Genomic DNA, 57,671 nt, shown 5'->3' with positions numbered 1-57,671 from the left:
TTCTGATGGAAAAGGATGGTTCTATGATGTTTATGTATATCCAAAGAATCAGTCAGGAAATCCTACTTTGGAGAAATTAGTTAGAAATGCAGAAGGAAATAATGTAACAGACGGTTCCAAAAGGAAACAGGGGAAGGATTATCTTGTATCTGAATATGAAAAGAATGATAAGTTTGTAGCTGACAGAAAAGAGTATTATTATGATTCATCGACTACAGCATCCGAGGGAGATATACTTGACTACATTCTTTTGTCAAAACTTCCGCATGTTACATCTGAATCAACTTATCTGACACAGTATCAGTTTAACGATACACTAAGCAAAGGTATTGAATATGTCGCTGGTACAGTACAGATTGCATTTTATGAGTCAAATCCGGAAACATGGGCTGATGACATTGCAGCGCATAAACCGGGTTCTACGGTTGGAAGCGTTAAAACATATGATGCAGACGTAAATGGTGAAGATGCTAAATATGCATCTGTAAATGATGTGACAAGAGCAGCTGCCATCTGGGATGTATCATCAACAAATAAATTTGCAGCAATTAAAACATCTGAAAATAAAGATGATACTTCATCGTTAACTGTTACCGTAACGGAAAAAGGTTTGAAGGAAATTAATGAAAAATATTCTGATTACTATATGGTTGTTTACTATCAGGCAAAAGTTAATTCAGACGCAACAGCAACTCTTGGTGATGAAGGAAATCCAAACGACGTTCAGCTTATATGGAGTAGAACATCAGAAGGTTTTTATGACACATTGGAAGACGAAGCTATTGTATTTACATATGGTATTGATGTGACAAAGACATTCTCAGATAACAATGGCAATGCGGAAAATGTTAAGTTTACACTTTATAACACGACAGATGGATACTATGTTGTATCTGATAAAACGGAAACATCAGGAAACGATAAGATTTACTATGTTACAGGAAAAACTGAAAACGAGAGTGAAGCGACACAGTTTGTTCCAAACGCAAATGGTAAGTTACTGATTTATGGTATTGAGGGAGATAAATACGAACTGACAGAAACAGCAACAGACAATAAATATTCCTTATTAAAGGAGCCGATTGTGATTGATATTAAGACAGCAACACAGGACATTGAATCGGCAGTTGCAGGCTGGGATGGAATGACAATAAATGATGCAGATAAGTTAAATGCGACGTCAGGAGAAGGAAGACCGGCAGGGAAGATTGCCATGGCAAAGGGTGGTGTTGAAAGTGCGACTGCAACAGTAGATGGACAGGCAGTCAATCTTGGTACATATAAGACATCAGCAAATGCAGTTGCAGGATTAAGTGTATTGAACTCAAAGAACTGGTTTATGCCACAAACAGGCGGCTATGGAATCAGACTTCTTCCGATTATCGGAATGATTGCTGCCGGTGTAGGAGTAGCCGTTGCAAGAAGAAAGAGAAATGAAGAGACAGAAGAATAAAAAGTATAGTGCAAAATCAATTGTATTATATAAAATTTTTCCTGTGATAATTATAATAATCGGAATAATTACTGCTTTATATCCGTGGATTAGCGATTATATATATAGGGACAGGATGTCAGGGGTGATAGCTGATTATGAAAAAGAAGTAGATAAAATGGACGATGAGAGAATTGAAAATCTGTTTTCTCAGGCACAAAAATATAACGACAGACTTAAGAAAGAGGTCACCGTGCTCCGTGACCCATTCAATGAGGAGAGCGTGAATCAGATGTCGGAAAAGTATGCATCCTTAATTCTACTAAAGAGCAGTCTGATGGGATATATCATTATTCCCAAAATTAATCTGAATCTTCCCATATACTATGGAAGCAATGAGACAGTTTTAATGAAAGGTATCGGTCATCTGGAAGGAACATCCCTTCCCATTGGAGGGGATGGATGTCATAGTGTGCTGACAGGTCATACAGGGCTTAATGATAAAAAGCTGTTTACGGATTTAGAACAAATGAATAAAGGTGATTTGTTCTTTATTAAGATTCTTAATAAAAAGTTGTGTTATAAGGTAATGTCTATAAAAGTTGTGTTACCGGATAATACAGAAAGCATTTTTTTTGATGATAGCAGGGATTTGTGTACGCTTATTACATGTACCCCATATGGTATTAACGACCACCGTCTTCTTGTAACGGGGGAGCGTTGTGAATATATGGAAAACATGGAAGAGGATATTAAGGCAGGTAATTATGTATCACAGTGGAAAAATGAATATATGAAATGTATTGCAATTGGACTTTTGCTTGCGTTTTTAATTGTGGCTGAAACAAAGTTCCTCAGCCGTAAAAAAATAAGAGAGGGTAAGCGATGAAGAGAAATGCTGTCCGAAGATTTTTTCTAGCTGTTTTTATAGTGGTGTTTACAATTTCATCTTATGAGTTTCTAAGTGATGTTTATAAATGTTATAAAATTAAATCTGAGTATCACAAAATCAGGGATAAGGTGGTAGACGAAACAGGAAAAGAAAAAATTATAGATTGGAAGGAATTACTTCAAATCAACAAAGATATCGTGTGTTGGATTGAAATACCCGGAACGCCTGTTGATTATCCGGTAGTACAGACGACAAACAATAAGGAATATCTATCCAAAGATATTTATGGAAGGTATAGCATATATGGTTCTGTATTTCTTGATGAACGCTTATACAATACAGAGCTGGGTAAAAACCCAAACAATATCATATACGCACACAACATGGGAAGATGGACGGATGTGATGTTCGGCAGTTTAAAAAATTATTTAGATGCAGGTTATTTCAAAGGACATGAAAAAGTTAAGTTATATACTCCAGAGAAAACTTACCAGTATCAGATTGCATCTGTCTGCTATGCATCACAGTCATCCGGTGTGTATGATACGGAATTTAATAATATATTTTTTAATGCATGGGTAAAGGAACAGATAAGTAATTCTATGTATCCATGTTTAAAGCAAAATGCAGCGGATTATTCAGAAAGATTTAGAAAAGGAAATCTTGATGAAAACATAAGGAAATACGGGAACACACTGACACTGTCCACGTGTGATACAACACACAACACAGATAAAAAAATCGTGGTGTTCTGTATTCCTGATTCGCATACTTAATAGAAATTGATAACAGTGGTATAACCACATAACCAAAAGGAGAATGTGAATGAAATTATTGAAGAAAGGAATTATACTCCTTCTAGTATCAGTATTGCTTCTGACCGGAGTTTACGCATCAAATATTATTATCCAGGACAAGGGAAAGGACGTACAGGCGGAAGATGATGCGAAACTCATTGAGGAGTATTCAAAAAAATATGGTGACAATGTAAATGTCGGCGCACATCTGTATGTGTGGTCGGGGGATAAAGCATTTTCTCCAAAGGAATATCTTCCGGATGGAATGCTTAGTAAGAATGAAACAATGGAATATCATGACGGAGTCATAGATTTCACTCCGGGTGCAACTTCGGTAGTAGTCTACAGGGTTTCGGCAGAAAAATATTCTGTATATAAACTGTATCTGTTTACGGCAGTATCGAAAAAGGAGTTTGCAACAGTACGCTCTGAAAAGATAAATGATGTAATATACGGACTATCAAAATCAGAGGGATTTACAGGATATGTTCCTTCAGATTATACAGAGTGTGGGAAGATGTATGAATCTGATCGGGAACTGACAGTACAAAAAGGTTCTGTATGTTATCCTGAGTTTGCCCATTGGAATTACAACAGCAATGATTTTGTATTGAGTATCAAAGGAGGTAATGTAAATACAGCAAAAAACGGTACTTATACATTAACTTATGAAGTAACACCTGTCAGTGATGCATCCATGAACTGGTATGAAAAGTATACCATCCATGTAACAGATGCAGAGAGCGAAAATAAGGGAATGAAAGTAACGGTGGCAGACAGTGTGGTTCATGCTACAGTTACAGATAACAATGGGAATGATTCAGAAGTATATCTTGGAAGAGAATTTAATCTGGATGCAGGCGTTAGTACAATTGAAGTACAGAATTTAAGAGGATACGATGCGTACGCAGATATTGAAATTGTAAAGAATGGAAAAGTTGTTGATAAGAATGACTTTGTTTTATCCGAAAAAGAGCAGGATGGAAGTTATATCATTACTTTTAAGAATAGTTATGATTATAGAGGAATGGAAGTAAAACTTGCAAATAAAAAAGTAGCAGAAAGCCTGATGAATAAATCTGACAATGTCTGTAACGGTGGCTGGGATAATAACGAGAACGCAGGGATTGAAGTAGATGATTATGATGAAACACAGGGAAAGACATTTGCAGCTGCTATCATAAGCAATATAACAGATTCCTTTGTGACGGTTGTAAAAGCTGACAGTGAAGTGAAACAGAAAAATATCAAAAAAATGGTATCAGACCTCAAGTGGAATCATAGCGCAGATGAATATCATAAGGATGTACCTACCGGAAGAAAAATATATGATGGGGTTCGTGTTTATTTCTCAAAGAGTAAGCTGACGGAGACACTAAAAGAACTTGCAGAAAGCAATGGTCTTTCTCTTGTAAGTAAGAGTGATGTGCCGGGATATCTCGATATTTATTGTATTGATCATGGCACAGCCGGATACGAATCAAACCAGCTTTCGTTGAGTCTTTTAGATTATGTAACAGCATATCTGATGAAAGATAAAAAAGGCGGATATTATATCCATATCTGTGCAATGTTCCACAGTAAGGGCAGACAGAGGATTGGTGGAAAGGCAGTAAATATTAAACTCGAAGTGCCTCCTGTTACATATTTGAAGATTGTCAAAAAAACAAAAGTCAAAGGCGAAAATGTCGGAGTTGTAAAAGGGGCTGTCTATGGAGTTTATGCAAAGAAAGCGGATGCAGATGCAAGAAAGCGTGAATTGTTTAAGCTGAAGCTTGACGGTAAAGGAGAGGCGACAACGTCAAAAAAACAGGCAAAAAAACTTTCTCCGGGCAAGAAATACTATGTTCGTGAGTTAAGCAACCCGATTGGAACAGATCTGAATGATAAAATCTACAAAATACAAACAACAACCAACAATACTGTTGCAAAAAAAGCTGTAAAACTGAATGTTGAAAATGAGCCATGGGATTTCAGTATCCAGATACATAAGGTGGAAAAGAATACAGGAAAAGATTTATCCGGAGCTAAATTTGAAGTAAAAGAGTGGAGCGATAAAGGCTATCAGATAAAAAAAGATGTCGGTAATAACGGCATTCTTGTAACAGACTATCATGGGGATGCATCCACGGGGAAACTCTATTATACAAAGACCAATCAGGGAAAATTTAGAATTACTGAGATTGAAGCTCCGCCTGACTGTATTAATAATCATGCAACAGAAGACTACCAGATCACAAAGGAGAATGCAGCATCGATAGAACCTCTTCTCTGGACTGTTGAGAATGGAAGGGCAAAAGGATATATCAGTATTCAGAAAATGGCAGTAGACAGTGAGAATAAGGAGGTTTCAAAAACCCTTGACCTGACGGCTACATTTAACATTTATAGTGATAAAGAGTGTAAGGATATCTATACAAAGATAACAACAAATAAAAGCGGATATGGAAAGTTAACAGAGGCAATTCCGACAGGTACTTACTATATTAAAGAAATCAACTGGGCAAATGGTACAACTCCGTTTGATCAGGACTATACGAAAGGTGTCAAAGTCGAAAAAAATAAGACAACAGTGATTAAAGCAAATCCAAACACAGAAATCTTAGGACTTCAGAAACAGTGGAGAGCAGGTCTTCAGGCAGTAAAGAAGGATTCCGTAACAGGAAAACTTCTTGGTGGTGCGGAGTTTACATTTTATGAATGGAATGGTGCATCTTATATACCGATTGCAAAGAGAATATCCGATAAGACAACAGGGATTGCAAAGATTGATATCAAAGAAAACCTTGTGAAATGGACGACGAAAAATCAGGGCAGATTTGCAGTGGCAGAAACAAAAGCACCGGATAATTATGAGATTGATGATAAGTCAATGAAATTTGTTACAATCAGTGTTTCCAATGCAAATGAACTTGTTCCTTTTGAGGCATTTACGGATACACCGGGCGGCTGGCTTGATATCACTAAAATAATTGTGGATGGTCTTGGAAATAAAGACATAAACTACGATTTTTCAAGTAAAGCATTAGGCATTACTTATGGTATTTATTATGATCCGGCCTGTGAAAAAGCGGTAAGCGGTTATGAAAGCATTATACTTGAAAAAAATGGACATTTCAGGACCGGATATCTGAGACCGGGAACGTATTATTTAAGAGAGAATACATTGAACAGTTTTCTGTTCTCCAATAAAGCAGGAAAATCAATCCAGTTTTTGATTATGCCGGGAACAGTAACATATCTTAACGGAGAAAAAGGGTTATCCTATGACGGAGTGACATGGGATGACAGCATATGGTAAGGAGGTTTAGAATGAAAAAATTTAATAATATAAGCAGACGTCTGTTTGCATTCGTTATGACGCTGGTGCTTACCATATCACTGTTTCATAATTATGCTATGGCGGCAGATAGTGATTATATTACTGTTGACAATAAAAGCGGCCATTTTTATGTAACAGTTAAGGATGATACAACGGGTAAAAGTGATAGAATAAGAATTGATGTCAATCTTGGCGATAAGCTTGGTGGAAGTAAACAAAATCATACTACAGCAGAAACTACCGTAAGTGCAAAAATTAATGGGAATAAAGGTAGCAATTATAATTTGACTGTAGATGACACTTACACAAAGAGCGGTCTGTATTATACGGCAAAAGGGAATTATGCGGTTGCAATTATCGGAGTATCTTTTACGGTACCCGCACACACATCGTATCAGCGCTTAGAAACTGATAAAACTTCCGGTAAGTGCAGAGTTTATAATTCGGTATCAGGTGCAAGAACCAGTCCGGTATATACAGATCTTGACACACATGAGACTTCCGAAGAAACAAAAAAATTCATTCTCGCAGTGAATCTGATGAATATGGGGATAAATCTTGACCATGGAGAAATCCATACCAATATGACGGTACATATTGCAAGAAATTCCTATACAGTAAAATACGACTTGAAGGGTGGTCGTTTTGCATCAGGATATAATACTGCACATACAGCTGTGGATGGAAGAACACAAAAAAAGAATCCGACAACCGTAACAGATGGTGGAGATAAAGGATTTACAAATACATATTTTTATGTAGAACATCCGGCAAAAACAGGATATACATTTACGGGATGGAACATCAGCGGAATGGACAATGATACCCATGGTATTGGTACAAGCAATGGAATATATTATTGTAATACTACGACTGTTAATACAGCCACAACGCCAACATTAAAGGATAGTACATATATTCCATATTCATTTAAGAGTCTGAGAAGAACAGCCGGAACTGTAAATTTTGCGGCAATGTATGTACCGAATACATATTACGTTAAGTATGATGGAAACGGTGCTACAGCGGGTCAGATGACCAATACGGAATTGAAATATGATACTGCCGGAAATCTTGCGGCAAACAGATATGCAAAGGTTGGATATAAATTCCTTGGATGGTCGACAAATAAAAATGCTGCAGCACCGGAATATGCCAATGGTCAGAGTGTTAAGAATCTGACATCAAAAGCGGATGATACAGTGACACTATATGCAGTATGGCAGAAAAATAATTCATCACTTTCAGATTCCAATGTATTAAAGAATGTTGAAAAAATCCTGAAAGTAAATGTTGTAAAAGTCGACGAAGAGGATTCGGAAAGGACTTTGAATGCAGCTTTTGATGTATATGAGTGGTCCGCACAGGCAGGAGACGGATATGGTGCCTATAAGAAGACCCCTTCTTTCTCTATTGATTCTAACAGAGAATATAAATTTACTTATACATCGGACAATCAGGGGAAATTTAAGATTAAGGAAACATCTGTAGAAGCTCCATATGTAAATGCAGGGGATGAAGCGGAAATTGATATGTCAAAAGATTGTATTGATATACCGTTTTATGAGAATACCATGGTAGATGAAGACAAAGGTGTCTTCATTATGGGAATTGGATATGAAAAAGGTGATATCGTAAGAGATAGTGCTGATTTGAGCAGTGCAACATTTTATAGGGCAAAAGTTGCGAATATGAGACAAGATCTTGATGATGATACTTACTGGACTAGACTTACGGATAGTTATGAGAAATATGAGAGATTAATTGCCGGTGCAGGTAAATGGGATGTGGCGGATACATACGCAAGGACTTTCAGCATAGAGTTTTCTAACAAAGAAATGAGTGCAGGTCTGAACTTCGGTCTTAGAAAGAAAAATCCAAGAGGTTCACTGCTTAAGGGAGCAGAGTTTAATGTTTACTATGCAGATGAAAAAAGTTTCTGCAGGGTAATGGGATATGATGGAAAAAGTTATAACACAACGTATGATGCTGAGGGCAAGATACTTTTACCTGAAGACAGAGAAATTCCGATAGATAATAGACAGACTCATGCAGTAAATGTGGATGCAACACATAAAACATTGGAACTTATTGTAAAAGAGAATAAATCGCCAGATAACTACAAAAAAATAGACGACTTTAATGTTAAGGCTTATGCTTCATATAATAATAAAGAAAATGAGTGGATTGTGGATTATCTTATTGCAACATTTTCCGATGGTAGTACACAGAGGATTGATAACGGTGGTGTTTTTGATAGTGACCAGCTGGTTGATAAACCTTATGAATTAAATCTTACTGTTGTAAAAAAAGGAGATAAGGGGAATTATAAGACAGCTGACCTTGCCAGTGCAGAGTATACAGTATATGCAGATGAAGCACTGACACAGCCTGTTACTTTCATTGAGATTGGTAATAATGGAAAAGGAAAAGCAGAAGGACTTGACTTGAAAGATTATTGGCTGAAAGAGACAAAAGCTCCGGTAAGTGGTAAATTTAAGCTGTCTGATGAAGTACGGCATGTGAAGGTTACTCCAAATGGCACGCAGACGGTATATGATTATGCAGCTGAATTTCAAGAAGATGAAGACTGCGGAATGTTAAAGGTACATAAGGTTGACACAGAGGGGAACGAAGTCAATGGTGCAGGTTTTACGTTGTATGAATATCCTGAAGGTATTAGCGAAGAGGAGATTCCTTTCTATAACTGTACGGAGCTTAATGTAATCAGTACTGCAACAGTAACAGATGGATATGCAACATTTACGGACATTCCATTTGGTGATTATATCTTAGCAGAAACAATAGTACCGAATGGCTGGAAAAAGGCGCCAAATCAGAAAGTGACACTTACTATTGAAAATAAAGGAAATTCCGAATACACGGCAGCGTTTACTACAGTTGTTGAAGAGAAAGAAGAATTCCGTACTAAAATTTTAAAAGTTGATGCAACAGACAATCACAAACTGAGCGGGGCGGTCTTTAAGATTTATGATATTACGACCGGTGCTTATCTAAAACAGACGTTAGTGACATCTGATGAAGAGGGCAATGCCATTGAGACAGAAGAGGATGCACTCTATACAACAGATGAAGACGGACTGATTATTGCAGACGGACTTATGAAACATTCCTACCGAATTGAAGAGGTATCCGCACCGGAGGGCTATGTACTTGACTCAGAACCACAGGTAATTATCATTTCTGATGGGAAGGAATCAGGAATTGATGAGGATGGTATTCCGTATTATGAAGCCACATTTAAAGACAACAAAACGGAAACAACTTTTACAAAGGTTGATATTACAACAAAACAGGAGATTACCGGAGGAAAATATCATGTAGAAGACCTTGAAGGAAATATTATTGATGAATGGACCGGTGATGGTAAAACTCATAAGGTTTATGGACTGATTCCGGGAAACACATATCTGTTCCATGAAGAGGCAGCACCGGATGGATATACGATTGCATCTGATGTTGAGTTTACCGTGAAAGAAGATGGAACCGTTACGGAAGTTATTATGGAGGATGATTATATCAAGGTTGATTTGAGCAAGGTGGATATCACATCGGATGAAGAACTGCCGGGAGCGGTTCTGGAGCTTTATGACAGTGAAAACAACCTGATTGAGACATGGATATCCGAGGCAATACCGCACCGTATTGAAAGGCTCAAAGTCGGAACTTATACTCTTGTAGAGAAGAGTGCACCGAAAGGATATCTTGTTGCAGACAGTGTCACTTTTGAAGTGGGAGAAACGGGAGAAGTTCAGACTGTCGTTATGAAAGATGACTATACAAAGACTGAATTTATAAAACTCGCATCCGATACTGCAGAGCCGCTTGCCGGATGTGTACTTCAGATATTAGACAGCAATAAGAATATTGTAACAGTGGGTGGTAAAAGAGCTGAATGGACTACGGATGGTAATCCTTATGAGATTGATTATCTGACAGCCGGAGAGACTTATTATCTCCACGAGGTATCTGCTCCATCAGATTACCAGCTTGCGGACGATATTGAATTTATAGCAGGAAAGCCATGGACGGATGGAAAGTCCCAGACAGATAAAGATTACAATATCCCATCCGGCAGTGAATACGAAGACCAGGGAGGCAATGTCGTAAACTACGATGATGGCGTCATTAACGTTCCTGAAAGTGTAACTGAAAATGAACCTGAAACTTCTGAACCTGAAACAGAAGACGATTCTGATATCACAGATGGTGATGCCCACGAAGTAGATGTTGATGATTTAGATATTCCTGAAGATGATGACAGTGAGTATACAGGAGAATTAATCAGTATCACAATGCTTGACAAACCAAAACTTGTATCAATCCTTAAAAAAACAGATACGGGAGATTTGCTAGAAGGTGCAGAACTCGAACTGATAGAAGACGCTACGGGAAATGTATTGTATTCATTTACCACATCAGCTAATGTAGACAGTGTATTTAAACTGAAGAATGGTAAATATACGATTCATGAGAAATATGCACCGGAAAACTACGAACTTGCAGAGGACATCCACTTTGAAGTAACGGATGATACGACAGAAGTCGAATATGAGATGATTGATAAGTACATCGGAAGTTCTCTTAAAGTCATTAAATTGGATGAAAATACAAAGAAACCAATAGAGGGTGTTGAATTTACCCTGAAAGGGGAAAGTGGTCTGACATTAAAAGCCAGGACAGATGCAAACGGAGAGATAACCTTTGGAATGAAAGACGGAAAACCGACACTTCCACCACAAAAATATACCTTAACAGAAACTTCCACCAAAGAGGGTTATAGTTTATTAAAGGATCCAATCGTAGTGGAACTGCCGTTGAAACTGACAAAGGCAGAGGCAGAAGCTGAAGGAGCCGATTTAAGCCAGGCAAAGTGGGATAAGGACAACGAAGTATATCGTTTCTTTGACCTTACTTACCAGATATCAGATGGTGCCACGCTGGAACTCCCTGCTACCGGCTATAGTAATCTTATATACGGACTCCTTGCAGGAGCAGGAATTATGATACTTGTCGGCTTGTATTTTTGTATTAAATATCTAAAGAGAAGTTTCTGGAGATAGCCGATTAGTAAGTGATTCATAGATAATGGCATATAGGGGCAGTGGTACAAAAAACGTATACTGCTCCTAAAACTATTTGTAAACATCTGTTCGATATGGTATACTTATATATAAATAAACGAATATACTTATTTATAAGGAAGAGGGAGGACAAATCTATGGGAAAACTTAAGAAAATGACAGCTTTATTTGTCGTATTTGCAGTATCAATGTCATCAGCCTCCAGTTTTGGGATAACTGCAAATGCATTTACAGTTCAGAGCCAGTATATCCAGTATAGAGAATGGTATTACATTGAAGAAATATCAGATACAGCCGTGGGCATACTTGAAGAAATTGCAATGACAGATAAGGAGATGCTGGATGATGTTATTGAACGTACATTCAACAATGACTTTGATGTAAAGTATTATATTGTGAAAACAGAAGGTACGGATGAATTATATGATAAGTATTGGAATAGTTATTGTGCTTCAAAGGGAGACTTTGATTTGAGAGTAAATACATTCGAAAAAAAGTATCGGGCAAAGAATGGTAATACATGTTATCATATAGTTGAAGTGAATGCTAGGCCGATGCACTCTCCTATGGACTGGAATGTCAGACGTGTTGAACGTTGGGATGAATACATGGATAAAGCGAAGCAGATAGAAGCGGACCTTGGTCTTAGTGCAGAGAATGGTAATCTCTGTGGTTATCAGAAAATGCAGCTTGTATATGGCTGGATAAAAGAGAATATCAAAGATGAGAACTTTGCAAGCGGAAGGATTCCAGTATCGGTATCACATGGGCAGGAACCAATAGAGGCAATCTTAGACGGTGGAGCGAAATGTGCAGGATATACCAGAACATTTAACAGATTTATGTATGATTTGAATATTGATAGTTATTATGTGAGTACAACTTCTCATGCATACAATTTAACAGCCCTTGATGGTTCTTATTACGCTATTGATTGTCAAAACTCAAATTTTAGGTGTTATGAAGGATATGAAGACTATAATAAAAATGGAAAGGTGATATGGTGGGCAGATGGTTTGTTTATCGGTTTGGGTGACAAAACATTTACAACATTAGAACAGATAAATGCTATTTGGTATTATTATCCAGGTATAATAAAGCCTATAGAATCAAGAGACACAACTAAGGGTCCCAAAGCAGAAATTACACTTCCAACCTGCACTAAAGATGGAACATTTCTTAAAGAAGGAAAAGAAGATGAACACTGCGACTACTGTGGCAAAATTCACCAGTTTACACTCCCTGCAAGTCACAGATATACTACAACAGAAGTTTCTTATCCTACCTGCAGTAAAGAAGGATACCGTATTAAAAAATGTACAGAATGTGGAGATACAGTCAAAGAAATTTTGAAAAAGACACGCCATAGTTATAAATTTTCAGCAAGGGAAAGCACTTACGAGGATGAGGGCGAGTTTATTATCAGCTGTGATGACTGTGGCGAAGTTTTTTATGATGAATACATGGATAAACTGACACTTCCGGAAACAACAACACCGGAGCCGACAACGGAAATACCTACAACAACAGAGCCGGTTACAGTACCGCAAACAACACCAGAGCCGACGACAAAAGCTGAGGAGCCAACGGAGGAAGAAACAGAACCGGAAACTACAACCGAAAAAACAGCCGATGAAACTACGACAACCGGAGCTGTTGTGATTCCGGAAACAACGCCAGAGACAACTAAAAAGACTACAGAAGAAACGACGAAACCGATTCGTGAAGAAACGACAGCCAAAAGTAAAAATACGGTGAAAGTCAAAAAGCCGGGAAAACCGAAAGTTACAGCTAAGAATAAAAAGGGAAAGAAAATCAAGATTAGTTGGAAAAAAATCGGTGGTGTAAAGAAGTACAGAGTCAAAGTTCTTAAGGGGAAAAAGGTTGTTTTGAGTAAGGTTCTCAAAAGCCGTAAACTCACTACAAAGAAGCTGAAGAAAGGTAAAACATATAAGATATATGTGCGTGCCTATAATGAAGCAGGATGGGGAAAGTGGTCCAAAGTAAAAAAAGTGAAGATTAAGAAATAAGTGGTTTTAGGCAGTAGGCAGTTATGACAGGAACAAAAAATAAATACTAGACATTTTTCAGATTATATTGTATATTAAGAAAGTATGTTTAAACCTACACTCAGTATTTGGAAACTCCAACCGATACTAAAGTGTAAGGGGATATTTAAAATTTAGGAGGAATCAAAAATGATAACAAAGGAAATCAAAGCTCAGTTAACAGCAGAATATGGTAAGACACCTACAGATACCGGTTCACCGGCAGTTCAGGTAGCTATCTTAACATATAGAATTAAGGAATTAACTGAACACTTAAAGGTTAACAAAAAAGACCATCATTCAAGAAGAGGACTTCTTAAGATGGTAGGTAAGAGAAGAGGTTTACTTGATTATATTAAGGAAAACAATCTTGACGAATACCGTGCATTAATTGAGAAATTAGGAATTCGTAAATAATAACTTTTATATGAAGAATGAAGAAGGTGTCCTGAAAGGGACACCTTCTTCATATGAGAGGATTATATTATAAAGCAAATATTGGCAGTATTGCTTTTTTTATGTAAATCAAGTATACTATTATAGATTATGTATAATTACACATAGTTGCAGAAGAACCATACCGAGACCACTGTAAAGGGCAGTAGCAAAAAGGTTATAGTTACTGGTTTTTCCAGTAGTTTCGGATTCTTCTGCGAAAGAATAAATAATAAGGAGAAGTTACTTATAGAGTAACGAGAGGAGATTATGTACAAGAGTTTTAGTATGGAGCTTGCAGGCAGAACTTTGACAGTTGATGTGGGAAGAGTTGCAAAGCAGGCAAATGGTGCAGCATTCATGCACTATGGAGACACAACAATATTATCTACAGCTACAGCTTCGGATAAACCGAGAGAAGGAATAGATTTCTTCCCGCTCTCAGTTGAGTTTGAAGAAAAAATGTACGCGGTAGGTAAAATACCGGGTGGTTTTAATAAGAGAGAGGGAAAGGCATCAGAGAATTCAGTCCTCACTGCGCGTGTAATTGACCGCCCAATGAGACCGTTATTTCCTAAAGATTATAGAAATGACGTTACATTAAACAATTTAGTAATGTCAGTAGACCCTGAATGCAGACCTGAAATCGTTGCAATGCTCGGTGCAGCAATTTCTACATGTATTTCAGATATTCCATTTGATGGTCCGTGTGCTATGACACAGATTGGATTGATTGACGGAGAGCTTATTGTAAATCCAAGTCAAAAACAGTGGAAAGAGGGAGATTTACAGCTGACTGTCGCTTCGACAAAAGAAAAAGTTATTATGATTGAAGCTGGTGCAAATATTATTCCGGAAGCTAAGATGATTGAAGCTATTTACATGGCACATGATGTCAACCAGACGATTATAGAATTTATTGAGCAGATTGTAGCAGAAGTTGGAAAAGAAAAGCATACTTATGAGAGTTGTGCAATTCCGGAAGAACTTTTTGAAGCTATTAAAGAAATTGTTCCGCCGGCAGATATGGAAGTAGCAGTTTTTACAGATGATAAACAGACAAGAGAAGAAAATATCAGACAGATAACAGAGAAGTTAGAGGAAGCTTTTGCTGAAAATGAGGAATGGCTTGCAGTTTTGGGAGAGGCAATTTATCAATATCAGAAAAAGACTGTTCGTAAGATGATTTTAAAAGACCACAAGCGTCCTGACGGTAGAGCGATTGACCAGATTAGACCTCTGGCAGCTGAAACAGATATAGTACCACGAGTACATGGTTCTGCTATGTTTACGAGGGGACAGACACAGATTTGTAATGTTTGTACATTAGCACCATTATCAGAAGCGCAGAGAATTGATGGGCTTGACGAGAATGAAACAACAAAGAGATATATGCATCATTACAATTTCCCATCATACTCAGTTGGAGAGACAAAACCATCAAGAGGACCGGGAAGAAGAGAAATTGGTCATGGCGCATTGGCAGAAAAGGCATTGATGCCGGTACTTCCAAGTGAAGCTGATTTTCCATATGCAATTAGAACTGTATCAGAAACATTTGAATCTAACGGTTCCACATCCATGGCTTCCACATGTTCATCATGTATGTCTTTAATGGCAGCTGGTGTACCGATTAAAGCTATGGTAGCCGGTATTTCGTGTGGTCTTGTTACAGGTGATACGGATGATGATTATGTATTGTTGACAGATATTCAGGGGTTAGAAGACTTCTTTGGAGACATGGACTTTAAAGTGACAGGTACAACAGAAGGTATTACAGCTATACAGATGGATATTAAGATTCACGGTCTCACAAGAGAGATTGTAGAGGGAGCTATTGCAAGAACAAGAGAAGCAAGACTTTTTATTATGGATACCTGTATGAAGCCTGCAATTGCTGAGCCAAGGAAGACAGTTAATGAATACGCTCCGAAGATTGAAATGATTCAGATTGATCCGGATAAAATTGGTGATGTTGTAGGAAAGAGTGGAAAAGTAATCAATGCCATTATTGAGGAAACAGGAGTTAAAATTGATATCACAGATGATGGTATGGTTTCTGTTTGTGGCGTAGATAAAGATATGATTGCAAAAGCTATCAAATATATTAAAACAATCGTTACAGATTTTGAAGAAGGAATGATTCTTGAAGGAATCGTTGTAAGTATCAAAGAATTTGGTGCATTTATCGAATTTGCTCCAGGCAAGGAAGGAATGGTTCATATTTCTAAGATTGCAAAAGAAAGAGTTGAGCATGTAGAAGACTTCCTAACACTTGGAGATAAGGTAAAATGTAAATGTCTTGGAAAAGATAAAATGGGCAGAATTAGTTTTTCTATTAAAGATGCGCAGTAAATTGTTTTAGTTACAAATAAAAAATAAGAGAGGACTATTGTAAAAAGCGATAGTCCTTTTTGCTGTTTATAGGACAAGCTATTGACGGATATAGATAGTATGTTAGAATTAATTGTAAAATACATTCCATAGAGGAGATAGGAAATTATGAAAAGATTGTATACAATAATAGCGGCAATGGTAGTAGCGGCGCTGATGAGCACAGGCATTACTTCAATTTCTGTTTGTGCATATGATTGGGATGATTCATATTGGGAGAATGATTGGGAAGATGATGACTGGGAAGATGACGATTTAGAAGATGAAGACGATTATGTAGAAATTTATGATAAAAACTTCAAATTATATGTTGGAGATAAAAAGGCAATTGATTATGATTATATGAGTCTGCTGAATCTGACATGGACGTCATCAAATCCTTCGGTTGCAACTGTGAATCAGAAAGGAAAGGTAACTGCACATAAGGCTGGTAAAGCTGTAATTACTGCAGCGTGTGGGAGTCATAAGGATTCTGTGACGGTTACGGTAAAGAAAAATGCAAATTATAAAACAATTGCGAAAAAAATGAAGAAATATGCAAAGAAGCATAAAGGATTCCAATTTAAAAGTGTTGATGCTGGAAAAAAATGTAGACTTTATGCTAGAAATTTAGTTGGCAGTAATGACACTAAAGTTGATACCGAAGGGTATGGATTTGTTGCAGAATATCGTTCATATCTGGAATTAACGAAAAAGAAGGGAAGGACACATCTTAAATTAATCTTGTTTGGAAATGTAACAGAACTTAGTATATATGATATATATTTGTATCCGGATGTGCTGCGGTTGAGTACCTCTAATAGAAAACTTAATTATAATCTCGAGACAATATCGACAAGTGATAAAGTGTATACATCGGGGGTTTATGAGGCAAAATGTAAATCGAGAGCAATAGTATCTTCAGATACAAAGATGAACATGACGAAATTGAAAAAATATAAAAAGATGCTTGGACAAAAGTCCTTTAAAGTCAAGTTTACATATTTAGATGGAGCATCTATTAGAATGTCTATTCATAAAAAAATACGAAAGAATTGGTTAAAATTAACTGATTATTATCAAAAGCTGTTAAAAGAATTTTAAAACATAATACTTGCTTAAAATAATGGTAATAGATATAATAAACAGGGCAAAGAGATGATATAATGTATTAGAACTTTAAATAAAAGGAAACAAAATGATTTATAACAATGTATTAGAATTTATTGGTCATACTCCGATGGTTAGACTAAACCATATGGTAGATGAAAACTCCGCTCAGGTGTTGGTAAAATTTGAGGGACTTAATGTTGGTGGTTCTATCAAAACAAGAACAGCTTTTGAAATGATTAAAGTGGCTGAGGCAGAAGGAAAAATCGGCAAGGATACAATTATAGTAGAGCCGACGAGTGGAAACCAGGGAATTGGTCTATCTTTAGTGGGTGCTGTAAGAGGATATAAAACTATTATTATTATGCCGGATTCGGTCAGTGAAGAGAGAAGAAAGCTTGTAAAACATTATGGAGCGGAAGTAATATTAGTTCATGATGATGGAGATATTGGAAAATGTATTGACGAGTGTTTACAGACAGCATTAAAGATGGCAAAAGATAACCCAAATATTTTTGTTCCACAACAATTTGAGAATCCAAATAACGTAAAGGCGCATAAACACCATACGGGATTAGAAATTATGGAACAGGTAGAAGGTCAAATTGATGGGTTTTGTTCGGGTATTGGTACAGGAGGAACAATTACGGGAATTGGAAGTGTTCTAAAAGCACAAAATCCTGAAATAGAAATCTGGGCAGTTGAGCCAGAAAATGCAGCCATTTTAGCCGGGGGGAATATAGGAACACATCTTCAGATGGGAATCGGGGATGGTATTATACCGGATATATTAGACCAGAAAATTTATGATAATATATACATAGTGACAGATGATGAGGCAATCAATACGGCAAAGGATTTGGCTAGAAAAGAGGGACTTATGTGTGGCATATCCAGTGGAACGAATGTAGCCGCAGCTTTAAAACTTGCCCAAAAGCTTGGAAAAGGAAAGACGGTTGTAACGGTATTGCCGGATACAGCAGAAAGGTATTTTTCAACACCGTTGTTTCAGGAATGAAGAGGAGTTATATGAAGGGACAAATAGATGAAAAAAAAATAAAAATAGGTTTGGCATGTAACAAGATTGCAACAGTTTTGTTCGTATTATTTTTTGTGGATGTATGTGTGATTCCTATTATGGAAATGACATTTTTCCTGATTTCTGTGGCTGTAATAGTTATTTTGTTTGCTGTTTGCTGTATTACAGCGCATATTTGTTTGAAAGATTATAAACAGGAATAAGACAAAATAAAAGAAAACGTGAGGAGGATTTTATAATGAAAAATAATAAAGGAACAATTTGTGTTCAGGGAGGTTGGAAACCGTCGAAAGGTGAATCCAGAGTGCTTCCAATTTATCAGAGTACAACATTTAAATATGATACGTCAGAACAGATGGGAAGGCTGTTTGATTTGGAGGATAGTGGATATTTTTATACGAGATTACAAAATCCAACCAATGATGCAGTGGCAGCCAAAATATGCGAATTAGAAGGCGGTGTGGCAGCAATGCTCACGTCGTCCGGTCAGGCGGCGAATTTTTACGCTGTATTTAATATATGTGAAGCGGGAGACCATTTTATATGCTCTTCTCATGTATATGGCGGAACTTTTAATTTATTTGGTGTGACAATGAAAAAAATGGGAATTGACGTAACATTTGTTGATCCTGATATTTCAGCGGAAGATTTAGAAAAAGAATTTAGGCCAAATACGAAATGTGTATTTGGTGAATCTGTTTCAAATCCATCATTGGTTGTGTTTGATTTTGAAAAGTTTGCCGATGCTGCACATTCACATGGAGTACCATTGATTGTTGATAATACATTTCCGACACCAATTAATTGCAGACCATTTGAGTTTGGGGCAGATATTGTAACACATTCTACTACAAAATATATGGATGGTCATGCAATGGCTGTAGGAGGAGCTATTGTAGACAGCGGAAGATTTGATTGGCTGTCCCACGCAGATAAATTTCCGGGAATGACACAGCCTGATGAATCTTATCATGGAATTGTATATGCAGAGAAGTTTGGAGAGAGTGGTTATATCACAAAGGCTACGGCACAGGTTATGAGAGATTTAGGCTCAATTCCATCGCCGACAAACTCATTTCTTTTAAATGTGGGGCTTGAGACGTTACATTTAAGAATGCCAAGACATTGTGAAAATGCTTTAAAAGTTGCAGAATGGTTAAAGAATAATGATAAGGTTGCATGGGTAAACTACCCGGGGCTTGAAGGTGATAAGTATTATGAGAGAGCTAAAAAGTATATGCCGAATGGAACTTGTGGTGTAATGACTTTTGGAATCAAGGGAGGACGTGAAGCATCTATTAAATTTATGGATAACCTTAAATTTGTGGCTATCGTAACACATGTTGCGGATGCGCGTTCCAGTGTATTACATCCGGCAAGTCATACTCACAGACAGATGACAGATGAGCAGTTACTTGCAGCGGGAGTACAGCCCGACTTAATTCGGTTTTCTGTTGGAATAGAAGATGCGGAGGATATAATTGCTGATTTAGAACAGGCATTAAATGCATAAGTATAAGCGTACCTGTTTTGTATAGGTACGCTTTCTTTATAGTATTAGAGTGTTAGACAGGGAGAAGTTTTCATGAACAGAAAATCGAAATTCAGACCATGCATAGATATACATAATGGAAAGGTAAAACAGTTAGTAGGAAGCAGCTTGAGAGACGAAGACGATAGTGCAGATGAAAATTTTGTCTCTCAAAAGGGAGCGGAATATTTTGCCCGGTTGTATAAAAAAGATAATCTAAAGGGTGGGCATATCATTATTTTAAATAATAAGGATTCAGAATATTACGAGACAACAAGACAACAGGCTGTTTTGGCATTGAAGGCATATCCGTACGGCATGCAGATTGGCGGAGGAGTGAATGCGGAGAATGCAAAAGAATATATTGATGCCGGAGCATCGCATGTCATTGTGACGTCCTTTGTCTTTAGGAATGGAAAAATTGATTATAAAAGGTTGGAACAGCTGGTAAAAGCAGTGGGAAAAGAACATATTGTATTAGACTTGAGCTGCAGAAAGAAAGGTGATGAATACTATATTGTCACTGACAGATGGCAGAAATTTACCGAAGAAAAGGTGAATGAAAAGACCTTGGCACTGTTGTCAAAATATTGTGATGAATTTTTGGTACATGGTGTTGATGTGGAAGGAAAATCGGGAGGTATGGAAGAAGAGCTTGTGAAGATTCTTGCATCATGGAGTGAAATTCCAATTACATATGCCGGTGGGATTTCTACAAAACAGCAAATCGAACGGTTTCATAAGATTTCAGAAGGAAAATTGAATTATACTATAGGAAGTGCATTGGATTTGTTTGGCGGAAATTTAAAATATGATGATATAAAAAATTATTAAAAGAATAAAATCCCCTGATATTGGAACAATATTATTTAGCAAGATAATAAAAGAACGATATGGGGGACTTTTTATATGGATGAAATAAAAGAATATGGTCAGACAGATTTAGATAATAATAAGAAGCATAAAAAAATACACTTATTAAGCATTATTGGAGAAATCGAGGGACACGAGAATGTGGCATCAGGTACAAAGGCTACAAAGTACGAGCATGTTTTACCACAATTGGCGCAGGTAGAAGATGACTGTGAGACGGAAGGACTTTTGGTGATTATTAATACTGTAGGTGGGGACGTGGAGTGTGGTCTTGCGATTGCAGAAATGATAGCGAGTCTTAGTAAGCCAACAGTATCTCTGGTATTAGGTGGAAGTCATTCGATTGGAGTACCTTTAGCGGTATCTACCAACCATTCTTTTATTGTGGAAACCGGAACAATGGTTGTCCATCCGGTAAGGATGAACGGAATGTTTATAGGTGTTCCTCAGACATATGAATATTTTAAAAAAATTCAGGAACGTATTAATTGGTTTGTTGTTCATCATTGTGATATTAAAGAAAGCAGGTTCACGGAACTGATGATGGAGACAGAAGTGATGACAAAGGATGTAGGGAGTATCTTAATTGGTAAGCAGGCAGTGAAGGAAGGCATTATTGATGAAATAGGGGGTCTAAAAGAGGCAATGAAAAAATTATATGAACTGATAGATGAGGACAATAAAAAGAGCAAATAACTTGAATAGTATGACAAAAAATAGTAAAATATCATAGATTATGTATTTCAGAGAAAGACAGACAGAAATGTGGTTAAATTGTTTTTCTAATCTATATGTCTGTCGATACATAAAATGAATCAGTGGGAGTAATAAATTGGCCGATACAAAGAAAAAAAGTAATGGCAAAAAAAAGAATAGCAGTGCCAAAAGAGGCGCTGAGACAAGAAAGAGAAATGCTGAGAAAGCGGTACGTCATAAGAAGATAGTAACAGAGGTTTATTTGTGGATATCTATTGCTGTGGCTTTATTTTTGTTTTTAAGCAATTTTGGAATATGTGGTATTGTCGGTAATGCTTTAAAATCAGTAATGTTGGGAAGTTTCGGATGGCTTGGATTTATTTTTCCGATTGTTCTGGCTTTGACAGTAGGATTGATTACATATAATACGATGAATACAACGGTTGTATCAAAAATTGCAGCATTGCTTGTAGTATTTATTGACTTGTGTTTGTTTTTCCATTTGCTCGGATATGGTGATGCAGATATAAAGATATTAAAATACTATGAATATGGTGTTGAAGGAAAGTTTGGCGGCGGGATTGTAGGCGGAGCAATTGGCGGTATGTTACACTCGTTGCTTGGATTAACAGGTACTTATATAATTACTATAGTAATATTGATAATTTGTGTTGTAGTATTGACAGAAAAATCAATTATATCAGCAATCAAAAAAAGAGGGCATAGCGCATATAAGACTGCGAAAGAAGATACAAAAGTCAGAAGAGAAATAAATGCGATTGAGCGGGAAAAAAGAAAAGCTGAAAAGAAACAGGAAAAGCAGAAAAAAATAGGTGTTGATTTTGGTGATATAGCCGTTGGCTCGAAACAAAGTAATTCTGTAGGAAAAAGAGATAATAATCAGGAAGTGCATGAGATACATATTGATGGTATAGATGATACCAGCGATTTGGATGAGATGCCGCTTGATAGGGAGATTGTCTATACATATGAAGAAAATAATGGAAATAAGCAGGTTAAAATTGATGGTTTAGATAAACCGGAAAAACCATTGGCAGACGAGCATGCCGTTGATGGTGAATTTACGCCAAAAGAAAGGGTGATTGTCAGCGAAGAAGCAAAGAAGACAATGAAAAGAAAACCTTTTGGTATGTCTGACAATTCAGCTGATACTGCTTCGACAAACTCGGCTGAAGGAATGTCAAAACAACAGGAGAAGGCACCATCTGAAGGAAAAATTATTGCACCGGCAAAAAAGAAAATGAAGTATAAAAAACCGTCTTATAGTTTGCTGATGAATAATCCGGGAAGTCAAAGCGGGGTGACAAAGGCATCACTGATGCAGACAGCAAATAAATTAAAGCAGGTGCTTGCAAATTTTGGTGTAAAAGTAGAAGTCACGAATGTCAGCAAAGGTCCTTCTGTTACAAGATATGAGTTACAACCTGAAATGGGAACAAAAGTGAGTCGCATCACCGGACTTGCTGATGATATTAAGTTAAATATGGCAGCAGCAGATATAAGAATCGAAGCTCCAATTCCGGGCAAGGCGGCAGTTGGTATAGAAATACCGAACGAGGGTAGAGACACGGTTTATCTGAAAGAATTGCTGATGTCTAAAGAATTAAAAGAACATAAGTCAAAGCTGGCATTTCCGGCAGGAAAAGATATCGCAGGCAGAGTAGTTGTGGCAGATATTGCAAAAATGCCTCATATGTTGATAGCGGGTACGACAGGTTCAGGTAAGTCGGTATTTACAAACTCTATTCTAATGAGTATATTGTATAGGACAACGCCTGATGAAGTAAGGCTGATTGTAATTGACCCAAAAGTTGTAGAATTTCAGGTATATAATAAGATACCACATCTGTTATATGATGTAGTCACAGACCCTAAAAAGGCTGCGGGAATTTTAAACTGGGCAGTGGCAGAAATGACTACAAGATATAAAAAGTTTGCAAATATAGGTGCAAGAGATATCGGCGGATATAATGCAAAGGTGGAAAGCGGTGACTTTTCGGAGAGTGAGCCATTAGAAAAAATGCCGCAGATTTTGATTGTAATTGATGAGTTGGCAGATCTTATGATGGTGGCGGCAAAGGAAGTTGAGGAGGCTATTTGCCGATTGGCACAGTTGGCAAGAGCCGCAGGGATTCATATGGTTATTGCCACCCAGAGACCTTCCGTAGATGTTATTACAGGGTTGATTAAGGCAAATATACCATCCAGAGTAGCATTGACAGTTGCGTCAGGAACAGATTCCCGTACAATTATAGATATGAATGGAGCAGAAAAACTTTTGGGAAATGGTGATATGCTATTCTATCCGGCGGGATATGTGAAACCGGTTCGTGTTCAGAGTGCTTATGTTTCGGATAAGGAAATATTTGATACGGTAGAATATATTAAGAATCACAGTGGCGAAGCAGAATATGATGAAACGATAGATGCAAAACTCACAACAGACCAGGAGGCAATGTCAACTGGGGACAGCGACAAAGACCCTTTATTTGTGGAAGCGGGAAGATTGTGCATTGAAAAGCAAAAGGGTTCTACAAGCATGATTCAAAGACAGTTTCGAGTCGGTTTTAACAGGGCGGCAAGAATTATGGAACAATTGTACGAAGCCGGTGTTGTCGGACAGGAAGAACAAAACAAACCGAGAAAAGTTATTATGTCAATAGAAGAGTTTGAACAACTCGTTGAATCATAAAATGATAAAGAAAGCTAAAAAATTTCTTAAAATGAGAGGAGAGGCAAATGAAGAGTGATATTGAAATTGCACAGGAGGCAGTTATGCTTCCGATTAAAGAGGTTGCAGAAAAAATTGGGCTAAAGGAAGATGATATTGAGCTATATGGTAAATATAAGGCTAAAATCTCAAACGAATATTATAACACTATCAAAGAAAATGAAGATGGCAAATTAATTCTTGTGACAGCAATTAACCCGACGCCGGCAGGAGAGGGGAAGACAACAGTCACAGTCGGACTTGGCGAGGCCTTCGGACAATTAGGTAAGAAAGCTATAATAGCTTTGAGAGAGCCATCTCTCGGTCCATGTTTTGGTATCAAAGGCGGTGCGGCAGGAGGCGGATACGCTCAGGTTGTGCCTATGGAAGATTTAAACCTTCATTTTACAGGTGATTTTCATGCAATCACATCGGCAAATAATCTTTTGGCTGCAATGCTGGATAATGCAATACAACAGGGAAATGAATTGAATATCGACCCAAATCAGGTTGTATGGAAACGATGTGTAGATATCAACGACAGAGTTTTAAGAAATATCGTAGTAGGTCTTGGCCGCAAGGTAGACGGTGTTGTGAGAGAAGACCATTTTGTCATTACAGTTGCATCTGAGATTATGGCAATTTTATGTCTTGCTACGGATTATGCGGATTTAAAAGAAAGACTCGGACGAATTATCGTGGCATATACTTATGACGGAAAGCCGGTTACTGCGAAAGATGTCAAGGCTGTAGGTTCTATGGCGGTTCTTTTAAAAGATGCGATGAAACCAAACCTGATTCAGACATTAGAACATACTCCCGCACTCGTACATGGCGGACCGTTTGCAAATATTGCGCATGGATGTAATTCCGTTAAGGCTACAAAAACGGCTCTTAAGATGGCTGATTATGTTATCACAGAGGCAGGGTTCGGCGCTGATTTAGGAGCAGAAAAATTCCTTGATATTAAATGTAGAAAAGCCGGATTAAAGCCGGACTGTGTTGTTTTAGTTGCTACCGTCAGAGCGTTAAAATACAATGGTGGAGTTTCGAAAGAACAGTTGTCAGAAGAAAATGTGGAAGCATTGGCAAAAGGTATTGTGAACCTTGAAAAACATATTGAAAATTTGCAGCAGTTTGGTGTGCCTGTTGTAGTTACGCTAAACCAGTTTATTACTGATACAGAGGCTGAATATGAATATATCAAGAATTTCTGCGAGGAGCGTGGATGTGAATTTGCACTTGCAGAAGTTTGGGCAAAAGGCGGAAAAGGTGGCGTGGCACTTGCAGAAAAAGTAATTGAGACAATTAATACAAAGCCATCTAATTATGCACCATTATATCCGGATGATATGCCGATTAAAGAAAAGATTGAAACAGTTGCAAAGAAAATATATGGAGCAGACGGTGTCACATACTCTCCGGAAGCAGAAAAGGCGATTGCCAATATTGAAAATTTAGGATATGGAGATTATCCGGTATGTATGGCAAAGACACAGTATTCTCTGTCAGATGATAAGGATAAGTTAGGTCGTCCATCCGGATTTACAATTAATATTCGAGAAGTATATATTTCAGCGGGTGCAGGTTTTGTTGTCGCTATCACAGGAAGTATTATGACGATGCCCGGACTGTCAAAGAAACCGGCAGCATTTGGAATTGATTTGACAGATGATGGACAAATTCAGGGACTGTTTTAAGATAATAAATTTTGAGAGGAATGACAAATGGCAAAGATTATTGATGGTAAGGCTATTTCTACGGAAATTAAAAACGAATTAAAGGAAAAAGTTGCGGCATACAAAGCGCAGGGAATCGAAATTACCCTGGCAGTGGTTAAGGTGGGAAATGACCCGGCATCTGCTGTATATGTAAGAAATAAGGAGAAGGCATGTGAATATGTAGGGATTACATCGAGAACACTGGCACTTCCGGAAGAGACTACCGAACAAGAACTGCTAAAAGTAGTAGAAGAATTAAATGCGGATAGTGCAGTGAATGGCATTTTAGTACAGCTTCCACTTCCAAAACATATAGATGAGAGTAAAATTCTGCTTGCCATAGACAGTAATAAAGATGTCGATGGATTTCATCCGGTAAATGTAGGTAAGATGGTGATTGGTGAGGATACATTTCTACCATGTACACCTGCGGGAATTATTGAGATGATTAAAAGAAGTGATATTGGCATAGAGGGAAAAGAGTGTGTTGTCATAGGCAGAAGTAATATTGTAGGAAAACCAATGTCAATGCTTATGTTAAGAGAAAATGCTACTGTAACGATAACGCATTCGAGAACAAAAGATTTAAAAGAAGTGACAAAAAAGGCAGATATTCTTGTGGCAGCAATCGGCAAAGCAAAATTTGTGACGGCCGATTATGTAAAAGAGGGTGCTGTTGTCATTGATGTAGGAATGGATAGAGACGAAAATGGAAAGCTTTGCGGAGATGTCGATTTTGCATCTGTAGAGCCGAAGGCAAGCGCTATCACACCTGTTCCGGGTGGAGTAGGACCTATGACAGTAACTATGCTTTTGGTAAATTGTCTTAGAAGCGTAGAGTTAAATAAATAGTTTGAGACGCGAATCGCAATGGGTCTGTCTTTAGATAGACCCATTCATGTGCTTTAAGAGAAAATATAAACGAAAGGAAGACAGAAATGAAATTTGCAAATATTATAGTTGATATTTCCCATGAAAAACTGGACCGTCCTTTTGGTTATATTATTCCGCCGGAGTTAGAGAGTGAGATTTCTGTTGGAACAGCAGTTATGGTACCGTTTGGAAAAGGAAACCGGCAAATAAAGGGATACGTCATTGAAACTACAAATAAGCCATCCTTTGATATTAGTAAAATGAAACAAATTTCTTCGGTTGCTGCAGGTGCTGTTGAAGTGGAGAGTATGCTGATAAATCTGGCATGGTGGATGAAAGAAAATTATGGTTCTACCATGAATCAGGCACTCAAAACAGTAATACCGGTAAAAAAGAAAGTGAAAAATAAGGAAAGTAAGACAGTTGTTCTAAATCTGACACCAAAAGTATTAGATTTAAAAAAAGAACAGTATTGTAAAAAACATGCGACAGCCCGAATAAGATTACTGGATGAGTTGACGGTAAATAAAAGTATTCCTAAAAAGATAGTGGTAGAGAAGTTGAATATTTCTGATAGTACATTAAAAGCTATGGAGCAACAGGGGGATATTGTGATTCAAACAGATATCCGTTATAGAAATCCAATTACGTTAGAAAAACAGCCTGAATACGATATTGTGTTAAATGAACAGCAGAAAAAAGTTTCTGAGGATATAAAAAAAACAATGGATTTCATTCCACAAAAAATTCCTAATATTCATTTGATTCACGGTATCACAGGGAGTGGAAAGACCGAAGTTTATCTGGATTTGATTGAATATACAATAAATCATGGGAAGTCGGTGATTGTGCTGATTCCGGAAATTGCGTTGACATATCAGACGGTTATGAGGTTTACAAGACGTTTTAAGGAAAAAGTTTCCATTGTAAATTCCAGGCTTTCAGCAGGGGAAAAGTACGATCAGTTTGAGCGGGCAAAAAATGGTGAAATCAGTATTATGATAGGACCTAGAACAGCTTTATTTACACCGTTTAAAAACTTAGGGCTTATTATAATAGATGAAGAGCATGAGAGCGCATATAAAAGTGAATCGGTTCCAAAATATCATGCAATAGAAGTGGCACAGAAGCGTGGGGCTGATACGGGGGCAGCTATTGTGCTGGGCTCGGCAACACCATCTTTAGAGTCCTATTATAGAGCAAAAAATGGAGTTTATAAATTACACGAGTTGACAATGAGAGAAAAGGGGAATTTGCCTCACGTTTCTATTGTTGATTTGAGAGAAGAATTAAAAAAAGATAATAAATCAATTTTCAGCATTGAATTACAGAATTTAATAAGAGAGCGTCTGGAAAAAAGGCAGCAGATTATGCTGTTTATCAATCGAAGAGGATATGCAGGTTTTGTTTCCTGCAGAGACTGTGGGGATGCCATCAAATGTCCTCACTGTGATGTGACATTAAAATTGCATAAAAATAAGATGTTGGTGTGTCACTATTGTGGGCATATGGAGAGTCTTCCACATTTATGTCCGGGTTGCGGTTCGAAAAATATCAGTGGTTTTGGTATTGGAACTCAACAGATTGAGATGACAGTAAAAAAGATGTTTCCTACGGCGAGAGTTCTTCGGATGGATGCAGATACGACTTCGGCTAAAGGAAGCCATAATGAAATTCTGGCAGCATTTGCGAATCATAAGGCAGACATACTTGTTGGCACACAGATGATTGTAAAGGGACATGATTTCCCGGAGGTCACTCTTGTTGGGGTGCTGGCGGCAGATATGTCATTATATGCTTCTGATTACACAGCGGCGGAGCGGACGTTTCAGCTCTTATGTCAGGCAGCGGGGAGAGCAGGAAGAGGAAAAAATCCGGGGAATGTTGTGATTCAGACATATGTGCCGGACAATTACAGTATAGAGGCAGCGGCTCGTCAGGATTATAAAGAGTTTTATGGAGAGGAAATTGCCTATCGGAAACTAATGGCATATCCCCCTGTTTCTAATATGACATCTATCTTTTTGCAGGGCAAAAATCAAAAAGAATTAAATCCGGCAACACAGTATTTAATAGAAGAAATTAAAAAACAAAAAAGCACAATATATAATGAACTTTTCGTAATCGGACCCACGGAGCCACCTGTGGCAAAGGTGAATGATGTATATAGAAAAATAATATATCTAAAAAGTAATAATCGTCATCATCTGGTGGATTTAAAAAATTATTTGGAAGATGTAATAAATTGTTCACAATATTTCAAAAATGTCAGTGTACAATTTGATTTTAAAGTATAAAAAGATGTAAAAGATAATAATATATATTTACAAATTAGGAAAAATAAAGGAGAGAGATTATGGCATTAAGAAACATAAGAGAGTTAGGTGAGCCGTGTTTAAGGAAAATATGTAAGCCGGTAAAGGATGTAAATCTAAGAACAAAAATACTTATTGGGGATATGTTTGATACAATGTATGATGCAAATGGAGTTGGCCTGGCCGCTCCCCAGGTTGGAATTTTAAAAAGAATTTTTGTGATTGATTGTGGAGATGAGGAAGGAAATTCTGCTCCCTATGTTTTTATCAATCCTGAAATAATAGATAGAGACGGTGTACAGGCTGATTATGAGGGCTGTTTAAGTGTTCCGGGAAAATCCGGAATGGTGACGAGAGCTAACTGGGTTAAAGTGCGGGCATTGAACGAAAAAATGGAAGAATTTGAATTAGAGGCAGAAGGGTTGCTTGCCAGATGTATTCTCCATGAAAATGACCATCTGGATGGTGTTGTATATGTAGATAAAGTTGATGGAAAGCTTTATAATAATGAGGAATTATTCGGAGAAGAGGAACAGGAATAAATTCTTACGAAATATTAATAATTTTAGGTGGTGAATTGTATGAGAGTGGTATTTATGGGAACTCCGGATTTTTCGGTTCCGGCATTAGAGTGCATAGCGAAAGAACATGAAGTTGTGGCTGTAATTACACAGCAGGACCGTCCAAAGGGCAGAGGGCATAAAATGCAGTTTACACCTGTCAAAGAAAAAGCATTAGAATTAGGGATACCGGTTTATCAGCCACAGAAAGTAAAGGAAGCAGAATTTGTCAGTGTTTTGAGAGAAATAAACCCAGATGTTATTGTTGTTATCGCATTTGGACAGATACTCTCCAAAGATATCCTAGAGTTGCCGAGATATGGATGTATTAATGTACATGCCTCATTACTTCCTAAATATCGTGGAGCAGCGCCAATACAGTGGGCTGTGATTGATGGTGAAAAGCGCTCAGGAGTTACTACAATGTATATGGCCGAAGGGCTTGATACCGGAGATATGATAGACAAAGCGGTTGTAGAACTGGAAAAAGAAGAAACGGGCGGAAGTCTCTTTGACAAATTGGCTGTGAAAGGCGGAAGATTAATCTTAGAGACGCTAAAAAAAATAGAAGAGGGAACCGCAGTGAGAATGCCGCAGGACGAGACATTATCCACATATGCCGGGAAAATTACTAAAGAATTGGGAAAAATAGATTTTAAAAAGCCGGCAATCGAAATAGAAAGATTGATAAGAGGATTAAATCCGTGGCCAAGTGCTTATACTATTATGGACGGTAAGACGCTTAAAATCTGGAAGGCAGAAGTGGAAAATGGAAAAGTGAGTGAGATACCTGGGCAGATTATTTCGGTATCGAAAGATGGAATAAAAGTAGCTACCGGAGACAATTACTTATGTCTGAAAGAAATTCAGCTTGAGGGAAAGAAAAGAATGGATGTTTCAGATTTTTTAAATGGTTACAGTGTAAAGTCAGATAAACTTGGAGAATAGCATTTATTGATTTAGAAAAGGAGAAGATTTCGTTATGTTATATGGATTTTATTATGACCCCACATACATTTTAATCATTATAGGTATGATTATATGTCTGGCGGCATCAGCTCATGTAAATTCTACATTTAGAAAATATTCAAAATATAAAAGCAATTCAGGGATGACAGGCGCTCAGGCGGCGGCAAGAATATTGGAATCCCAGGGAATATATGATGTGCAAATCAGACATATTTCGGGAGATTTGACAGATAATTACAATCCGTCTAATAAGGTTTTGAGTTTATCAGATGCAACATATAATAGCACCAGTGTTGCTGCTATCGGCGTAGCAGCACATGAATGTGGTCACGCAATGCAGCATCATAAGGGATATGCGCCAATTTCTGTGCGAAATGCTCTTGTTCCTTTTGCGAACTGGGGCTCAAGATTATCATGGTTATTGATTATTATTGGAATTATTTTTTATGGACAGGGAACGGGACAGATGATGATAAACATTGGTATTATCGCATTTTCGTTGGCGGTTTTGTTTCAACTTGTAACTTTACCTGTAGAGTTTAATGCTTCGAATCGTGCGATAAGAGTGTTAGAGAATACAGGCATATTTGGAAGAGATGAATTAAAATATACAAAAAAAGTTTTAGGAGCAGCGGCGATGACATATGTTGCGGCAGCGGCCTCTTCCATTTTGCAATTATTAAGACTTGTCATATTATTTGGAGGAAGAAGGGATGACTAAACAGACCTCATCTCAAATAAATTTGAGAAATCTTGTTTTATCTATGTTGGAAGACGTGCAAAGTGGAAAAAAGAGTCATCTGGTGTTAAACAAGTATTTGAATGATTATATTACCCTTGATAAAAAGATGAGAGCATTTATTACCAGATTGTTTCAGGGAACATTAGAACGGCAAATAGAAATAGATTATATTATCAATTCTTTTTCTAATACTCCTGTAAAAAAGATGAAACCCGTAATTTGTAATATACTTAGATTATCAGTTTATCAGCTAAAATATATGGAATCGGTGCCTGCATCTGCTGTATGTAATGAAGCTGTGAAGCTGGCGGTAAAAAGAAAATTTTCGGGTCTTAAGGGATTTGTCAACGGGGTTTTAAGAAATATTATAAGGAATATGGATTCTCTGAAATATCCGGATGAGGAAAAAGAAAACTTATCTATAAAATACTCTATGCCAAAGTGGATTATTGAATTATGGGACAAACAGTATGGATTAGAGAAAACAAATGCGATGTTAAACTCTGTTTATAGAGAAAAAACAACGACAATACGATGTAATACTTCGAAAGCCGGTATGGATGAGATTATATCAAATTTGGAATCGAGTGATATCAAAGTAACACAGAGTCTGTTATATGATAAAGCACTTAATATCAGTGGATATGATAATCTGAGTCAGTTGGATATTTTTAAGAGTGGAATAGTTACTGTTCAGGATTTAAGTTCTATGATAGCCGGTCTTGCGGCAAATCCCGGGAAGGGAGATTATATTATAGATGTATGTGCGGCACCGGGTGGAAAGAGTATGCATATGGCTGAGCTTATGGAAGGAACAGGTTGTGTTGAAGCAAGAGACCTGACGGAATATAAAGTAGAATTAATACGGGAGAATATAGCCCGGATTGGGTGCAAAAATGTGAAAGCCGAGATAAGTGATGCAACAGTTTTTGATAAGAGTTCTGAGGAAAAAGCCGATATTGTAATGGCAGACCTTCCCTGTTCCGGACTAGGTGTAATGAATAAAAAAAGTGATATCAAATATAATGTTTCTATGACACAAATAAGAGAATTGGTACAATTACAACGGGAGATATTATCTGTAGTTTACCGGTATGTAAAACCGGGAGGAACACTTATTTTCAGTACCTGTACCGTAAATAAGTTTGAAAATAATGAGAATGTAAAATGGATTGAAGAAAATTTACCATTCAAATTAAAATCTTTAAAAGGACTTATTCCAAAGGAGCTTGGTGGAGAAAAGGGATATATACAAATTTATCTGGGAGAATATGATATGGATGGTTTTTTCATATCGGCATTTGAGAGAATATGAGTGAATTAAAAGATATAAAATCATATAATTTAGAAGAATTAAAAGAAGAGCTTATGCAGATGGGTGAGAAGGCCTTTCGGGCAGGGCAGATATATAGATGGTTACATATTGAAAAAGTTAATTGTTTTGATGAAATGACAAATATTTCAAAGGAATTAAGAAAAAAATTGTCTGACAGTTATGAGATAAAGGTGATAGAACCGGTAAAAATTTTAATTTCTAAAATAGACGGAACCAGGAAATATGTATCAAAAATAGCAGGGGGGTCTGTCATAGAAAGTGTCCTGATGAAATATCATCATGGAAATTCAGTATGTATATCTACACAGTCAGGATGCAGGATGGGATGTAAATTCTGTGCTTCTACCTTGAATGGATTGGATAGAAATCTTACGGCATCAGAAATGTTAGAACAAGTATATGAAATTGAAAAAGATGTGAATGAGAAAGTATCTAATATTGTTTTAATGGGTAGTGGAGAACCGTTAGATAATTTTGATAATGTGATAAAATTTATTGAATTGATTTCAGATAAGAATGGAGAAAATATCAGCCAGAGAAATATTACATTATCTACATGCGGTCTTGTTCCCAAAATCCGACAATTGGCAGATAGAAAAGTTCAGATTACATTGGCATTATCACTGCACGCGTCAGATGATGATACGAGAAAAGAATTGATGCCTATTGCGTATCAATATTCAATCAATGAAATCTTAGAAGCATGTAAGTATTATTTTGAGAAGACAGGCAGACGCATCACATTTGAATATAGTTTAGTAGCAGGAGTAAATGATACTGTGGAAGAAGCGGAGAAACTTTCAAATCTTGTTAAAGAAATCAACTGTCATATAAATCTGATTCCTGTGAATCCAATTCGAGAGAGAACATTGACACAGCCGAATAAATATGCAGTGCAGCGATTTAAATCAATACTTGAAAAAAATAAAATTAATGCTACCATTAGAAGAGAGATGGGCAGAGATATTAACGGGGCATGCGGTCAATTGAGAAATGAGATAGTGTCCGGCGGCAAAGAGGAGATAGGAAAGGAGGAACTGAATGACTAATATTACAATCAGCGCATTTGGAAAAACAGATGTGGGATTAATGAGAACGATTAATCAGGACAGTATTTTTGTGTCTACAGAACCGGTTGGAAAGCTTCCTAATCTTTTTATCGTTGCAGACGGGATGGGGGGACATAAGGCTGGAGATGTGGCATCGAGAGCTGCCATTGAAAAGTTTGTAAAGTATGTATGTGCAACGCATATGTCAGACCCGGCGAATATTTTAGATGCAGGTATCATTTCAATTAATAAAGAGATATATGATATGGCAAATTCCAATAAAGATTACAGTGGGATGGGAACTACGTTTGTGGCATGTACACTGATAGACAACCATGTTTATATTTCGAATGTAGGAGATAGCAGGTTATATCTGATTGGAAGGGATATCAGACAGATAACAAGAGACCATTCTCTGGTAGAGGACATGGTGAGAATGGGAATGATAGACAGGGGAGAGGCGAGAACCCATTATAAAAAAAATGTGATTACAAAGGCCATAGGTGTAGCAGATGATAAAACATCAACGCCAGATATTTTTGAAATTGAAATCGAGGATGGAGAGGTATTGCTTCTTTGTTCCGATGGACTCACGAATATGGTAGAAGATTATGATATAAAAAAAATCATTAAGAGCAATGAAGGAATTGAAGATGCAGTCCGTGAACTGATTCGACAGGCAAATGAAAACGGAGGAAAAGATAATATATCAGCAATTGTGGTAAAACCTGAGATTGGCGAGGAGTAGAGCATGTTAGAAAAAGGGAATTTTATTAATAACCGTTATGAAATTATAGGAAGAGTAGGCGCAGGCGGAATGTCTGATGTTTACAAAGCAAAAGACCATAAACTGAATAGAAATGTTGCAATCAAAGTATTAAAAAAAGAGTATAGTAAAGACAAAAATTTTGTTTCGAAATTTAGAGTGGAAGCCCAGTCAGCAGCAAGTCTCATTCATCCAAATATCGTGAATGTTTATGATGTTGGGGAGGATGATGGCCTGTACTACATAGTAATGGAGCTGATAGAAGGGATTACACTAAAAAATTATATTCAGAAAAAAGGAAGACTTTCTGTTCGGGAAACAATTAGTATAGCGATTCAGATTGCAAATGGAATAGAGTGTGCACATAATAATCAGATTGTCCATAGAGATATTAAACCGCAGAACATTATGATTTCAAGAGAGGGTAAGGTTAAGGTAACGGATTTTGGAATTGCCAGAGCTGCCAGTGCAAATACAATCAATGGAAACGCTATGGGCTCTGTTCATTATATTTCGCCGGAACAGGCAGGCGGAAAATATGTTGATGAAAAAAGTGATATTTATTCTCTTGGAATTACAATGTTTGAGATGGTTACAGGGAAAGTGCCTTTTGACGGCGAATCTACTGTGACAATAGCTTTAAAACATATACAGAATACAGTTCCAAGTATTAAAGAATTTATTACAGATGTACCGGTTAGTATAGAAAAAATAATTTTAAAATGTACTCAGAACAGAGCGGAGAGAAGATATCCAAAGATTTCGCTTTTAATAGCTGATTTAAAAAGGGCATTATCAGAACCGGATGCAGATTTTGTACAGTTAGATGCTGTCAGGACGGGTGGTTCTACCGTTATGATAACAGACGAAGAAATTAATCAGATTAAAAAAGAAACCGGAGAGAAAAATAAGAATATAGAACCGGGGGAGGAGAATATTGATGATATTGACGCAATGACGCCGAAGATGGATAGGTTTGTAACGATAGGAGGTGTGGTTGCAGGTATCGTGGCACTGGTGATTGTTGCTGTAATATTGACTATCGTATTGAGCGATAATAGTATAAAACTTCCAAAAGATATAGCGGCAGAGGAGATGGAAACGATTGACCCGAGAAAAACGATTGTGCCAAATGTTATTGGCATGACATCAGATGAGGCTGAGAAGGCGTTGAATGAGAAAAATCTTGGATTTGTGTATGATTCTAATTATGTATATAGTGATATTTATGCGGCAGACCAGATTGTTTCACAGTCTGAGACTGCGGGAAGTATCGTAGACAAGAACATCACAGTTAAGTTAGTTGTCAGTAAGGGGGCAGAAAGAATACAGGTTCCGTCAGGGATTGAAAAATCTGATTTAGACAGCGCCATGGAAAAACTGGATGATTTAGGACTGAAATATGAGGTTACCTATGAATATAGTGGAAGTACAATTGGAACAGTCATATCCTGTACTCCGAATGAAAGGGCAGCAGTTTCGAAAAATGATATTATAAAACTTATTGTAAGTCGTGGAAATCAGCAAAGCGCAGAGAAGACGGCAACAGTTCCGAATGTGGTTAATTATAAATTAGATAAAGCACAGGAAAGGATTTCGTCAGCAGGATTTGGAGTGGGAGAAGTCAAGGAAGAATATAGTGATACGGTAAAAAAAGGATATGTTATCAGACAGAATGTAAAATCGGGACGTCAGATGCCGGTGAGTGGAACAATCAGTGTCGTAGTGAGTAAAGGTCCTGAGGCGGGTGAAAAATATACGGGTTCATATACATTCGCCTTGGAAGATTTGCATGATGCAAATGGCAATCCAATTACAGAAGGTGTAGTAAATGTAGTTTTAGATGGTGTGTTGCAGAAGGTAGATGAAGAATATGCAGATGTATCCACATGGCCGGGAGACTATACAATTCAACTTACAGGAGATAAAAAGGGTAAAGCAACAATAGAACTTATGGTAAATGGTCAGATTATTCATACAGGGACTGTAAAATTAAAATAAATAGTAAGGGGCTGCAGCGGTTTAGCAACAGCCCCATGTTTCCGTTTCGGAAAAAATAGTTGAGAGTGTAGATATAAAAGGTGTAATAAAAGGTAGGTATGCAGGAAAACAGGGATATAATATATGGAAAAATTGTAAAAGGTATAGCAGGATTTTATTATGTTTATGTGGAAGATAAAGGTATCTATGAATGTAAGGCAAAAGGTGTTTTCAGAAATAGAAATATGAAACCTTATGTGGGAGACAATGTAAATATAGATATAATAGACGGAGAAAAGAAAAAAGGAAATATCACAGAGATATTGCAGAGAGAAAACGAACTTATAAGACCGGCTGTAGCAAATATAGACCAGGCGATGATAATCTTTGCACTGAAAAATCCGAATCCCAACTTAAATCTTTTAGATAAGTTTTTAGTTATGATGGAGTTTCAAAATATTGAAACAATTATTTGTTTTAATAAAACAGATATTGCAGATACAAATTTTATGGAAAATCTGAAAAAAATATATAATAGCGCAGGTTATAAAGTTGTATTTGCCAGTGCTACTGAAGAAGATGGAGTGGATAAGGTCAGAGAACTTATGAAGGGGAAAACTACTGTTTTTGCAGGCCCTTCTGGTGTTGGAAAATCTTCGATGCTCAATGCACTTACAAAAGATTATAAAATGGAGACTGGAAGTGTAAGTGAAAAAATTGGCAGAGGCAGACATACGACAAGACATTCAGAGATTTTCTATTTAGGGGAGAATACATATGTGTTTGACACACCCGGTTTTAGTTCTCTGTATGTGCCCGGAATGACAAAGGAAAGATTAGAGGACTGCTTTGGTGAATTTACTCCATACAAAAATCGTTGCAGATTTGTTGGATGTGCACATATAAGTGAGCCGGATTGTGCCATAAAAGAAGCATTGGAAAGTGGCCTTATTTATGAGAGCAGGTATACAAACTATAAATTAATGTACAATGAGTTAAAAGAAAAGGAGAAAAATTATGATTAAATTATCACCGTCCATTCTATCAGCAGATTTTGCAAATCTGGGGGAGGATGTAGCGAAAATAGATAAGGCAGGATGTGACTGGATTCATATAGATGTAATGGATGGAGTGTTTGTCCCGAATATATCTTTTGGAATGCCAGTGGTTAAAGCAATAAGAAAATATACAGATAAATTTTTTGATGTTCATCTAATGATACAGGAACCTATCAGATATGTAAAAGAATTTAAAGGTGCGGGAGCTGAGATGTTAACCGTACATGTGGAAGCTTGTGAAGATGTATCTGGTACAATAGAGGCAATACATAATGAAGGGATGAAAGCGGGTCTGGCATGTAACCCTGAGACACCTGTTGAGGATATTGTTCCGTATATTGATAAGGTAGACATGATACTGATTATGACTGTACATCCCGGATTTGGAGGGCAGTCATATATCGATGAATGTACAGAGAAAGTTGAGATTGTAAATGCAATTGTAAATGAATATCAGTTAGATACGCTAATTGAAGTGGATGGTGGAGTGACAGTGGAGAATGTTTGTATTCCGTTAGACGCGGGGGCAAATGTTATCGTTGCAGGTTCAGCGGTTTATAAGGGAGATGTAGAAGAAAATATTAATAAATTCAGAAAGATATTCTTGAATTTTGAATAGGAAATAAAAAGGGGCTGTAAAGCCCCTTTTTTGTAATAATTTAAAATATCTATACATTGAATCGGAATGTAATAACATCTCCATCTTTGACGATATAATCTTTTCCCTGAAGTCCTACAAGTCCTGCGTCTTTTGCATCCTTCATAGAGCCATATTTCATTAAGTCATCATATGCTACAACTTCAGCACAAATAAAACCACGCTCAAAATCAGTGTGTATCTTTCCTGCTGCCTGAGGAGCTTTCGTTCCCCTTTTAATTGTCCAAGCTCTTGTTTCATCAGCTCCGGATGTTAAATAACTGATTAATCCTAAAAGAGAGTAGCTGGCTTTGATTAACTTGTCAAGACCGGACGTGCTGATGCCTAAATCTTCTAAAAACATTTGTTTTTCATCGTCGTCTAATTCGGCAATTTCCTGTTCAATTTCAGCACTGATGACAAACACTTCACAGTTATTTTCAGCTGCAAATTGTCTTACAGCGGCAACGTGTTCATTGGTAGAGCCATCGTCTGCCAAATCATTTTCAGAAACATTTGCCGCAAATATAACTGGTTTTGCTGTGAGGAGATTATATTCCGAAAGCCATGCTTTCTCGTCTTCATCATCTGTTTCATATTTGATGGCAAGATTTCCTTCTTCAAGGAAAGCCTTGATATTTTGCTGGAAAGCAAGTTCCTTTGCCAATGCTTTATCATTTCTGGCGCCTCTGGTAGTTTTGGCGATACGTCGTTCTAAAATTTCCACGTCGGAAAATACCAATTCTAAATTAATTGTTTCAATGTCCCGAAGTGGTGCAACACTGCCGTCTACATGAATAACATTTGTGTCTTCGAAACATCTGACAACATGTACGATAGCATCGACTTCTCTAATATTTGCGAGAAACTGGTTTCCAAGACCTTCTCCTTTTGAGGCACCCTTAACGAGTCCCGCAATATCAACAAATTCTATAACAGCAGGAATTGTCTTTGCAGAATTGTACATTGCTGTAAGTTTGTCCAATCGCTCATCCGGTACAGTTACGACTCCTACATTAGGGTCGATTGTGCAAAAAGGATAGTTTGCCGATTCAGCTCCTGCTTTTGTTAATGAATTAAATAATGTACTTTTGCCTACATTTGGAAGGCCAACAATACCTAATTTCATATTAAATCCTCCAATCTTTGGTAATACCAAAAGATAGTTTAACATATTTTAATTCTGTGGGCAATGATGGGGTTGAATAAAATTGTAAATGTTGATAAATTATATTCAGTGATAAAGTAAGGGAGGAACAGAAAGAATGATATTATCAACAGCAATTGAATTTCCAAATTTACATATAGGTATTGAGAACCTGCCAAAGTCATTTTCGGTTTTTGGGTTTGATATTGCTTTTTATGGCTGCATTCTTGCTATAGGAATGTTAGCAGGTATTGTTATTGCATGTGCTGAGGCGAAGAGAACGGGACAGGATTATAATCAATATATAGATTTTGCCCTGTATGCCATTGTATTTAGTATAATAGGAGCGAGAATATATTATGTGGCATTCAGTTGGGATTATTACAGCAAACATTTATCGGAAATAATCAATATAAGAAATGGGGGACTGGCAATTTATGGGTCTGTGATTGCTGCTGTTCTCACATGTTTTATTTATACAAGAATCAAAAAAATGTCTTTTGCTAAGATGTGCGACACAGCAGTCCTGGGGCTGCTTGCAGGACAGATTATTGGAAGATGGGGAAATTTCTTTAACAGAGAAGCCTTTGGGGGTGTAGCAAATGACAGTAATCCCTGGGCAATGAGAATATATTTTGATGATAATTACAGTATATCTCAAGTTCCTGAAGCAGTGCGAAATGGAATGGAGACACTCAGGGGGAAAGCATTGAGTGAAATTGGCTATATTCAGGTTCAACCAACATTCCTGTATGAATCTTTATGGAATTTGTTTGTTCTTATATTAATACTTATATTCCGGAAAAAGAAAAAATTTGATGGTGAAGTGATTTTATGGTACCTAATCGGATATGGCATTGGAAGAGCTGTGATTGAGGGAATGAGAACAGACCAGCTTATTATGCCGGTTACCGGATGGCCGGTATCACAGGCATTGTCTATTGTGGTGGCAATAGCGGCTGTAGTCATTGTCATCATAAAAAGAGTAAAAGCAATGAGTAAGTAGGTGTATAAAAAGGCTGTTACATTAGAAAGTTAAATGTAACAGTTTTTTTATAGTAGTAATAATAAAAAGCGAAATTGACATAAAAATGCTTTTAGTATACACTTGTCAAGATGTTTTTAATAGGAGGGGAAAATTTATGAAACAAATATCAAAGAAAATAGTAATGTTTTTATTGATGTTAACATTGCTAATTAGTGTTATGGGGTACTCGTATGGTTTATTTGATGTTTATGCTGAAACTTATGAGGACGAAGGTGAAGAGTGTCAATATGGTAATAATTTGAAGCATATTGAGAAACTTGTGTATTCTTTTATTGATACTAATAAAAATTTTTCAGAAAGTAAGTGGAAAAATCATTCTATTGGTGGTGAAAAGGCATTATTTGACAGTGACAATAATATTTGTGCTTATTATATTGAATTAATGAAAAATGATATGAAATGTGGATATGTAATATTAGAGGCTAATGCTCCATGGAATATTATAGAATATTCTTATGAAGATGAAAGCTTTCTGGAAATTGCAGAAGAAAAAGTGGAAGAAGATTATAATATAGACAAAAATAAACAGAAAGTATACTACCTAGGTGGAATCAATTATGCTGTAAGTGGAAAAAACGATAATGGCAAAAAGATTTATGTTGATGTTTCAACAAAAGATATCAAAAAACTGTCAAAAAAGAAGTTACAAAATATTAATAGAGAGAATAGTAATTTTTTAAATAAAGGAAAAGCTTCATTTAAATCAAGACCAAATGGAGAGGGAGACAGTTTTATTACTTCTCCTGGAAGTTATGAAAGTGGTTATGATACATATAAATCAAACAATATAAAAAATTATAATATAACATATAAAACAATGTCTCAATTTTCGTCAGGTGGTGTATGTGCACCTACAGCTGCAACAAATTTATTGTTTTATTGGTATAATAGAGATAAAAGAAAGTATAAGTCTTTATTAGATACTAGTTGGTTTAATACATTTAAGTTGATGAGTAAATATATGAAAACATCAGAAAAGAATGGAACATTGGATAAAAATGTTGCCAATGGATATAAAAAATATATCAGTCATCACGGCTTTAGTGTGTCTGCTAAGTTTCATAGTGGAACAAGTAAAGGTAAAAAAATTGTGTCTGTTATAGATGGAGGAAAACCATGTCATTTGATACTTCACGGACACTATATGTATGAAGATCATTCTGTATTAGCAGTTGGATATCAGCAATATATTTATGAACATTGGTATGGAGATACATATCAAACATATATAAGAATAGCTGACGGATGGACTTCTAAAGCTTCAAGATTTGTTTGGGGAGGTTGTAAAGGAAGTTGGAATTATGTATATGTAGAACTGAAGTAGGAGAGTGTATATGAAAAAGAGAGGTTTATTAATAGGTTTTATGGTTATATGTGTTATTGTATTGGGCATGATATTTTATTTTTATATGACCAATACAAATGTTTTGAACATTTCTAAAGAAGATGTAACTCGTATTTATATTGTCGATGGGAATACTGGAAATATTACAGATATTGAAAAGAAGTATTTTGATGAAATGTATGAGGCATTAGATAGTTTGAAACTAAGTAATAAGATAAAGGTAAATAGTACAGGTTGGAACAAAAAAATAGTTATATGTGATGATAATAAAGCAGAGGAATTGATTATCAATACATCCACAAAAATAATTATTGATGGATATTTTTATGATATAGATTCAAAACAGGGAGAAAAAATACTGAATATTATTAATGACCATTCATAGTAATTCAGTAAAAAAGGGGCTGTTGTACTAACATTAGTGCAATGCCATTTTTTGTTATGGCGATGAGAAAAAGAGTTGTGACACTAATTTTTTAGTGTGACAGCTCTTTTTTTATAAATTTAGGGTTGAAATGAGGGGGGAAATGGTATATTATTCATATATAAGTGGTGACTACAAACGTATTTGTGGTGAAAAGTGGTGAATTTAAGTAAAATATACAAAGAAGATAGGTGAGTTTTATGTTTTCAGGTGAACAAACTCAAAAAATGGATATCAAAGGCAGAACAGTTATCCCATCAAAGATGAGAGATGTTCTCGCTGAGCGACTTGTTGTCACAAGAGGAATCGACAAGTGTCTTTTTGCGTATCCGGAATCCACTTGGGAAGCATTGCAGAAAAAGTTAAGTGGTCTGGCTTTTACAGATAAGAAAGTAAGAAGTTTTAATCGATTTTTCCTCGGTGGTGCGGAGCCCCTTGATGCAGATAAGCAGGGCAGGGTTTTAATCCCGTCTAATTTAAGGGGCTATGCATCTTTAGAGAAAGAAGTTGTCTGGGTAGGAATAGGTGACAGGATTGAAATTTGGGATGTAGATAAATGGAATGAGCAGTTAAATGAGTACATTGAAAGCGAAGATGCAGAAGAAAAACTGGAGGAACTCGCAGATTACATGGCAGGACTTGGAGTTTAACAATATATAGGGAAAGGGTAAATAAGAGATAAATAACAGAAAGAAGGTCAATATGGATTTCAAACACGTTTCAGTATTGTTAAATGAAACCATTGATGGCTTAAACATAAATCCGGATGGAATATATGTCGATGGTACCTTAGGTGGTGGAGGACATGCCTATCAGGTATGTAAAAGACTTTCAGAAAAAGGAAGGTTTATCGGAATAGACCAGGATGGAGAAGCATTAGAAGCCGCAAGGGAACATCTAAAAGAGTTCGAAGATAAAGTTACTCTCGTGAGAAGTAATTATTGTGAGATAGATACGATTTTAAAAGATTTAAGTGTGGAAAAGGTTGATGGTATTGTCTTAGATTTAGGGGTATCTTCATACCAACTGGATAATTTAGACAGAGGATTTTCCTATAAATCAGATGCACCGTTAGATATGAGGATGGATAGACGCCAGGGAAAGACAGCGGCAGATGTTGTAAATAGTTACAGCGAAAATGAATTGTTTCGAATTATAAGAGACTATGGAGAAGATAAATTTGCAAAAAATATCGCCAAGCATATCGTTATAGAAAGGAAAAAGAAGCCTTTTGAGACAACAGCAGAATTAAGCGAAGTGATTAGACATGCGATTCCAATGAAATTTCAGGCAAAAGGTGGACATCCCGCAAAAAAAACATTTCAGGCAATCAGAATTGAAGTGAATCGTGAGTTGTCGGTTCTAAGGGAATCTCTCGATAAAATGATTGAATTGTTGAATCCGGGTGGAAGAATCTGCATTATAACATTTCATTCATTGGAGGACAGAATCGTTAAGACAAAATTTAGAGAGAACGAGAATCCTTGTACATGCCCACCAAATTTTCCAGTGTGTGTTTGTGGAAAGATTTCAAAAGGAAAGGTTATAACAAGAAAACCTATTGTACCGGGTGAAATTGAAATTAGCGAAAATAAGAGGGCAAAAAGCTCTAAATTAAGAATTTTTGAGAGACAGTAAGGTTGAAAGGGAAATTCAATCTTGAGTTTGTGCTTCAACTGGAAGTGCAGGCACTTCTGAATGAAGCATTAGGAGGCAAATATGAATCAAACAAGATTATACAAAAATCATTTACAGAATACAGAGTATATAGATGGTAACACGGTAAGAAAACTTGCACCGGAAAAGAGAGAGAGACCAAACAGGCAGGAGCGTGTAAGGACAAAGCAGAAGCAACAATTAGAAGTCAATGAAAACGGACTACCTATGAGCGCACCTCATGTAGCTTTTTTAGTGGCAGTATCTTTTATTTGTCTTGCAATGTGCGTAGTATATCTCAATGTTCAGTCAAATATAAGAGCTACAAGAGATAATATTTCTGAGCTCAGAAAGAATATTACGACTGTGCAGACACAGAACAATGCATTAAACTATGCAATTAATAGTTTTGTAAATGTTGACCACATATATAAAGAGGCAACAACAAAACTTGGAATGAGACAGGCTTCTGATAATCAGATAACAACATATAAATCAAGTGACAGCGGTTATACATTACAATATGGAGAGATACCGGATAAGTAGGAATTATGAGTGAAGAAAGATTAGTGAGAAAAAGAAGCAGGCGCAGAAAGCCAAAATTAAGATTTGATAAAAATTCAAGTAGAAATCTGAAAATCATCTATCGGGTGATTATTGGATTTCTATTTATATTGTGCATAAGAATTGCATATATCAATGCTACATATGGGGATGAATATTCTATAAAAGTATTAAAACAACAGAGTTTTACCAATAGTATTGTGCCATATAAAAGAGGGGACATAAAAGATAGAAATGGAAATGTCTTGGCCACGAGCGTAGTAGTATATAATCTGGTTTTAGATGCGAAAGTGTTATCAAAGGAAGAAAGTGAAAAATATATGAATCCTACGGTAGATGCTTTAGTACAATATTTTGATTTAAATAGGGAGGACCTGATTACAGGAATTAAAGAACATTATAACAGTAATTACTGGATAGTAAAAAAGGAAATTACATATCAAAAGGTACAGGAATTCAAAAAGTACCAGGATGGTGAGTTTGCAAAGACAAAATTTGAGAAAGAAAATGCTGAGAATGTAAAATGTGTATATTTTGAGAAAGAATATAAACGGATGTATCCATATGATACTTTGGCATGCAGTGTGATTGGTTTTGCAAATAAAAATAATGAGGCTACTTTGGGAATTGAAAGCAGTTATAATAGTTTTCTTAAGGGAAATGAAGGCAGAGAATACGGATATATGGATGCGGACAACAATATAGAAACTGTTATAAAAGAAGCACAAAATGGAAAGAATGTCATATCATCCATTGATATGAATATACAGAGAATTGTTCAAAAAGCTATAAAAAAATATATGAACAAGTATCAGCCAAAAAGAATTGCCGTTGTGGTGGCAGACCCGGATACAGGAGAAATACTTGCTATGGGTGATGATACACTTTTTGACTTAAATGCTCCGGCAAATTTGGACCGCTATTACACAAAAGAACAGCAGGACAAAATGTCAGATAAACAGACATCAGAAAAGTTAAATCAGATATGGAGAAATTATTGTATTACAGATTCTTATGAACCTGGTTCAACGGCAAAACCGTTTACTGTTGCGGCGGGATATGAGGAGAATCTGATAAATAAAAAATCTACTTTTTTGTGCGACGGGTTTGAAAAAGTAGACGATTTTACAATTAAATGCCATAAAGTAGAAGGACACGGAACGATATCAGTGGAACAGGCAGTTGCGGAGTCCTGTAATGATTATATGATGCATATTGGTAAACTGATTGGCGCTGAAAAGTTTATGCAGTATCAAAACAGATTTGGTTTTGGCATGAAAACAGGAATTGATTTACCCAATGAAACAAGAGGACTTGTATATGATGCATCAAGAGGGATGGGAGCATCTACGTTAGCAACAAATTCTTTTGGACAGAATTTTACGGTAAATATGATACAAATGATTTCGGGTTTTTCTTCTCTTATAAATGGGGGATACTATTATGAGCCACATGTTGTAAAACAGATAGTCACTGAAGATGGAAGGCTTGTAAAGAATTATTCCAAGACTTTAGTGAAACAAACAGTGACAAAAAATACTTCTGATTATATTAAAGAATGTCTTCGAGAAGTTGTCACAAGTGGTACGGGAACAACGGCTGCAATTGATGGCTATACGGTTGGTGGTAAAACAGGAACGGCGGAAAAGGTAGATACATCCGGAAAAGGAAAGGGCAGATTAAAAGACCAATATATTTTATCATTTATCGGATGTGTTCCTTGTGAAAACCCACAGGTAGTATGTTATACATTAATGGATACGCCGAAAGACGACCCGCAGGCAACAGCCTATAATACGGGATTATGGAAACATATTATGAAACAGGTTTTACCGTATATGGGGATTCAAAAAACGGAGAAAATAGAAAAAAAAGCAATTAAACAATCTTTTGAGACGGAGTTTTATGCGGATGGAATTATTGAGGGAGATGACGGTTCTCTCATATTAAAAGATGAGAACACAGAAAATTAGTTTGAGAAACATTACTTTTCTTGAATGTGTTTTCATGAGTATGAATAGATTATAATAAAAGTTTTAATTAGGGATGAAAAGTGAATAACGTTAAGACGATTAATCGAAAAATGTTACTGATATATGTGATTGGAATCATTTTCATATGCTGTTTAGTGGTAGGTAAATTGATTTATATTATGGTGTTCCAGTCAGAATATTATACGGAAAAGGCACTTGATGTACAGGAAAGAGAAAGAAAAATTAAGGCGCCGAGAGGTAAAATCCTGGATAGAAACGGGACAGTTATTGCTTCCAATAAGACTGTTTGTACCGTGTCAGTAATATACAATCAGGTTAAAGACCCGGATAAGGTAGTTTCTATATTGTCCAAAGAATTGGAAATGGATGAGGCGGAAGTACGAAAGAAAGTAGAGAAAATTAGTTCCAGAGAAAAAATAAAGTCTAATGTGGATAAAAAGATAGGTGATAAAATAAGGGAATACAATCTTTCGGGCGTAAAGGTTGACGAAGATTATAAAAGGTATTATCCTTATGAGAGTTTAGCTTCGAAAGTTCTCGGATTTACAGGTGCAGATAATCAGGGTATAATTGGTCTGGAAGTAAAATATGAAAAATATTTGAAGGGAGCTGACGGACTCATTCTTACGCCGACAGATACCAGAGGAATCGAGATGGAGAATGCCTTAGAGCAGAGAGAAGAACCGGTTCCTGGTCATAATCTGATTACAAGTATTGATGTAAATATTCAGCAATATGCGGAACAAATTGCATATAATACACTTGAGGCAAAAAAGGCAAATTATGTTTCGATTATCGTAATGAATCCAAATAACGGTGAAATTATGGCTATGGTAAATGCACCTGAATTTAATTTGAATGAGCCATACAAGCTAAATTATGAATTGACAGAGAATGTCAACAGTAAACAAAAGCAGGATTTACTTAACAAAATGTGGAGGAACCAGTGCATAAATGATACTTATGAACCAGGTTCCACTTTTAAAGTTGTGACAGCTACTGCAGCATTGGAAAATAAAGTTGTCACTTTGGATACAAAGTTCAGCTGTCCAGGATTTCGTGTTGTGGATGACAGAAGAATAAAATGCCATAAGACAACAGGTCATGGTGCAGAAAATTTTCTACAGGGAACGATGAACTCCTGCAATCCGGTTTTTATTGATGTAGGGTTAAAAGTTGGTGTAAATAATTTTTACAAGCAATTAGAAAAATTAGGTCTTCTAAAAAAGACAGGGATTGATATTCCGGGTGAAGCGGGAACGATAATTCATCAGATTAAAAATGTTGGCAATGTAGAACTTGCCACAATGTCTTTTGGTCAGTCATTTCAGATAACACCTGTTCAGTACCTTGTGGCGGCAAGTGCCGTAATTAATGGAGGAAAGCTTGTAACACCTCACTTTGCAGTCAGTGCTGAAAATTCAGACGGAGATATCGTGGAGAAATTTGCTTATAATGAAAAAGAGGGGGTTGTATCCAAAGAAACATCTGATACAATGAGATATGTGCTAGAAAAAGTTATTTCAGAGGGTACAGGAAGTAAAGGACAGGTAGAAGGATTTAAAGTGGGTGGAAAAACAGCCACTTCTCAGAAACTTCCAAGAGGTTCTGGAAAATACATAGCATCTTTTATGGGATTTGCTCCGGCAGATAATCCCAAGGTCATTGCAATGGCAATTATTGATGAGCCGGAGGGTATCTATTATGGTGGGCAGGTGGCGGCACCGGTCATAAGTAAGTTATACCAAAATATTCTTCCATATTTATTGGAGGAAAAAGAACAAGGAGAATAAAATGAGTACAAGTACAACAATTATTGTGGCGATTATTATATCTTTTGCGGCAAGTGTAATCTTATGTCCTATAGTAATTCCACTGTTAAGGAAGATGAAATTTGGACAGTATATCAGGGAGGAAGGCCCAAAATCTCATCAAAGCAAAGCCGGAACACCGACAATGGGTGGAATGATTATTTTAGCAAGCGTAATTGTGACGGCTATTATATTTATGTTTGTGGAAAAAGATACCAAAATCGTGCCGGTATTATTTATGATTACAGGTTTTGGCATTATCGGATTTGCTGATGATTATATAAAAGTAGTGAAAAAGAGAAATTTGGGATTGACTGAGATTCAAAAAATCTTGGCACAGCTTGTTGTGACAGCAATATTTTGTTTTTATATAATGAAGTATTCAGGTCTTGGTACAACGACAATCATTCCGTTTACTAATGGAATGGAGATAACAATGCCGGAATGGCTGTTTATTCCATTTTTATTTATTGTTGTTTTGGGAACAGTTAACGGTGCAAATTTGACGGACGGTTTGGATGGTTTGGCAACTAGTGTTACAATTATCATAGCAGTATTTTTTACAACGGTATCCATTGGAACCGGTTTAGAGCCAATAAGTGCAGCGCTCGTAGGGTCTCTGTTAGGTTTTTTCCTTTATAATGTATATCCGGCGAGAGTTTTTATGGGAGATACGGGTTCTCTGGCACTCGGGGGATTTGTTGCAGCAATGGCATTTATGCTTAAAATGCCAATCTTTATCGTAATCATTGCTTTTATATATTTAGTGGAGGCATTGTCAGATATTATACAGGTAACTTGGTTTAAATATACAAAGAAAAAGTATGGGGAAGGAAGAAGAGTATTTAAGATGGCGCCGTTACACCATCATTTTCAGGAAAGTGGTTATGCAGAAACGCAGGTCGTAGCAGCTTTTGCGATTGTAACAACAATACTCTGTCTTGTAGCATACGCTGCACTTTAATTTGTAACCAATCTCGGGCTACATTTGTGAAGCAGAGTAGAAAGGTAAATACTTTTAAGGAGATATTATGGAGTGGAATAATAAAATCGTCTTAGTCGCAGGCTCCGGGAAAAGTGGAATCGGTGCGGCAGATTTGTTAAAAAAACTGGGAGCTTCCGTTATTATCTATGATGGAAATGAAAAATTAAAAAAAGAAGATATTTTGTTAAAATTAGAAAATTCAGAAAATGTGGATGTGATACTTGGAGAACTGCAGAAGTGCATCATAGAAAAAGTAGATTTAATGGTTTTAAGTCCGGGAATTGCTATTGATGCACCATTTGTAAATCAGGTGAAAGAGGCAGGAGTACCAATTTGGGGCGAGATTGAGTTAGCATATGTTGTCGCTAAGGGAAAATTAGCAGCCATTACAGGCACAAACGGAAAAACAACGACTACTGCACTGGTAGGAGAAATTTTATCAGATTATTTTTCTCATGTGGATGTGGTTGGAAATATTGGTAATCCATATACGTCAACTGCATTGGATACGGATGAAAATTCAGTTACAGTGGCAGAAGTCAGCAGCTTTCAGTTAGAAACAATACATACATTTAAGCCGGATGTAAGTGCAGTGTTAAATATTACTCCGGATCATCTCAACAGGCATTACACGATGGAATGTTATACGGATGTGAAAATGAGCATATCTAAAAATCAGGAAAAAGAACAGCCGGTTATATTGAACTATGAAGATGAGATTTTGAGAAATTACGCACCAAAAGTACAGAATAAAATTATTTGGTTTAGTAGTAAGAGGAAGTTAGAACAAGGCATATTTTTAGATGGCAGGAATATTATCTATAAAGATGGCAATGAAAGTAAAGTTATTACGACTACAGATGATACGACTTTGGTCGGAATCCATAATATTGAAAATATAATGGCAGCAATTGGAATTACAATTCATATGGGAGTTCCTGCGGAGGTTATAAGGGAAGCTATCAGAAAATTTAAAGCGGTACCACACAGAATAGAGTATGTGGATACGATTGATGATGTTATTTATTACAATGATTCTAAAGGAACAAATACAGATGCGTCTATCAAAGCGATTCAGGCGATGTGTCGTCCGACTATATTGATAGCAGGCGGATATGACAAAAAAGTGTCTTTTGATGACTGGGCAAAAGAATTTGGTGATAAAATAAAGTGTCTGGTTGTGCTAGGGCAGACGGCAAACCAGATTGCAGATACTGTGCGAAAATTTGGCTTTGAAAAAATTATTTTTACAAATTCGCTGGAGGAAGCTGTAGAAGAATGCAGAAAAACAGCAGTTCCGGGAGATGCAGTTCTCTTATCTCCTGCATGTGCGAGCTGGGGAATGTTTGACAATTATGAGCAACGTGGAGACTTGTTTAAAGAATTAGTTTTTAATATGAAAAAGTAGTTAAAAGGAAGAGAAATCGTGCGGAAAGAATATAATCCGGTGAGTGGAGAAGAAATAACTTTAAAAAAAGAAAAGCATAAAGGCTATTTTGATTATAGTCTGCTTTTTGTATGGATTTTTATAATGTTATTAGGTTATGTTCTTCTATATAGTGCAAGTTCATATACAGCTTTGAACAAATATGGAGATGCGGCATTTTTCCTGAAGGGACAGATTAAGGCCACAGCTATTGGGTGTGTGTTTATGATACCAACAATCTTTATTGATTATAGATTGTGGAAAAATTTTAAGACTTTAATCTATGGAGTTTCTATAGGTTCTGTCTTTTTGGTTATGACGCCTCTTGGTCTTGAATTAAATGGTGCAAAAAGATGGGTTGACTTGAAAGTTGTTCAGTTTCAGCCGGCAGAGCTTGTGAAAATTGGTGTGATTGTAATTACTGCATATATTTTATCAAAATGTGGAGCGGGTGCAATCAAGCGGGGAAAATTGTGCTGGCAGATTTATGGTTTGACATTGTTAGGAGCAGGATTGGTTTTTGTTTTAACATCAAACTTAAGTTCAGCAGTGATTATAGCGGGAATTGGTGCAGTTATGTTAATTGTTGCCGGTGCCGGAAAATATTTTACGGGACCGATATCTATCGGTTTAGTGGTGGCAATTATTGGTTTATATGTTATGAGAAATATGCCTCAGCTGGCTTCATTAAGTTTCCGATTTGAGAGAATAGCGGTTTGGAAAAATCCTGAGAATTTCCTGGAGGGTGCAGGAAAGGGATACCAGCCTCTGCAGGGGCTTTATGCGATAGGTTCAGGTGGAATTTTCGGAAAAGGTCTTGGAAACAGCGCACAAAAGCTTGGGTTTGTTCCAGAGGCAACCAATGATATGATTTTTTCCATAATATGCGAAGAACTGGGAATATTTGGTGCGGTTTGCATTATTTTGCTTTTTGTATTTTTAATCCGAAGAATGCGGGTAATTGCCAGCAATGCACCTGACATGTTCGGTTCGATGCTTGTCGTAGGTATTTTGGCACATATATCCATTCAGGTAGTTCTCAATATTGCTGTTGTTACAACTTTAATTCCAAATACAGGAGTCTCCCTGCCATTTATTAGTTATGGTGGAACATCTTTGTTGTTTTTAATGATTGAAATGGGACTCGTATTATCGGTATCAAGAAAAATAAAGAGAATCAGGTAAATTATGATAAAGAGCTTTTAAAGGTCGGTAATATAATATGAAACAGACAAGGAAATTAAAGAGAAGAAGGAAAAGAAGATTAAAAAAGGGATTTAAAATATTATTTATAACAATTCCTATTATTGTTGTGTTAGTTTTGATTGTCATATTTGGATTCAAAATGAATGCTGTAAATGTGTCATCAGACTTAAATCAATTTACGGCAGATGAGGTGAAAGCATACTTAGATTATAAAGGAATTGATAATACGTTAATTTTTTGGATAAAAAATAAAATAGGAAAAGGTGATAAACTTGATATCTTTGAAGAATATTCTGTAAAATTAGTTTCTCCATCAAAAGTCAAAATCAAGGCATATGAGCGCAAATTTCAAGGATATATTACAAATAATGGAATGTACTATTTTCTGGATAAAAATGGTATGGTCTTGAAAATAAGTGATGAAAAAATAAAAAATATTCCAAAGATTGTTGGCTTGGAATATAATAAGCTGCCATTGTATAAGAAAATTGATGTAAAAAATGCTAATGTATTAAATTCATTATTAACAGTGGTTAATTCGATAGAAGTATATAATTATAAAATTAAGAAAATTCAAGTCAACGATGATGCTGAAACATCATTATTCATAGAAGATTTAAGGATAGATTTAGGAAAAATCAGTAATTTAGATAAGAAATTAAAAGATTTAAATGATATGTACCAAAAAATTTTGAAATATAATGGTGTTCTTAATATGAAGCGTGCAAGCGAGGATGGAAGTTATACATTAAGAAAAAAGGCAGATACATCAAAAAAATAAAAGAATGATTTTTTTTTAACAAATTAGAAATTAACTGTTGATATTTTCTTCAAAGAATTATATTATATAGTATATATGCAATTATGACTAATTATGTCCGTTTATGATAAATGATTAATTGGTGCATATTGTGATGTTTAAAAATGTGAAATTTAGATGAAACGAAGGAGGATAATCTCTTGTTAGAAATTACTACAAACGAAAGTGAAGCAGTTGCAAAAATTATAGTTGTAGGTGTTGGTGGAGCAGGAAACAATGCCGTAAACAGAATGATAGATGAAAACATCGGTGGTGTTGAGTTTATATCTGTAAATTCAGATGCACAGGTGCTTAAGAGAAGTAAGGCACCTACTACACTACAGATTGGTGAAAAAATAACAAAGGGTCTCGGAGCAGGAGCAAAGCCGGAAGTTGGCGAGGCAGCTGCTGAAGAGAACGTAGAGGAACTGGCACAGTTATTGAAGGGTGCTGATATGGTATTTGTGACTTGTGGAATGGGAGGCGGAACAGGAACAGGTGCCGCACCGGTTGTTGCAAGAGTTGCAAAAGAACAGGGAGCGCTTACAGTAGGTGTTGTCACAAAGCCTTTTAGATTTGAAGCAAAAACCCGTATGAATAATGCGCTTTCAGGTATTGAAAGATTAAAAGAAAATGTAGATACGCTGATTGTCATTCCAAATGATAAATTATTAGAGATTGTAGATAAGAGAACAACAATGCCAGAGGCATTAAAGAAAGCTGACGAAGTATTACAGCAGTCTGTACAGGGAATTACAGATTTAATTAATGTTCCGGCATTGATTAACCTTGATTTTGCTGATGTTCAGACAGTAATGAGAGATGCGGGAATTGCGCATATAGGCATCGGTGAGGCAAGTGGTGACGAAAAAGCATCAGAAGCAGTACAGCAGGCTGTAACCTCTCCGCTTCTTGAAACATCAATCAACGGCGCAAAGAACGTTATTATTAATATCACGGGTGATGTTAGTCTTTTTGAGGCAAATGAGGCTGCAAGTTATGTGCAGGAATTAGCCGGAGAAGACGCAAATATTATCTTTGGTGTGAGATATGAGGATACATATCCTGATGAATGTTCCATAACAGTTATGGCTACAGGTATTGGTGAGCCGGCATCAAAAGCTGCACCTTTTGGTATGGGTGCTACTAAAAAGTCATTTACTTACAATGCAACACCATCTTCAGCAGCGCCAAAGAGTGATTTTTCCAGAAAGATAAGCGCACCTCAGGGAGCAGTGGAAGAAAAACCGATTAAGATTCCGGAATTTTTACAGAATAAATAAATTTCTATAATATATAAAATATTTCCACTTTGTTACGAAATGGTTCTATTAGAAATGTTTCAGTAATTGTAGTGGAAATATTTTTTTGTACAACAATGAAATAAAAATATATAAATAAACGTTATATAGGTATAAGAAAAAATAAAAAAGAATGCAATATTTTTGCGGTTACCTACGTTTATATAAAATATTGATAAAAACAATATAAATATGAAGCAGGATAGGTATATGAGATATAAACATAAAAATAAAGATGCAAAAGATAATACTGGAAGTTCCGGTTTAAATCAAAGTATCAATGAGGATTGGTTTGAAAAGATAGCAAATGGTGATGATATGGCATTTACGGAATTATATTATGCAACATATAAACCATTATATGGATTTCTACTATCGTTAACAAGAAATAAAGAGGATGCAGAAGATTTAATGCAAAATACATATATTAAAATTAGAAATGGAAGTCATTTGTACAAAAAACAGGGAACGCCGATGACATGGATTTGTGCGATTGCCAAAAATCAATATTTAGATTTTGTTAGAAAATACGGAAAAAATAGAAGTGTTGATTTTGGAGAAGTTGAAAATTATATTTCTGAAAATTTTGAGACTAAGAGTGATGATGCGGAAAATGTTGAAAACCGAATGTTGTTAGAATCAGCATTTAGTATTTTAGGACAACAAGAAAGAGTTATTGTTACTTTACATATGATAGATGGTTTAAAACACCGTGAAATTGCAGAATTAGTAGGATTACCGTTGTCGACAGTTTTATCAAAATATAATAGGTCATTAAAAAAAATGAAGCAAATTGTTATGGAATAGGAGGTCATTATGCAGGAAAAGGATATTAGACAAAAACTAAATCAGGAACTGGAACAGATGGCTCCTGATATGTTAAATAAAATTTTACAGACACCGATTGAGCCTGTAAAGAATGAAAGAGAATTGTTTGGCAGGAATAAACCATTATTTAAAGAAAAACGTGATATCAGACAGTATTTTATCGCACCGGCAATTGTGGCAATTGCTGCTTGTATTGTTATTGCAGTGATGATTTTGCGTCCTGTAACCACACCTAAAAATACAAATTTGGCATTTCAGATTATTGTAGATGTAAATCCGAGTATTAGTATTGATGTGGATAAAGATGGAATCGTGCAAAAAGTTTCGGCGGGAAATAAGGATGCAAAGAAAATCGTCAAACAGGTAAGAGAAAAATTAAATAAGGATACCGGCTATACAGAAGCAGTAGAACTTGTCGTGAAGAAGCTTAATAAAAATGGTTATTTGGATAAAAAGAAAAATGCAATGCTTTTATCTGTAGTATCTAATGACAGGGAGCAGGTGAAAGAAGAAGCAAGGAACGTAAAAAGTGTGACTAAGCAGATTATAGAAAAGAGAAATATAAAATGCAAAACATTGTATCAAAATTGTGACATAACAGATGAAGTAAAAAAAGTTTCCCAAAAGAATGATGTTTCATTTGGAAAAGCTATTTTATGCATGAAGCTTGCTGAAAAAGAAAAAATCAGCGTTAAAAAAATGTGCAGTCAAAATATTGACACCTTGATTCAGAAGGTAGAAGAGGTTATTTCTGTAGATTTGGATTATATCACTATGGGAGATGATTTAGACAGCTTTGAAACGGAAAGTATATTGGGAGAAACAGAATCGGTGGAGGAAACAGAAAGTTTTGAAGAAATGACAGAAGAGACTACGGGAGAACAGACTGAGGAAATGACAACACAGGATATGGAAGAGAGCGAGAGTATAGAGGTAAGCGTGGAAATACCTACCTCTCTGTAATCTGTCAAGTATTACTTCCCTGTTGGATATCTAAAACATCGAAACGTTTGTTGATATAATTGAGAACAGCTTTTTTATTGGCACTCCAGAGTGGCACAATCAGTAAAGATTTGGGTCCGTCTCCGGTGAGGCGGTGGATTATGATATTTTGTGGGATATAAGTAATACACTCTGCCAGAATATCCGTATATTCTTCAAGAGATAATACACAAAATTGGTTAGAAAGATACTCCTTTTCTAAAGGAGTATTTTTTAATACATGTAAAAGTTGAAGTTTTATTCCGGCAATATTTTTTGAGCATACATATTTTATGGTATGAAGAATATCGTCTTTGGACTCATGAGGAAGACCGATAATTACATGCACAATAACGTCAACATTGATGTTATTTAAAGTGGTGACCGCATGATTAAATACATCTAAAGGATAACCACGATTAATATATCGGGCCGTATTTTCATTGGCAGTCTGTAATCCCAGTTCTACCCATACTGGTTTGATATCATTGAGTTCTTTTAATAATGAAATAACATCATTTGGCAGACAATCAGGTCTGGTTCCGATGGATAGCGCTACAATATCAGGATGTGTGATTGCTTCTGAGAATATTTCCCTGAGATAAGATACATCCCCATATGTATTGGTAAAAGATTGGAAATAGGCAATATATTTCCCTGTATTTATTTTATTTGCAACTTTTGTTTTGGCTGCTTCGATTTGCTCTGTAATGGAAAGATGCTTAGGACTTGCAAACTCTCCTGAGCCTCCATTACTGCAAAAAATACAGCCCTTATCACTTATTCTGCCATCTCTATTAGGACAGGAAAGTCCGGAGGATAGGGAAAGTTTATAGACTTTACAGCCAAATTTTTGTTTTAAGTATGAATTAAGAGAATTATAATGCATAAGACCTCCAAAGCAGTTTATTTTTTTATATTATCTAAACAATTACCGGAAGCGGCATTAGCCGCATTGCGGGATTGTAAGCGGTCGTCAAATGTCCATCTATGCAAGTATGATGTCCATTTTCCATGTTGCCATCACAAAAAACGCAATCCTTTTTAGGGATTGCGTTTTAGACGGAGACGAAGGGATTCGAACCCTTGTACCAGCATAAACTGATAAACTGATTTCGAGTCAGCCCCGTTACGGCCACTTCGGTACGTCTCCATAACATAAAATTTATATCATATTTTGAGATTTGTTGCAAGCATCATTTTTAATTGCAATCGTAGAGTTATTGTAAAATAAGCATAATGGAAATTTGAGATTATTATATTGTTGATAGGGGCAGTTATTGACTAGAAAGGAAATTTGTTTTAATATAATAAAGATTATGCGTTTAAATGAGATTATAAAATGTATATATAGATTAAGGAGGAAATCATTATGGGAATGACTATGACTCAGAAGATTCTTGCAAAACATGCAGGACTTGATGAAGTGAAGGCAGGTCAGTTAATCGAAGCCGATTTAGATTTGGTTTTAGGTAATGATGTAACAGCACCTGTTGCTATTGGAGAAATGAAGAAAATGAATGTGGATTGTGTTTTCTGCAAAGATAAAATTGCATTAGTGCCGGACCACTTTACACCAAATAAAGATATTAAATCGGCAGAACTTTACAAGTGCGTGAAAGATTTTGCAGAAGAAAATGATATTACAAATTATTTTGAAACCGGCAGGGTTGGTATTGAACATGCATTACTGCCGGAAAAAGGTTTGGTTGTGGCAGGTGATGTTGTAATCGGTGCAGATAGATCGGAAGAGCGTCGTGTAGGGA

The 57,671-nt window shown here is 36.4% G+C and carries 44 protein-coding genes and 1 tRNA gene (1 of these 45 running past the window's edge); 42 read left to right on the top strand and 3 right to left on the bottom strand.

Features of this window, described 5'->3' with window-relative positions:
* The 27 genes from Q5O86_RS05710 to rpe all read left to right on the top strand — a co-directional run.
* Positions 1-1,453: the 3' portion of a pilin N-terminal domain-containing protein gene (locus Q5O86_RS05710; protein ID WP_302626181.1), read on the top strand. Its footprint begins 746 nt before the window's first position; only the last 1,453 of its 2,199 coding nucleotides appear in the window; its start codon lies off the left edge, out of view; the stop codon is at positions 1,451-1,453.
* Positions 1,434-2,321, top strand: coding sequence for a class C sortase (locus tag Q5O86_RS05705; RefSeq protein ID WP_302626180.1), 888 nt, complete (start codon positions 1,434-1,436; stop codon positions 2,319-2,321). Before Q5O86_RS05710 ends, Q5O86_RS05705 begins: the two co-directional genes overlap by 20 nt.
* A complete protein-coding gene (locus Q5O86_RS05700; RefSeq protein ID WP_302626179.1) occupies positions 2,318-3,100 on the top strand; it encodes a class B sortase in 783 nt (260 codons plus the stop codon). The genes Q5O86_RS05705 and Q5O86_RS05700 overlap by 4 nt, the downstream gene beginning before the upstream one ends.
* Before the next feature lie 49 nt (positions 3,101-3,149).
* Positions 3,150-6,422, top strand: a complete 3,273-nt coding sequence (locus Q5O86_RS05695) for a collagen binding domain-containing protein (RefSeq protein ID WP_302626178.1) — start codon at positions 3,150-3,152, stop codon at positions 6,420-6,422.
* Positions 6,423-6,433: 11 nt separating this feature from the next.
* Positions 6,434-11,527: a collagen binding domain-containing protein gene (locus Q5O86_RS05690; protein ID WP_302626177.1), complete on the top strand. Its 5,094-nt coding sequence runs from the start codon at positions 6,434-6,436 to the stop codon at positions 11,525-11,527.
* Between the two features lie 158 nt (positions 11,528-11,685).
* On the top strand, positions 11,686-13,578 hold the full coding sequence (locus Q5O86_RS05685) for a fibronectin type III domain-containing protein (RefSeq protein WP_302626176.1): 1,893 nt from the start codon (positions 11,686-11,688) through the stop codon (positions 13,576-13,578).
* Between the two features lie 168 nt (positions 13,579-13,746).
* Complete coding sequence (gene rpsO, locus Q5O86_RS05680) at positions 13,747-14,013, top strand: 30S ribosomal protein S15 (RefSeq protein WP_302626175.1); 267 nt, start codon at positions 13,747-13,749, stop codon at positions 14,011-14,013.
* A 288-nt stretch (positions 14,014-14,301) separates the two neighbouring features.
* Positions 14,302-16,386, top strand: a complete 2,085-nt coding sequence (locus tag Q5O86_RS05675; protein WP_302626174.1) for a polyribonucleotide nucleotidyltransferase — start codon at positions 14,302-14,304, stop codon at positions 16,384-16,386.
* A 147-nt stretch (positions 16,387-16,533) separates the two neighbouring features.
* Complete coding sequence (locus tag Q5O86_RS05670) at positions 16,534-17,508, top strand: Ig-like domain-containing protein (protein ID WP_302626173.1); 975 nt, start codon at positions 16,534-16,536, stop codon at positions 17,506-17,508.
* 94 nt (positions 17,509-17,602) lie between these two features.
* Positions 17,603-18,532: a cysteine synthase A gene (gene cysK / locus Q5O86_RS05665; protein ID WP_302626172.1), complete on the top strand. Its 930-nt coding sequence runs from the start codon at positions 17,603-17,605 to the stop codon at positions 18,530-18,532.
* An 11-nt stretch (positions 18,533-18,543) separates the two neighbouring features.
* Positions 18,544-18,756, top strand: coding sequence for a hypothetical protein (locus tag Q5O86_RS05660; protein ID WP_302626171.1), 213 nt, complete (start codon positions 18,544-18,546; stop codon positions 18,754-18,756).
* Positions 18,757-18,791: 35 nt separating this feature from the next.
* Positions 18,792-20,066, top strand: a complete 1,275-nt coding sequence (locus Q5O86_RS05655; RefSeq protein WP_302626170.1) for an O-acetylhomoserine aminocarboxypropyltransferase/cysteine synthase family protein — start codon at positions 18,792-18,794, stop codon at positions 20,064-20,066.
* A 72-nt stretch (positions 20,067-20,138) separates the two neighbouring features.
* Entirely contained in the window at positions 20,139-20,918 is a 780-nt protein-coding gene (gene hisA, locus Q5O86_RS05650) for a phosphoribosylformimino-5-aminoimidazole carboxamide ribotide isomerase (RefSeq protein WP_302626169.1), read from the top strand.
* 75 nt (positions 20,919-20,993) lie between these two features.
* Positions 20,994-21,653, top strand: a complete 660-nt coding sequence (locus Q5O86_RS05645; RefSeq protein ID WP_302626168.1) for a ClpP family protease — start codon at positions 20,994-20,996, stop codon at positions 21,651-21,653.
* A 136-nt stretch (positions 21,654-21,789) separates the two neighbouring features.
* On the top strand, positions 21,790-24,366 hold the full coding sequence (locus Q5O86_RS05640; protein ID WP_302626167.1) for a DNA translocase FtsK: 2,577 nt from the start codon (positions 21,790-21,792) through the stop codon (positions 24,364-24,366).
* 47 nt (positions 24,367-24,413) lie between these two features.
* Positions 24,414-26,084, top strand: coding sequence for a formate--tetrahydrofolate ligase (locus Q5O86_RS05635; protein ID WP_302626166.1), 1,671 nt, complete (start codon positions 24,414-24,416; stop codon positions 26,082-26,084).
* Positions 26,085-26,111: 27 nt separating this feature from the next.
* On the top strand, positions 26,112-26,957 hold the full coding sequence (folD, locus tag Q5O86_RS05630; protein WP_302626165.1) for a bifunctional methylenetetrahydrofolate dehydrogenase/methenyltetrahydrofolate cyclohydrolase FolD: 846 nt from the start codon (positions 26,112-26,114) through the stop codon (positions 26,955-26,957).
* Positions 26,958-27,043: 86 nt separating this feature from the next.
* Positions 27,044-29,275 (top strand): primosomal protein N', encoded by a 2,232-nt coding sequence (gene priA / locus Q5O86_RS05625; protein ID WP_302626164.1) that lies wholly within the window; start codon positions 27,044-27,046, stop codon positions 29,273-29,275.
* A gap of 59 nt (positions 29,276-29,334) precedes the next feature.
* Positions 29,335-29,835 (top strand): peptide deformylase, encoded by a 501-nt coding sequence (def, locus tag Q5O86_RS05620; RefSeq protein WP_302626163.1) that lies wholly within the window; start codon positions 29,335-29,337, stop codon positions 29,833-29,835.
* Between the two features lie 39 nt (positions 29,836-29,874).
* Entirely contained in the window at positions 29,875-30,801 is a 927-nt protein-coding gene (fmt, locus tag Q5O86_RS05615; RefSeq protein WP_302626162.1) for a methionyl-tRNA formyltransferase, read from the top strand.
* A 34-nt stretch (positions 30,802-30,835) separates the two neighbouring features.
* Positions 30,836-31,543 carry a zinc metallopeptidase gene (locus Q5O86_RS05610; protein ID WP_302626161.1) on the top strand — a complete coding sequence of 236 codons (708 nt, stop codon included), beginning with the start codon at positions 30,836-30,838 and terminating at the stop codon, positions 31,541-31,543.
* Positions 31,536-32,879, top strand: a complete 1,344-nt coding sequence (rsmB, locus tag Q5O86_RS05605; protein WP_302626160.1) for a 16S rRNA (cytosine(967)-C(5))-methyltransferase RsmB — start codon at positions 31,536-31,538, stop codon at positions 32,877-32,879. Before Q5O86_RS05610 ends, rsmB begins: the two co-directional genes overlap by 8 nt.
* Entirely contained in the window at positions 32,876-33,949 is a 1,074-nt protein-coding gene (gene rlmN, locus Q5O86_RS05600) for a 23S rRNA (adenine(2503)-C(2))-methyltransferase RlmN (RefSeq protein WP_302626159.1), read from the top strand. Before rsmB ends, rlmN begins: the two co-directional genes overlap by 4 nt.
* Positions 33,942-34,697 (top strand): Stp1/IreP family PP2C-type Ser/Thr phosphatase, encoded by a 756-nt coding sequence (locus tag Q5O86_RS05595; protein WP_302626158.1) that lies wholly within the window; start codon positions 33,942-33,944, stop codon positions 34,695-34,697. The genes rlmN and Q5O86_RS05595 overlap by 8 nt, the downstream gene beginning before the upstream one ends.
* A 3-nt stretch (positions 34,698-34,700) precedes the next feature.
* Positions 34,701-36,716 (top strand): Stk1 family PASTA domain-containing Ser/Thr kinase, encoded by a 2,016-nt coding sequence (gene pknB / locus Q5O86_RS05590; protein ID WP_302626157.1) that lies wholly within the window; start codon positions 34,701-34,703, stop codon positions 36,714-36,716.
* Positions 36,717-36,814: 98 nt separating this feature from the next.
* Entirely contained in the window at positions 36,815-37,720 is a 906-nt protein-coding gene (gene rsgA, locus Q5O86_RS05585) for a ribosome small subunit-dependent GTPase A (RefSeq protein WP_368074744.1), read from the top strand.
* On the top strand, positions 37,713-38,372 hold the full coding sequence (rpe, locus tag Q5O86_RS05580; protein ID WP_302626156.1) for a ribulose-phosphate 3-epimerase: 660 nt from the start codon (positions 37,713-37,715) through the stop codon (positions 38,370-38,372). Before rsgA ends, rpe begins: the two co-directional genes overlap by 8 nt.
* Positions 38,373-38,421: 49 nt before the next feature.
* Here rpe and ychF read toward each other — a convergent pair whose 3' ends face one another.
* Positions 38,422-39,519, bottom strand: a complete 1,098-nt coding sequence (gene ychF / locus Q5O86_RS05575; protein WP_302626155.1) for a redox-regulated ATPase YchF — start codon at positions 39,517-39,519, stop codon at positions 38,422-38,424.
* A gap of 136 nt (positions 39,520-39,655) precedes the next feature.
* Here ychF and lgt point away from each other — a divergent pair, with 136 nt between their 5' ends.
* The 15 genes from lgt (at position 39,656) to Q5O86_RS05500 (ending at position 55,887) form a co-directional block, all read left to right on the top strand.
* Positions 39,656-40,543 (top strand): prolipoprotein diacylglyceryl transferase, encoded by an 888-nt coding sequence (gene lgt, locus Q5O86_RS05570; RefSeq protein ID WP_302626154.1) that lies wholly within the window; start codon positions 39,656-39,658, stop codon positions 40,541-40,543.
* A gap of 136 nt (positions 40,544-40,679) precedes the next feature.
* Positions 40,680-41,909 (top strand): hypothetical protein, encoded by a 1,230-nt coding sequence (locus tag Q5O86_RS05565; protein WP_302626153.1) that lies wholly within the window; start codon positions 40,680-40,682, stop codon positions 41,907-41,909.
* A 10-nt stretch (positions 41,910-41,919) separates the two neighbouring features.
* On the top strand, positions 41,920-42,315 hold the full coding sequence (locus tag Q5O86_RS05560) for a hypothetical protein (RefSeq protein ID WP_302626152.1): 396 nt from the start codon (positions 41,920-41,922) through the stop codon (positions 42,313-42,315).
* 239 nt (positions 42,316-42,554) lie between these two features.
* Positions 42,555-43,004 carry a division/cell wall cluster transcriptional repressor MraZ gene (mraZ, locus tag Q5O86_RS05555; RefSeq protein ID WP_302626151.1) on the top strand — a complete coding sequence of 150 codons (450 nt, stop codon included), beginning with the start codon at positions 42,555-42,557 and terminating at the stop codon, positions 43,002-43,004.
* Between the two features lie 52 nt (positions 43,005-43,056).
* Complete coding sequence (gene rsmH, locus Q5O86_RS05550) at positions 43,057-43,992, top strand: 16S rRNA (cytosine(1402)-N(4))-methyltransferase RsmH (protein ID WP_302626150.1); 936 nt, start codon at positions 43,057-43,059, stop codon at positions 43,990-43,992.
* Positions 43,993-44,073: 81 nt separating this feature from the next.
* Positions 44,074-44,556 carry a cell division protein FtsL gene (locus Q5O86_RS05545; RefSeq protein WP_302626149.1) on the top strand — a complete coding sequence of 161 codons (483 nt, stop codon included), beginning with the start codon at positions 44,074-44,076 and terminating at the stop codon, positions 44,554-44,556.
* 5 nt (positions 44,557-44,561) lie between these two features.
* A complete protein-coding gene (locus Q5O86_RS05540; protein WP_302626148.1) occupies positions 44,562-46,547 on the top strand; it encodes a penicillin-binding protein 2 in 1,986 nt (661 codons plus the stop codon).
* A gap of 80 nt (positions 46,548-46,627) precedes the next feature.
* Positions 46,628-48,361: a peptidoglycan D,D-transpeptidase FtsI family protein gene (locus tag Q5O86_RS05535; RefSeq protein WP_368074743.1), complete on the top strand. Its 1,734-nt coding sequence runs from the start codon at positions 46,628-46,630 to the stop codon at positions 48,359-48,361.
* 1 nt (position 48,362) lies between these two features.
* Complete coding sequence (gene mraY, locus Q5O86_RS05530; RefSeq protein WP_302626147.1) at positions 48,363-49,343, top strand: phospho-N-acetylmuramoyl-pentapeptide-transferase; 981 nt, start codon at positions 48,363-48,365, stop codon at positions 49,341-49,343.
* A 67-nt stretch (positions 49,344-49,410) separates the two neighbouring features.
* Positions 49,411-50,772: a UDP-N-acetylmuramoyl-L-alanine--D-glutamate ligase gene (gene murD, locus Q5O86_RS05525; RefSeq protein WP_302626146.1), complete on the top strand. Its 1,362-nt coding sequence runs from the start codon at positions 49,411-49,413 to the stop codon at positions 50,770-50,772.
* A gap of 18 nt (positions 50,773-50,790) precedes the next feature.
* Positions 50,791-51,975: an FtsW/RodA/SpoVE family cell cycle protein gene (locus tag Q5O86_RS05520; protein WP_302626145.1), complete on the top strand. Its 1,185-nt coding sequence runs from the start codon at positions 50,791-50,793 to the stop codon at positions 51,973-51,975.
* A gap of 37 nt (positions 51,976-52,012) precedes the next feature.
* Positions 52,013-52,777 carry a cell division protein FtsQ/DivIB gene (locus tag Q5O86_RS05515; protein ID WP_302626144.1) on the top strand — a complete coding sequence of 255 codons (765 nt, stop codon included), beginning with the start codon at positions 52,013-52,015 and terminating at the stop codon, positions 52,775-52,777.
* A gap of 179 nt (positions 52,778-52,956) precedes the next feature.
* Complete coding sequence (gene ftsZ / locus Q5O86_RS05510; protein ID WP_302626143.1) at positions 52,957-54,078, top strand: cell division protein FtsZ; 1,122 nt, start codon at positions 52,957-52,959, stop codon at positions 54,076-54,078.
* A 228-nt stretch (positions 54,079-54,306) separates the two neighbouring features.
* Entirely contained in the window at positions 54,307-54,903 is a 597-nt protein-coding gene (locus Q5O86_RS05505) for an RNA polymerase sigma factor (RefSeq protein WP_302626142.1), read from the top strand.
* A 9-nt stretch (positions 54,904-54,912) separates the two neighbouring features.
* Complete coding sequence (locus Q5O86_RS05500; protein WP_302626141.1) at positions 54,913-55,887, top strand: hypothetical protein; 975 nt, start codon at positions 54,913-54,915, stop codon at positions 55,885-55,887.
* 4 nt (positions 55,888-55,891) lie between these two features.
* Here Q5O86_RS05500 and Q5O86_RS05495 read toward each other — a convergent pair whose 3' ends face one another.
* Together Q5O86_RS05495 and Q5O86_RS05490 are read right to left on the bottom strand one after the other, a co-directional pair.
* Positions 55,892-56,794 (bottom strand): TIGR01212 family radical SAM protein, encoded by a 903-nt coding sequence (locus tag Q5O86_RS05495; RefSeq protein ID WP_302626140.1) that lies wholly within the window; start codon positions 56,792-56,794, stop codon positions 55,892-55,894.
* Between the two features lie 174 nt (positions 56,795-56,968).
* A tRNA-Ser gene (locus tag Q5O86_RS05490) sits at positions 56,969-57,058 on the bottom strand.
* Between the last annotated feature and the right edge of the window lie 613 nt (positions 57,059-57,671).

The sequence above is a fragment of the uncultured Eubacterium sp. genome (assembly GCF_937958975.1).
Classification (GTDB): Bacteria; Bacillota; Clostridia; order Lachnospirales; family Lachnospiraceae; genus Eubacterium_G.
The sequence above is the reverse complement of the archived record's forward strand: the minus strand, read 5'-3'. Positions and strand labels throughout refer to the sequence as shown.

Bases quoted from the DNA above. Each gene is read 5' to 3' on its own strand.
- Q5O86_RS05645 (WP_302626168.1), top strand. From the start codon at position 20,994: ATGGATGAAATAAAAGAATATGGTCAGACAGATTTAGATAATAATAAG.
- folD (WP_302626165.1), top strand. From the start codon at position 26,112: ATGGCAAAGATTATTGATGGTAAGGCTATTTCTACGGAAATTAAAAAC.
- Q5O86_RS05690 (WP_302626177.1), top strand. From the start codon at position 6,434: ATGAAAAAATTTAATAATATAAGCAGACGTCTGTTTGCATTCGTTATG.
- Q5O86_RS05660 (WP_302626171.1), top strand. From the start codon at position 18,544: ATGAAGGGACAAATAGATGAAAAAAAAATAAAAATAGGTTTGGCATGT.
- Q5O86_RS05515 (WP_302626144.1), top strand. From the start codon at position 52,013: ATGAAACAGACAAGGAAATTAAAGAGAAGAAGGAAAAGAAGATTAAAA.
- Q5O86_RS05505 (WP_302626142.1), top strand. From the start codon at position 54,307: ATGAGATATAAACATAAAAATAAAGATGCAAAAGATAATACTGGAAGT.
- Q5O86_RS05685 (WP_302626176.1), top strand. From the start codon at position 11,686: ATGGGAAAACTTAAGAAAATGACAGCTTTATTTGTCGTATTTGCAGTA.
- Q5O86_RS05545 (WP_302626149.1), top strand. From the start codon at position 44,074: ATGAATCAAACAAGATTATACAAAAATCATTTACAGAATACAGAGTAT.
- rsmB (WP_302626160.1), top strand. From the start codon at position 31,536: ATGACTAAACAGACCTCATCTCAAATAAATTTGAGAAATCTTGTTTTA.
- Q5O86_RS05675 (WP_302626174.1), top strand. From the start codon at position 14,302: ATGTACAAGAGTTTTAGTATGGAGCTTGCAGGCAGAACTTTGACAGTT.
- rlmN (WP_302626159.1), top strand. From the start codon at position 32,876: ATGAGTGAATTAAAAGATATAAAATCATATAATTTAGAAGAATTAAAA.
- Q5O86_RS05595 (WP_302626158.1), top strand. From the start codon at position 33,942: ATGACTAATATTACAATCAGCGCATTTGGAAAAACAGATGTGGGATTA.
- Q5O86_RS05540 (WP_302626148.1), top strand. From the start codon at position 44,562: ATGAGTGAAGAAAGATTAGTGAGAAAAAGAAGCAGGCGCAGAAAGCCA.
- Q5O86_RS05560 (WP_302626152.1), top strand. From the start codon at position 41,920: ATGAAAAAGAGAGGTTTATTAATAGGTTTTATGGTTATATGTGTTATT.
- Q5O86_RS05610 (WP_302626161.1), top strand. From the start codon at position 30,836: ATGTTATATGGATTTTATTATGACCCCACATACATTTTAATCATTATA.
- Q5O86_RS05705 (WP_302626180.1), top strand. From the start codon at position 1,434: ATGAAGAGACAGAAGAATAAAAAGTATAGTGCAAAATCAATTGTATTA.
- ychF (WP_302626155.1), bottom strand. From the start codon at position 39,519: ATGAAATTAGGTATTGTTGGCCTTCCAAATGTAGGCAAAAGTACATTA.
- fmt (WP_302626162.1), top strand. From the start codon at position 29,875: ATGAGAGTGGTATTTATGGGAACTCCGGATTTTTCGGTTCCGGCATTA.
- cysK (WP_302626172.1), top strand. From the start codon at position 17,603: ATGATTTATAACAATGTATTAGAATTTATTGGTCATACTCCGATGGTT.
- def (WP_302626163.1), top strand. From the start codon at position 29,335: ATGGCATTAAGAAACATAAGAGAGTTAGGTGAGCCGTGTTTAAGGAAA.
- Q5O86_RS05700 (WP_302626179.1), top strand. From the start codon at position 2,318: ATGAAGAGAAATGCTGTCCGAAGATTTTTTCTAGCTGTTTTTATAGTG.
- hisA (WP_302626169.1), top strand. From the start codon at position 20,139: ATGAACAGAAAATCGAAATTCAGACCATGCATAGATATACATAATGGA.
- murD (WP_302626146.1), top strand. From the start codon at position 49,411: ATGGAGTGGAATAATAAAATCGTCTTAGTCGCAGGCTCCGGGAAAAGT.
- lgt (WP_302626154.1), top strand. From the start codon at position 39,656: ATGATATTATCAACAGCAATTGAATTTCCAAATTTACATATAGGTATT.
- Q5O86_RS05495 (WP_302626140.1), bottom strand. From the start codon at position 56,794: ATGCATTATAATTCTCTTAATTCATACTTAAAACAAAAATTTGGCTGT.
- Q5O86_RS05655 (WP_302626170.1), top strand. From the start codon at position 18,792: ATGAAAAATAATAAAGGAACAATTTGTGTTCAGGGAGGTTGGAAACCG.
- Q5O86_RS05635 (WP_302626166.1), top strand. From the start codon at position 24,414: ATGAAGAGTGATATTGAAATTGCACAGGAGGCAGTTATGCTTCCGATT.
- mraY (WP_302626147.1), top strand. From the start codon at position 48,363: ATGAGTACAAGTACAACAATTATTGTGGCGATTATTATATCTTTTGCG.
- rpsO (WP_302626175.1), top strand. From the start codon at position 13,747: ATGATAACAAAGGAAATCAAAGCTCAGTTAACAGCAGAATATGGTAAG.
- priA (WP_302626164.1), top strand. From the start codon at position 27,044: ATGAAATTTGCAAATATTATAGTTGATATTTCCCATGAAAAACTGGAC.
- rsmH (WP_302626150.1), top strand. From the start codon at position 43,057: ATGGATTTCAAACACGTTTCAGTATTGTTAAATGAAACCATTGATGGC.
- Q5O86_RS05565 (WP_302626153.1), top strand. From the start codon at position 40,680: ATGAAACAAATATCAAAGAAAATAGTAATGTTTTTATTGATGTTAACA.
- rsgA (WP_368074744.1), top strand. From the start codon at position 36,815: ATGCAGGAAAACAGGGATATAATATATGGAAAAATTGTAAAAGGTATA.
- Q5O86_RS05500 (WP_302626141.1), top strand. From the start codon at position 54,913: ATGCAGGAAAAGGATATTAGACAAAAACTAAATCAGGAACTGGAACAG.
- rpe (WP_302626156.1), top strand. From the start codon at position 37,713: ATGATTAAATTATCACCGTCCATTCTATCAGCAGATTTTGCAAATCTG.
- mraZ (WP_302626151.1), top strand. From the start codon at position 42,555: ATGTTTTCAGGTGAACAAACTCAAAAAATGGATATCAAAGGCAGAACA.
- Q5O86_RS05670 (WP_302626173.1), top strand. From the start codon at position 16,534: ATGAAAAGATTGTATACAATAATAGCGGCAATGGTAGTAGCGGCGCTG.
- Q5O86_RS05695 (WP_302626178.1), top strand. From the start codon at position 3,150: ATGAAATTATTGAAGAAAGGAATTATACTCCTTCTAGTATCAGTATTG.
- pknB (WP_302626157.1), top strand. From the start codon at position 34,701: ATGTTAGAAAAAGGGAATTTTATTAATAACCGTTATGAAATTATAGGA.